The organism is Streptomyces sp. NPDC048185 (assembly GCF_043202495.1).
Classification (GTDB): Bacteria; Actinomycetota; Actinomycetes; order Streptomycetales; family Streptomycetaceae; genus Streptomyces.
Genome location: NZ_JBIDAN010000013.1, coordinates 1 through 56,494 on the forward strand (window position 1 = coordinate 1; position 56,494 = coordinate 56,494).

The window sequence follows — 56,494 nt, forward strand, 5'->3', positions numbered from 1 at the left end:
GGCGTTGACTTTTGGCACGCTGTTGAGTTCTCAAGGAACGGACGCTTCCTTTGTACTCACCCTCTCGGGCTTTCCTCCGGGCGCTTCCCTTCGGTGTTCCCAACACTATCAGGCTTTTCCGGCCCCTCTGACCACCGTCCTGCGGGCACGCAGAAGGCGATCCGAAGATAGGATCTGAAGAGTTGGGTGCCTGCCCGACGAGCACGCCGGTCCGGCGCAGCTCAATCTCAAGCAGGAGTCACGACTGTACACGGGCCCGAGGAACGGGTGCAAATCACTGGGGACTGTGGTCTAGACCTCTATTCGGAACACTCGTGCGGAACCGGTACTTCCTATGACATACCCTGCTGCACAGTGTGCCGTCCGGGACAGGCAGTGACGGCCCGTACAGATCTCCATCTCCGGGAGGCTTCCCATGACCACCGTCTCGTCCCCTCTTGCAGGACGCGCCATCGGACTGGCCGCCGTGCCGGATCCGGTCTTCTCCGGGGCCATGGTCGGCCCGGGTACCGCCATCGACCCCGTTCGTGAGCCGGCCGAGGCCGTCGCTCCCGTGGACGGGGTCATCGTCTCTCTGCACCCGCACGCGTTCGTCGTGGTCGACGACAGTGGTCACGGTGTGCTGACCCACCTCGGCATCGACACCGTGCAGCTGAACGGCGAGGGCTTCGAGCTGCTGGTGAACAAGGGCGACACCGTCGTGCGCGGCCAGGCCGTGGTGCGCTGGGACCCGGCGGCCGTCGAGGCCGCGGGCAAGTCGCCGATCTGTCCCATCGTGGCCCTCGAGGCGACGGCCGAGGCGCTCGTCGATCTCCGTGAGGACGGCGAAGTGAAGGCCGGGGAGAGCCTCTTCCTCTGGAAGTGACGACAACGCCGTCGCAGGACGGCTGGTAGGACAACCACCGCGGCGGCGGGACCCGCCGCATTATCGGGACGGGTGAGATGGAGACAACGCTGCGAGGCGTCGGTGTGAGCCACGGTGTGGCGATCGGCGAGGTTCGGCACATGGGGACGGCGGTGCTCGAGCCGCCTGCCAAGCAGATCCCGGCGGAGGACGCGGAGCGCGAGCAGGGGCGCGCCCGCAAGGCCGTGGAAGCTGTGGCGGCCGACCTGATGGCGCGCGGCAACCTGGCGGGGGGCGAGGCCCAGGCGGTGCTCGAGGCGCAGGCCATGATGGCCCAGGACCCCGAGCTGATGGCGGACGTGGAGCGGCGGATCGCCGTCGGCAGCACGGCCGAGCGCGCGGTGTACGACGCCTTCGCGGCGTACCGTGCCCTGCTGGCCGGTGCCGGTGAGTACCTGGCCGGCCGGGTAGCGGACCTCGACGACGTGCGGAACCGCATCGTCGCGCGTCTGCTCGGTGTGCCGATGCCGGGTGTGCCGGACAGTGACGAGCCGTACGTGCTCATCGCCCGTGACCTGGCGCCGGCCGACACGGCGCTGCTCGACCCGACGCTGGTACTGGGGTTCGTCACCGAGGAGGGCGGGCCGACCAGCCACAGCGCGATCCTGGCGCGGGCGCTGGGCGTGCCGGCCGTCGTGGCGCTGCCGGGTGCCGGTGAGCTTCCCGAGGGCACGGTGATCGCGGTGGACGGCAGCACCGGCGAGATCTTCGTGAACCCCAGCGCGGAGAAGAAGGCGCAGATGGAGGCGGATGCCGCGGAGCGCAAGGCCGCGCTGGCCGCCTCGACCGGGCCGGGCGCGACGTCCGACGGTCACAAGGTTCCGCTGCTGGCCAACGTCGGTGGTCCCGCCGACGTGCCCGCTGCGGTGGAGGCGGGTGCGGAGGGCGTCGGTCTGTTCCGTACCGAGTTCCTCTTCCTCGACGACAGCAAGAACGCGCCGTCCGAGGAGAAGCAGGTCGTCGCTTACCGGCAGGTGCTGGAGGCGTTCCCCGAGGGTCGGGTCGTCGTGCGGGTGCTGGACGCGGGTGCGGACAAGCCCCTGGACTTCCTCACCCCGGCCGACGAGCCGAACCCCGCGCTGGGCGTGCGGGGCCTGCGGACGCTGCTCGACCACCCGGAGGTGCTGCGTACGCAGCTGACGGCGCTGGCGAAGGCCGCGGAGGGTCTGCCCGTCCACCTCGAGGTCATGGCCCCGATGGTCGCGGACCGTGCGGACGCCAAGGCGTTCGCGGACGCGTGCCGCGAGGCCGGGCTGCGGGCGAAGTTCGGTGCGATGGTGGAGATCCCGTCGGCCGCGCTGCGGGCACGCTCGATCCTTCGGGAGGTCGAGTTCCTGTCGCTGGGGACGAACGACCTCGCGCAGTACACCTTCGCCGCCGACCGGCAGGTGGGCGCGGTCTCGCGGCTGCAGGACCCGTGGCAGCCCGCGCTGCTCGACCTGGTCGCGCTGGCCGCCGAGGCGGCGAAGGCCGAGGGCAAGAGCTGCGGTGTCTGTGGTGAGGCCGCGTCGGATCCGCTGCTCGCGTGTGTGCTGACGGGTCTGGGCGTCACCTCTCTCTCCATGGGTGCGGCGTCGCTCCCCTATGTGCGGGCGACGCTGGCGAAGTTCACGCTGGCGCAGTGCGAGCGGGCCGCGGCGGCCGCCCGCGCCGCGGACAGCGCCGAGGAGGCGCGCAACGCGGCGCAGGCGGTGCTGTCCGGCGAGTAGGGGCCGGGCGAGGCCGTCGCCGTCACTGTGGTGAGGGGCGCTCCACCTTCGGGTGGGGCGCCCCTCGCGTTCAGTGGCGGTGTCGTCCCGGTGCGGTGTTGTCGTCTCCGAGGTCCGGTGGTGCGCAGTAGTCGACGTTGGACTCCGGGGAGATGAGGTCGCCGGACTCGACGTCGGTGCAGTAGGCGTCGAAGACCTCGCCGGCGGTGAGGGGGACGAGGCCGTACCCGCGCAGGCGCCAGCCGTAGATGCGGTCGGGGCTGCCGGGCGCGCTGGTCCGCATGACGAGGCCGCCGGGGGTGTGGGTGGCGAGGCCGAGGGCCAGGACGGCGGTGAATTCGAGGGCGTCGGCTTCGTCCAGCGGTACGGCGCCGTCGGTGTCGTCGTCGGCGTGGAGGACGGAGGTGAGGGCTTCCGGTGTGGTCGAGACGCTGCAGACCAGGTGCCGGTGGCCCGCCGGGGCTGTCTCGACGATGCGCGTGAGCAGGCGTGAGGCCCGGGTGAACGCGGCGCGGCCGAGGTCCTCGCCGCAGGTGGCACAGGTGCCCAGTCGGGCCAGCAGGGTGGCCGCGTACTCCCATGTGGCCTGGCGGACGGCTTCGTCGACGAGGGTGGGGACGAGGTCGGCGAGGGGCTGTCCGTCGTACGGGACGGTGGGGCCGTGGGCGGCGAGTTCGGCGGTGAACCGGGTGCGGGTGGCGGGGAGGTCGGGGTCGAGTCCGGCCGTGGAGCAGAACTCGGCGTAGTCCTCGGGGTCGAAGAGGGCGATGGTGGTGTGGGTGCCCTGGGAGGCTCGTGTCCTGAGCAGGGCTTCCACCTGCCGTAGGTAGGCGGCGTGGTCGTCGAAGGTGAAGCTGCGGTAGCGCCGCATGGCGCGGAAGTCGTGCTCGTCGGTGAGCAGTCCGATGGTGCCGGCGATTTCGCGGCGCAGGACGCGTCGCATCGTCTGGTCGGTGTGCGCCATGTCTTCCCCCTGTGCGCAGTCGATCAATGCTCACTCACCGTAACCGGCGGCACTGACAACGGGGGCGGTCGTGGGCGCGGGCCGGCCGCCTCGCGGGGCGGCCGGCTTGCTGATGGCCGGGTCAGGCCCGTTTGCGGGCGAGGACCTCGTAGAAGTGGAGCAGGTCGAGGTTGTCGATGGAGCCGGGGTTGACGGCCTTCTCCAGCGGGGTGCCCTGGAGGAGACGTTTGACGGGGACCTCGATGCGCTTGCCGGTGAGGGTGTGCGGGACGCCCGGTACCTCGATGATCTCGTCGGGGACGTGCCGCGGGGAGAGCTGTTCGCGGATGGTCTGCTTGATCCGCGTGCGCAGGGTGTCGTCGAGGGCGGCGCCGGGGACCAGGTGCACGAAGAGGGGCATCCAGTAGCCGCCGTCGGGCTGTTCGACGCCGATGACGAGGGACTCCCTGATCTCGGGGAGGCGTTCGACGGCCTCGTAGATGTCGGCCGAGCCCATGCGGACGCCCTGCCGGTTGAGGGTGGAGTCGGAGCGGCCGTGGATGACGACGGAACCGCGTGAGGTGAGGGTGATCCAGTCGCCGTGCCGCCAGACGCCGGGGTAGGTGTCGAAGTAGCTGTCGTGGTAGCGGCTGCCGTCGGGGTCGTTCCAGAAGCGGACCGGCATCGACGGCATGGGGTTGGTGACGACGAGTTCGCCGACCTCGTCGGTGAGGGGTTCGCCGTTCGGGTCCCAGGACTGGAGGTCGGTGCCCAGGCCGGGGGCCTGGAGCTCGCCGATGTACACGGGGAGGGTGGGGACGGCGCCCGCGAAGCAGGAGCACACGTCGGTGCCGCCGCTGACGGAGGCGATCCACAGGTCCTCGCGTACCTCGTCGTGCAGCCAGCGGAAGCCGTCGGGCGGGAGCGGGGAGCCGGTGGTGGCGACGCACTGGATCCTGGAGAGGTCCAGGTCGCGGCCCGGGTGGACGTCCGCCTTGCGGCAGGCCATGACGTAGGCGGCGGAGGTGCCGAAGAGGGTGGCGCCGGTGCGTTCGGCGATGCGCCACTGGGCGTCCGTGCCGGGGAAGCCGGGGCTGCCGTCGTAGAGGACGATCGTGGTGCCGGTGAGCAGGCCGGAGACGAGGAAGTTCCACATCATCCAGCCGGTCGACGTGTACCAGAAGAAGCGGTCCTCGGGGCCGAGGTCGCAGTGCAGGCCGAGCTGTTTGAGGTGCTCGACGAGGATGCCGCCCTGGGACTGGACGATGGCCTTGGGCAGGCCGGTGGTGCCGGACGAGTAGAGCACCCACAGGGGGTGGTCGAAGGGGACCTGCTCGAAGACGGGGTCCGTGTCCGCGGCCGTGAGGGCGTCCCACGCGAGGGCTCCCTCGGGGGTGTCGGTGCCGAGGAGCGGGATGTGGACCACGGCCCGCAGCGTGGGCAGTTCGCGGCGCAGTTCGGCGACGGTGTCGCGGCGGTCGTGTTCCTTGCCGCCGTAGCGGTAGCCGTCGACGGTGAACAGGACGACGGGTTCGACCTGCTGGAAGCGGTCCAGGACGCTGCGGGCGCCGAAGTCGGGAGCGCAGGAGGTCCAGACGGCGCCGACGGCGGCGGTGGCGAGGAGGGCGGTGACGGCCTGCGGGATGTTCGGGAGGTAGCCGCTGACGCGGTCGCCGGGGCGGACCCCGAGGGCGCGCAGTTCGGCGGCGAGGGAGCCGACCTGGCGGCGCAGTTCCGACCAGGTGACGGGGCTCGTCGCGTGGGTCTCGTCGACGTGCAGGAGGGCCGGTTCGTCCGCGCGGGTGGCCGCGGCGCGCAGGGCGTGCTCGGCGTAGTTCAGGGTGGCGCCGGGGAACCACTGGGCGCCGGGCATCGAACGGTCACCCAGTACGCGCGCGTAGGGGGTGGAGAAGCGTACGTCGAACCATTCCGTGACGGCTTTCCAGAAGGTGTCCGGCTCGTCGACGGACCAGCGGTGCAGGGCGGCGTAACCGCCTTCGGCGGGGGCGCCGTGCTGTTCGGCGGCCCAGGTCTGGAACCTGGTGATCCGTGCCTGGGCGATGCGCTGCGGATCTGGCTGCCAGAGCGGCTGGGGGGTCGTGGTCGTCATGGGGCGGCTCCCGGACTGTGCGCGTCGTGTGCGTCCTCCGCGCACGGGCTGGGGTGTGCGCGTGACGCGGCTGACACGGACGATGCCATGTGATCGACTTCCGCACCAGGGTGCGCCCCACATAGTCGGTGTCGTGAAGATGTGGTCCTGTCACGGGTGAACGGCAGTTGAACGCGGCCCGCGCAGAGAGCGGTCGGTGGCAGGGTGAGCAGCATGGACGGTCGTGACCTGGTGCGTTCGATGAAGGCGTTCGGTTCCGCGGGGCCGGCGCAGGGGTTGCGTACCGTACGGGCGGCGTGGCGCAGGCGGCGTGCGGATGCCGCCGCGCTGCCGCCGCGTGGGGCGGAGCGGGCGCGGGTGCCGGGGGCGATGCGGGAGGTGGAGCCCGGGCCGGGGGGCGGTGTGATCCGGTTCGGGCGTTCGGAGCTGCGGATCCTCGTCGCCGTGAACGGGGCGGTGTTCTGGGGCTGGGACGGGGCGGCGCCGGAGCAGTCGTACGCGGTGGCGGGCCGTTGCCCGGAGCCGGATCCGCGGGCGGTGCTGGAGCCGGACAAGGACGGTGGCCGGCGGGTGGTGGCCGAGCGGGTCACGGTGGCCGTGTCGCGCCACGGCGCGGTGGAGGTGCGTACGCCCGGGGGTGTGGTCCTGCGCCGTGAGCTGCCTCCCCGGTGGTGGGAGCCGGTGGGTGGTGGTCCGGCGCGCTGGACGCAGCGGTCGGAGGTGGCGGCGGACGCGCGGTTCTTCGGGCTGGGCGGGTGGGCCTCGGGGCCCCGGCTGCGCGACGGCGCGTACCGGCTGTGGAACACGGGCTCCGCCGCGGGCCACGCCCCGGCGTCCGTCACGATGCCGGTGCAGCTGGTGGTGGCCGACGCGGGGACGCACCTGGTGTTCCACGACAACGCGTGGGACGGCTCGGTGACCTTGCGGGAGGGCGAGGAGGGCGCGGGATCGGGGCACGACCGGCCGGGCAGGAGTGTGCTGCGGATGGACGGGGGGCCGCTGCGCTGCTGGGTCGTGGTGGGGACCCCCGCGCGCGTGCTGCTCGCCTGGGCTTCGCTGACCGGCGCTCCGGCGCTGCCGCCCGCGTGGGCGCTCGGTCACCATCACGGGCGGCGCGGTCCTGGTGACGAACAGGAGCTGCGGCGGGTCGTCGCGGGCTACCAGGAGCGTGATCTGCCGGTGGACGCCGTGCACCTGGACGCCGGCCACTTCGCCGCGCGTCAGGTGTTCACGGTCGACGAGGAGCGGTTCCCGAAGCTGCCGGTTCTCGCCGAGGAGTTGCGGCGGGACGGGATCCGGCTGGTGTCGGTCGTCGATCCCGGGGTGCCGGCCGTGTCGGGGCACGCCGCGTACGACAGCGGGACGGACGCGGACGTGTTCGTGCGGGGCGCCGCCGGGCCGGTGGTGCGGGGCGTGGGACGGCCCGGGGAGGTGGTGTTCCCGGACTTCACGGACGCGGACGTGCGGACCTGGTGGGGCGGGCTGTGCGCGGAGCGGCTGGAGCGGGGGTTCGCCGGGCTCTGGCACGACCGGGACGCGCCGCTGTCTCTCGCCGCGTTCGGGGAGCCGACGCTGCCCCGTTCGGCGCGGCACCGGCTGGAGGGGCGCGGTGGCGACCACCGGGAGGCGCACAACGTGTACGCGCTGTGCATGGCGAGGGCCGGGTACGAGGGCCTGCGGGAGCTGGTGCCCGGGGAGCGGCCGTTCGTCCTGTCGCGCTCCGGGTGGGCCGGGATGCAGCGGTACGGGGGTGCGTGGACCGGGGAGCCGGCGTCCGGCTGGCCGGGGCTGCGGGCGTCGCTGGCACTGGTGATGGGGCTCGGGCTGTGCGGGGTGCCGTACTCGGGGCCTGACGTGGGCGCTTTCGGGGGGAATCCGTCGGCGGAGCTGTATCTGCGGTGGTTCCGGCTGGCCGCGTACTTGCCGCTGTTCCGTACGTCCGGGGGTGCGCGGGCGGGCTTCCGGGAGCCGTGGGAGTTCGGTGCGGAGGTGCTGGAGCACGTGCGCGCGGCGTTGGTGGAGCGGCGGCGGCTGGCGCCGTACTTCGTGACGCTGGCGCATCTGGCCCGGCGTACGGGTGCGCCGTACGTGCGGCCGCTGTGGTGGTCGGCGCCGGAGGACCGGGTGCTGCGGGACTGCGAGGACGCGTTCCTGCTGGGCGACTGTCTGCTGGTGGCGCCGGTGCTGGACCCCGGGGCGGACGGGCGGGCGGTGCAGCTGCCGCGGGGGCGCTGGTACGACACGGTGACGGAGCGGGCGTACGAAGGGCCGGGGCAGGTGCTCGTCGACGCTCCGCCGGGCCGGATCCCGGTGTTCGCGCGCGCGGGGGCGGTGGTGCCGGTGCGCGGGCGGGACGGAGGGGTGGAGCTGGAGGTGTGGGCGCCCGCCCGGGGCCGGGCCGGGGGCGGGCTGGTCGTGCCGGACGCGGGCGACGGCTGGGAGGAACCGGAGCCCGAGCGGTACACCGTCCGCTGGGAGGGCCGGCGGGTGGTCGTGGAGCGGGAGGACGGGGACGGCGCCGGCGCGCCGTCCCGTCCGGTGCGGGTGCGTGGGCTGGTGGAGGGCTCGGCTCAGATGTAACGGCCCTCGAAGAACGCCTGCGCGGCCCGGGTGTGGAGGGGGAAGGCGAGCTCCCCGGCCCGGCGCAGGAGGTGCCATCCCTCGGTCTCGTCGGTGGCGGCGGACGGCGGGAGGCTCTCGGCGGGCCGCTCCGGGAGGAGGCCGAAGAGCAGCAGGTGGCCGTCGGGCGAGCTCATGGCGTCGGCGAGCCGCACGTCGCGGCTCGCCGCGTCGATGCCCGTCTCCTCCTTGAGCTCGCGGACGACGGCCTGCCGCCAGTCCTCCCGGTCGTCGATGAAACCGCCGGGCAGTGCCACGCCCCCTCGCGCCGGGGCCACGGTTCGGGTGATGACGACCAGGGCGGTGCCCTGGGTGTCGTACACGGGCTGGAGGGCGACCGCTACCGGCAGCGGGTTCCGGTAGGCAGTGGTACCGCACGCCGGGCAGGTGCGGGGCCAGCCGGAGACGCCCTCTCCGTAGGGCGTTCCGCAGCGCGAACAGTGGGAGTCCGGCGCGGAGTTGGGAACGGAGGTATGAGTTTCGGACACGCGGCGGACTGTATCCGATCACGGAAGGGGCGGCTCCGGCGGGCGGCTCAGTGACGGCCGGACAGCGACTTCATGGAGACCGGGAAGTCGAAGTAGGTGTCCGGGTAGGGCTCGGGCTTGTAGGTGAAGTGCCACCACTCCTCGGGGAGGTTGACGAGGCCGGCGTCCTCCAGGGTGGTCTTCAGCAGCAGCCGGTTGGCGCGCTGGGCGCCCTGGACGCGGGGGTCGAGGGTGTGCGAGAGGGTGTCGAAGCAGTCGAAGCCGGTGCCCATGTCGACGGAGTTGTCGGGGAAGCGCTCGTCCTGGGGCGCGAAGCAGGGCACCAGTGGCTGCCCGGGGCGGTAGGGGCGGGTGGGCTCGGCCGGGAGCTTCACGAGGGTGAGGTCCATGGTCGAGCCGCGGCTGTGGCCGGACTTCTCCGCGATGTAACCGTCCTCGAACAGACGGGTCTTGTCGACGTTCGGGTAGAACTCGGCCTTCATCTCCTGGTCGTCGAGGTCCTCGGCCCACCGGACGAAGTGGTCGACGGCGCGCTGGGGCCGGTAGCAGTCGTACACCTTGAGGGAGTAGCCCTGGCGCAGCAGGCGGGTCTGGGCCCGGTGGAGGGCCTGGGCCGCGGGGCGGGTCAGGATGCACAGGGGTTGGCGGTAGCCGTCGATGCGCTCGCCGACGAAGTTGTGCGGGGTGGCGTAGCGCATCTCCTGGATGATGGTCGGGTCGACGCTTCGCAGGGCCACGAAGGCCTGGGGTGCCTCGGGTCCGGTACCGGCCCGGGCGGTGGCGGGGACGGTGGTCACGGCGAGCAGGGCGGCGACGGTGGCGACCAGTCCGCGTACGGCGGTGGAGAGTCGTGTCATGTCCCCTGCGTCTATCAGGCGACGGTCCTGCGAGGGAAGCAGGCGGACGGTCACTCGGTCCGGCACTCTGTGTGATCGCGCCGGAATCCTACGTGAACGTCGCGTGAACCGGGCCTGGGCGGACGCCGGTAACGCCATCATGCTCGCGTGCGCTCCTGGACGGATACTCTCCGCTTCGCCTTCCAACCGGTGGTCAACCTCATGACCGGCGGGGTCGCGGCGCTGGAGATACTCGCCCGTCCGGAGACCGGCGACGTGCTGGCCGAGGCCCGTCGCAATCCCGGGCTCGACGGCCGGCTCGCGGTGGCGGCGTTCCGTGCGGCGGTGCGCAGGGAGACGCTGCTGCCGCTGCACGTCAACGTGTTCGCCGGCACGCTCGCCGACCTCGGCGGCCTCCGCCTGTTGCACGAGGCCGTGCGGGAGTCGGGGCGCCTGCCGTGGGAGGTGACGATCGACGTCGGTCCGCCGTACACGCACGTACCGCACCGGGCGTTGCTGGAGGCGGTGGCCGCCTTGCGGGAGCAGGGCTTCCGGATCTGCGTGGACGGTGTCGGCGACGGTGACGTGCCGTTGCGGCTACTGGCGGACCTGGCGCCGGAGCTGGTGAAGCTCGACGCGTCGCTGGCGGCGCGGCCGGCGGCCGTCCGGGGCGTGCGGACGCTGTGCGACGAGCTGGGGGCGCTGCTGTGCGTCGAGGGCGTGGAGACGGAGGTGCAGTGCGCCGCCGTGCGGTCGGCGGGGGCGCAGCTGGCGCAGGGGCATCTGTTCGCGCCGCCCGCGCGGCTGCCCGCGGCGGACGTGTACGTGCCGCCGCGGGCCGCGGGCGGCACCGGTCTGCCGCCGGTCCCGCGGTCGGGGCCGTCGGTACGGGAGTTCGTGCGGCCGGCCGCGCTGCTGCCCGCGACCGCCTCCGCCGGGCAGGTGCGCGCGCTGCTGACCGGGGCACCGGACGTGTCCGGGGTGGTGCTCGTGGACCGGGACGGGGTCCCGGTGCGGTCGGTGCACCGGTCGCGCTTCCTGTTGTCCATGTCGGGGCGTTACGGGCACGCCCTGTACGCCGACCGGCCCGCCGCGAAGCTCGGTGACCCGCCGCGGACGGTGGGCGCCGGCGCCACGGCCTGGGAGGTCCTGGACGTCGTGGCGGTCGGCGGTCCCGGGCGGACGTCGGACGACGTGGCCGTGGTCGACGCCCACGGGCGGTGCGTGGGTGTCGTACGGCTCGCGGATCTCGTGCGAGCGCTCGCCGAGAGCCGGGTGGAAGAGGCGGCGGGGCTCAATCCGCTGACCCGGCTGCCCGGTTCGGACGCGATCACCGGTGAGGTGGACCGCTGGATCGCGGACGGGCGGACGTTCGCGCTGAGCTGGCTCGACGTGGACGACTTCAAACGGGTCAACGACGGGGCCGGGTTCGCGGCGGGCGACGAGCTGATCCGGGAGGTCGGGCGGGCGCTGCAGCAGGAGGCGTCGGGGGCCACGCGGGTGGGGCACATCGGCGGTGACGACTTCCTGGTGCTCTCCCTCCCGGAAGAACTGGACCCCCTGGCCGGGCGCCTGCTGGGCGGGGCGTGGTCGGCGGGCGGTCGGCCCGTGACGCTGTCCCTGGCGACGGTCGTGTGCGCGCCGGGCAGTGTGCCGGACCACCGGCGGGCGGCGACCTGCCTCGCTCCGCTGAAACAGGCGGCGAAGGCGCTGTCCGGGGCGAGTTGGGTGCTGGGGCGGGCCGGTGTGCCGGGACACGAGGTACGCCGGGGCTCGGTGCGGGCGCCGGCGTCGGCGGGGTGAGGGACTGCGGGGGCGTCGCTCGCTGGGGGCCGAGGGGTCTGACTACGGGTGCCGGCCCGGGGGGGTGGGCTGGTGCAGGGGCGGCCGTCGGGTCGGGCGCGGCAGTCGGGTGCCGGCAGGGGTGAGCGGGGAACGGGGTGGCAGTCGGGGCCGGGTGCGGGGCTGCCGGGTGCCGGCAGGGAACCGAGCGGCAGTCGGAGTCGGGCCAGGGCCTCGGGTGCCGGCAAGGGGCGGAGCGGCAGGCGGGGCCGTCTGCGGGGCCTCGGGTGCCGGCGAACGGCGGTTCGGGGGCGGGCAGACGGCAGGGCGTGGTCAGGGCGGGTGGTGTGTGGCGTCCCTCCCGTGGCCCGGGTGGGGGGCAGGTGATCGTCGGGGAACTCCGGCCGCGCGTGACGGCCGCGCGTGACGGCGGGGGGGCCGGCCGGCGGGTGTCGGAGCGGCCGGCACGCGCGCGTGGGCGACGGGTTCAGGTGACGACGGGCCGGCGCCGGTCCGCCGCCTGGGCCATCGCGTGCTGGACGACGCCGACGAGTACCTCCTTGACCGACTCCTTGTCACGGGCGTCGCACATCACCAGCGGCACGTCGGGGTCGAGGTCGAGGGCCTGGCGGACGGTCTCGGCCGGGTAGCGGGCCGAGCCCTCGAAGCAGTTGACGCCGACGAGGAAGGGGATGCCGCGCCGCTCGAAGTAGTCGACGGCGGCGAAGCAGTCCTCCAGGCGGCGCGTGTCGGCGAGGACCACCGCGCCGAGGGCCCCCTCGGATAGCTCGTCCCACATGAACCAGAACCGCTCCTGCCCGGGTGTGCCGAACAGGTACAGCACCAGGTCCTCGCGCAGTGTGATCCGGCCGAAGTCCATCGCCACGGTGGTGGTGTGCTTACCCTCCACACCGCTGAGGTCGTCGACGGGGCGTCCGGCCTCGGTGAGCAGTTCCTCGGTGCGCAGCGGTCTGATCTCGCTGACCGCGCCGACGAGGGTGGTCTTGCCCACGCCGAAGCCGCCGGCCACGAGGATCTTGAGCGTGACGGGCTCGACCGGCGGCTTGCCGCGCTGAGAACGCCCGAAGATCATCGATTCTTCTCCTTACCGTGCCCGCGGGGCCGCTCCGGCGTCCCCGCGGGACCGTTTCACAGTGCGCGCAGGCCGTTGATCACGTCGCGCAGAATGTTCTCGTCCGGTAGTTCGGCCGGGGGCACCGGCCGGTTCACGTGCACGAGTTCGGCGTCGACGAGGTCGCCGACCAGGACGCGTACGACGCCGACGGGCAGGTCGAGTCCGGCGGCGAGCTCGGCGACCGACTGCGGGGTGTCCCGGCACAGACCGACGATGTCCACGTGCTCCGGGGCGAGCGTCACGTCCGCCTCCGGGTCGTCCGCGTGCGGCTCCGGGACCACCACCGCGATGAGGTCGAGGCGGTGCTGGGCCGTGCTGCTGGTGCGGCCGCGCGTCATGGCGTACGGACGGACGACGGGGCCGGCCTCGTCGTCGAACCAGTGGTTTGTTCCCTGACCGTCTGCGCTCATGTCATCCTACTTACCCGCCCGAAGGCAGATCGGTGCGCGGGGCAGTGCCCAGATGCACGCCGACCCGCTTCACGAGGAGGGTCATCTCGTAGGCGACCTGGCCGACGTCGGAGTCGGCGTCCGACAGGACGGCGAGGCAGCTGCCGTCGCCGGCGGCCGTGACGAACAGGAAGGCGTCGTCGAGTTCGACGACCGTCTGCCGGACGCTGCCCGCCTCGAAGTGGCGGCCCACGCCCTTGGCGAGGCTGTGGAAGCCGGAGGCCACGGCCGCCAGGTGTTCGCTGTCCTCCCTGGACAGGTCCTTGGAAGCGCCGGTCGCGAGGCCGTCGCCGGACAGGACGACGGCCTTGCGGATGCTCGCGACCCGGTCCACCAGATCGTCGAGGAGCCAGTTGAGCTCGCCGGACCCGCTGTCGGTGTGGCCGGTCGCCTTCGGTGCGGTCATCGACCGTCCCCCTTAGTCGTTCGGTGTGGTGCTTGTGGTGCCTGCGACGCCTGTGGCGTCTGCGGTCGTGCGTCGCCGGAAGCGGCCTCGCCCGCGGCGTTCTCCCGGCGGCCGCGCTGCCAGCCGCGCTGGAGCGAGGCCATGCGGCTGCGCACCTCCTCGGCGTCCCGGTCGGCCGGATCGGGCCGATCCTCGGCCGGCCGTTCGGCGCCGCGCCTGAGCTGGGGGGCCAGGTTGGCCTGCCGCACGCGCCGGGGCAGTGCGGTGCCGTCGGTGCCCGGCCCGGAGTCGTCCGGCGTGGCGGGCGTGAGCGGTGTGCCGCGGCGGCGGGACGGGAGGGACGGCAGCGCGTCGGTCTCCGGGCGGCCGGTCCCGCCGTCGGTGGCGGCGTGCGGGGCGGAGGGCTCTCCACGGCGGCGGGACGGGAGGGACGGCGGCGCGGGGGCGTCACCGCCTTCCGTCCGCCGGTCCGTCCGGCTCCCGGCGCCGTCCCCGGACGTGTCGTCCGCACGGTCGCGCGCGCCGCGCTCGGGGACGGGGCGTCCGTGCGAACTGACCAGCTTGGGCGTCCGGCGCCGGGGCAGCGGGACCGGGGCGTTCGGGTCGTCGTCGGCGCCGGCCCGCTCCGGCCCGCCGGGCCGGTCCACGCTGCCGGGCCGCTCCGAGGCCGCGGGGTACCGGTCCGGCCCGGCCGGGCGTTCCGGCCCGTCGGTTTCTTGGCGTCGCCGCTCGCCCCGGCGGATCGCCGGATCGTCCTGCGCCGCGGCGAGTGAGCGACGCGGACGGAAGAGGCCGCCGCGCTCGCTGTCCTGGGCGGCGAGCCCGCCGGGAAGGTCGTCGAGGGCGTCCAGGTCGACGGGCGCCTCCAGTTCGACCGGGCCGTCGAGCAGCGGGGCCGGCCGGCCCGGGAGCCGGACGGGAACGTGGGCGAGGGCGGAACGGCGGCTCTCCTCCCGTTCCTTCTCCTTCGCGCGCTGCGGCCGGTCGAGGCGGAATCCGACGCCGTTGGTGTCGGGCGCGTCGTCGGTGAGCAGCGCGTCGGGGACGAAGACGACGGCGGTGGTTCCGCCGTACGGCGAGGGCTGGAGGGAGACCCGGACGTTCTGCCGCTGGGCGAGCCGGCTGACGACGAACAGGCCGAGCCGGTCGGTGTCGGACAGCTCGAACTCGGGTGTCTCGGCGAGCCGGAGGTTGGCGTCGAGGAGGGCCTCGGCGGCCATGCCGAGACCGCGGTCGTGGATCTCCAGGGTGAAGCCGTTGGCGACCCGTTCGCCCAACACCTGCACGGCGGTGTGCGGCGGCGAGAACACCGTGGCGTTCTCCAGGAGTTCGGCCACGAGGTGGGTGAGGTCGGCGACGGCCGGCCCGGTGACGGCGATGCGGGGCAGCCGGCGGACCTCGATGCGCTCGTAGTCCTCGACCTCGGCGACGGCGGCCCGCACCACGTCCATGAGCTGGACGGGCTTGCGCCACTGCCGTGACGGCGCGGCGCCGGAGAGGATGACCAGGCCCTCCGCGTGCCGGCGCATGCGGGTGGTCAGGTGGTCCAGGCGGAACAGGTCGGCGAGTTCCTCGGTGTCCTCGGTGCGGCGTTCCATGGTGTCGAGCAGGGTGAGCTGCTTGTGCAGCAGTACCTGGCTGCGGCGGGCGAGGTTGACGAACACCTCGGAGACTCCGGCGCGCAGCTCGGCCTGCTTGACGGCGGCCTCCACCGCGGCGCGCTGGAGCGTGTTGAGGGCCTGGCCGACCTCGCCGATCTCGTTCTTGTCGTACTCCAGGCGCGGCACCTCGGTCTCGACGTCGACCTGTTCGCCCGCCGAGAGGCGGCGCATGACACTGGGCAGGCGGACGCCGGACGCCTCGTGGGCCTCCAGGCGCAGCTGCCTGAGGTCGCGGATGAGGGCGCGGCCGACGCGGACGGACAGGAAGAGGGAGAACAGCACGGCGATCAGACCGAGCGCGCCGGCGACGACCGCCTTGGTGATGACGTTCATCGCGACCGGCCGGACGCGGTCCTGGTAGCGGTCGGCGGCCTGGTCGTCGAGGTCGCCGAGCTCGGCGAGGACGCTCCCCGCGGCGGTGTCCCAGCTCTTGGCGCTGACGCCGTGGGGCAGGCCGTCCTCGGTGGAGACGGCCGCCTCCTCGGCGACGCGCAGGGGGGCGGAGGAGGCGTTCTTCCAGAAGCGCTCGTAGCGGCCGCGGTCCGTGGCGGGCAGGAGCGGCAGACTGCCTTCGTACAGCACGGTCCGCTGCGCCACGAGGTCCGAGACGTCCCGGATCTCGCTCCGGGTGAGCCGGCCGGTGACCAGGGCGGAGCCGAGCAGGGCGTCCTCGCGGGAGAGCAGTTCGCGGGCGCGGGCGACGTCGACGAGTGCGCGGTACTGCTTGTCCAGGTCGACGTCGTCGACGACGTGGAGGTTGGCGAGGAGGGCGTGGCAGGGGTCGACCAGGCGGTTGTAGAGGCCGAGGGCCTGCGCACGGTCGACGGTGCCGTCCTCGACGCTGCTGCGCAGGGAGTCGATGCCGTCGAAGGCGTCCAGGACGGCGGTCAGGCGGTCTTCCTCGGCGGCGCCGAGGGCGTCGCGCACGTCGGAGTTCCCGGCGTTGCCGCGGACCTCGGCGAGGGCCTCGTCGGTGGCGGTACGGCTGCGCTGCAGGGCGGTGAGGCCGTCGGAGGCGCGGGGGTCGGCGAGGTAGACCAGGGTCTGGCGGCGCTCCTGCTGGAGGACGCGGACGGTGTCCTCGACGGGGTAACCGACCTGTTCGACGACGGTCGACACGCTGAACAGCCTGCCCGCCTCACGTCCCGTGAGCACCGTGGCGAAGGCCCAGATCGTGGTCAGGGACACCAGCGGCACGAGAAGCAGCGCCACGATCTTCCGGCGGATCGACTTCCCGCGAAAGCGCATGGCCTCCCCCAGCTGGACCCCCACCGGCAGGGGGTACACATGTGCGTCAACAAACGGCGCGAGCCTACTACCGACGCACAGGGAACTCGAAGACCCGTCCGGAGGACGAACTTCCGCACCGGCGGCCGGGGATGGTCAGTTGTCCGGTCATTGCGGGAGATTGCCTCCCGGGTTCGGGCGGGTGGCGCGGGACCGTGTCCGAGGGGCACGGCGGGCGGATTGGCCGAAATTTTTCGACTGCGGGGGATTTCCGGGAATCTTGACGTGCCGTGGTTCGTCCTTCTCCACGGGAAATGGGGGCGGAATCGGCCACAGGAGCCGCATCCCGCCTCCGGGCGGCGTAAAGCGAGGCAAGCCGGGCAGCCAGAGGGGAGCCGGGTCTTCGGACGCGGACGAGCGGTCTGCAGGCGGTGGGGAGTGACATGGTGATGGGCACGGCGGAGCGGCGCAGGGCGCCGAGGGACGCCGGGGCGGCCGGACCGGCGACGGGAGCGGGCCCGGGGGTGCCGGATCACGACATTCCGGCGCCGGGGCGCGCCGTTGAGGGGTCGGATCAGGGCAGACGGGGGGAACCGCAGCCCGCCTACCGGCAGTTGTGGACGGACGAGCCGGCGCGGCGACGCCGGCTGCCGGATCCGGTGCGTACGGCCGCGGTGCGTGCGGTGCTGGTCGTCGCCGTGACGCTGATCCTCGCGATGGTGGCCTTCCTGTGCACGATGGCCGGATCATGGCTGGCGTTCCCGATGGTGATCGGCAGCGTGGCCGGCACGGTGGTCGCCACCTGGGGTGTGCTCGACGTGTGGGTGACGCGTCAGGTCTGGAACCAGCGCCACGGCGTGGTGTCGATGCCGAACAGCACCGCGCGGGCCATGCGGCGCGAGCGGCGCCGGGCACGGCGGCAGGAGCGGACCGCCGAGCGCGCCCAGGAGCGGATACGCGGGCGCGGTGGCGCGGGGCAGCTGTCACATCCCTGAGCGGTCGTTACGGCGGTACGGATCGGCCGTGCCGGTCCTCTGCCTCCGGTCCGCGGGTCCAGAGGTGCGTTCATCGCACGGCGGGCCGCACCGGGGGCGCCGGCCGGGCGAGTTCGCGCCGGGCCCGCACGAAGGGGCGCGGCCGGTCCACGGCGAGCACCGCGGTCGTGTGGCCGTCCCGTTCGTAACGGGCGAGGAAGCCGTCTTCCGCGGGCGCCCCGTCCGTGAGACCGCCCTCGGCGATCCGGACGGTGTCGCCCTCCTGACGCCGGCCGGCGAACTGGATGCGTGCGCCGTACTGGTCGGACCAGAAGTACGGCACCGGCCTCAGGCTCTCCACGGTGCGCCCGGCGAGCAGGTTCGTCACGGCGACCCGGGGCTGCTGCGTGGCGGACGTCCAGTGCTCCGCGCGCGTGCCGCCGGCGCGGGCCACGTCGCCGACGGCTACCACCTCGGGCAGGGCCGTGACACACCCGCCGTCGCACAGGACGCCGTCGTGCAGGGCCAGCGCGGAGTTCGCCAGCCAGCCGGTGTTGGGGGCGGCGCCGATGCCGGTCACCACCACGTCCGCCGGGAGGCTGCGGCCGTCCGAGAGAGCCACGGCGGTGACGGCGGCCGTGCCGTGCAGCGCCGCCACGGACGTCCCGGTGACCAGTTCCACGCCGCCGCGACGGTGCAGCGCGGCACACACGGCGGCCATCTCGGTGCCGAGTTGCGGGACAAGCGGGAGCGCCGCCGCTTCGACGACGGTGACGGCGTGGCCGAGGGAGGCGCAGGAGGAGGCGGTCTCGGCGCCGATGAACCCGCCGCCGATGACGACGACCCGGCGCGGGCCTCGGGTGAGTTCCTCGCGCAGGGCGCGGGCGTCGTCCAGGGTACGCAGCGTGTGGACGCCGGCCAGGCCGTCGCCGGGCAGGCGCCGGGCGGAGGCGCCGGTGGCGATGACGACGCCGTCGGTGGACACGGTGCGGCCGTCGCCGAGCAGCACGGTACGGCCGCGGGGGTCGAGGCCACGGGCACGGACGCCGAGCAGCCACTCGGCGTCCAGTCCGGCTCTCTCCTCGGCGTCGGTGAGGGCGAGGCGGTCCTCGTCGGCGCGGCCGGTGAGGAAGTCCTTGGAGAGGGGAGGCCGGTCGTAGGGGCGGTGGGGTTCGTCGCCGATGATCACCAGTCGTCCGTCGAACCCCTGGGCGCGCAGCTCCCTGGCGGCGTAGAGGCCGGAGAGCGAGGCGCCGACGACGGTGACCGTCCTCATGCGGCGCTTCCCTCCTCCGCGGTGACATGGACGTGGACCACGCCGTCGTCGACGCTGACGCGGTGGGTGCGCACCGGGCGGCGGGCGGGCAGGCAGGTCGGCAGCCCCGTGCGGAGGTCGAACGAGGCGGCGTGCAGCGGGCATTCGACCAGGCAGCCCTCCAGCCAGCCCTCGGAGAGCGAGGCGTCCTGGTGGGTGCAGGTGTCGTCGATGGCGTAGAGCTCGCCGTCGTCGGTGCGGAAGACCGCGATGGGCGGGGCCGTCGCGATGCGGACGGACTCGCCCTCGGGGAGGTCTTCGAGGCGGCAGACGGGAATCATGGGGCCCCCTCTCGGCCCGGAACGCGGGGCCCGGGGGAAAGCGCGCCCTCGGGGACGGCGCGCGCTCCGCTCGGGCCGCGTACCCTTCCGGGTTCCGGACTCTTCGGTAACATGATGTTTCACATGACGCACTGACAAGCGCTGTGCGCAACAGAATCCGGTCGGGCAACCGTGACGTCAAGGGTTTCCCGCAGATGCGGCCCGAACGGGGCGGCCAGGTGGTGAGAGTTGAGCCATGACCCGCACGCAGAAGCAGTCCGAGCACGGTGACGACCAGGTGGCGAGCGCGGCGGGACCGGTGCACCCGGGATCCCCGGGAAAGCAGAGCGGCAGAGGCGCTGCGGGCTCGGTCCAGTCGGTGGACCGGGCGGTGAGCGTGCTGGAGATCCTGGCCCGCCACGGCGAAGCGGGCGTCACCGAGATCGCCGACGAGCTGGACGTGCACAAGTCCACCGCGTTCCGGCTGCTCGGCGTCCTGGAGAACCGCGGGCTGGTGGCCCAGGAGAAGGAGCGCGGCAAGTACTACCTGGGTGCCGGCGTACTGCGCCTCGCGGGGGCGGCGGCAGTGCGTCTGGACATCTCCCAGGAGGGCGTGCCGGTCTGCCGCGAACTCGCCGACGAGCTCGGGGAGACGGCCAACATCGCCGTGCTGGACGACGACGCCGCGGTCAACATCATGCAGGCCCGCGGCACGGCCTCGGTGACGGCGCAGAACTGGCTCGGCCGCCGCACGCCGCTGCACGCCACCGCCAGCGGGAAGGTGCTCCTCGCCCATCTGCCGCCCACCCTGCGCGAGGGTCTGCTGGCCCGCCCGCTGCACCGGTTCACCGAGCGCACCGTGACCGGGACGGCGGCACTGCGCGGCGAGCTGGAGACGGTGGCCCAGGAGGGGTACGCCATCACCCAGGAGGAGCTGGAGATCGGCCTCGCCGCCGTCGCCGCGCCCGTCCGTTCGCACGAGGGCAGGGTGATCGCGGCGATCAGCGTCTCGGGCCCGGTGTACCGGCTGAGCCCCGACCGGCTGCCGGAGCTGGCGAAGCGCGCCCTGGCGGCGGGGATCGAACTGTCCCACCGCATGGGCTACGGCGACTGACCCGGCCGGACCGGCCAGGGGCGACCGCGGCGCGGAACCCGAGGGTCCCGGGGAATCCCCCGCCCTCCGGTCCCGCGCCGCGGTGCGTTCCGCCGTGTTCCGTACGCGGCGCGCCCTTTGCCAAAGGGTTGGACCGCGCCCCTTGACGGCCCGTCGGTGGCGTTCTCACTATGTTCCTCATCGCGCAACCCATCGTGCAACGCGCAACAGCGGAGGAGCTGGTCGTGCCCCACGAGGTCCGTGCCGTGGTCGCGGTGAAGAGGGGCGCACCCGCCGAGGACCGGACGCTCGTCGTCCCGGGTCCAAGGCCCGGGAAGGTAGCTGTGGTCGCGCCGCACTGCGGGGTGTGCCCCACGGACCTCCTCGAAACGTCCGTGCCCGCCCCGCGTTTCACGCTGCCCCGGCCGGCCCATCGCACCCCCGGCCCATCCCGCTGCGGCTCACCCGCTCCGGCACACTCGCTCCGGCAAGGAGGGGCATGTCCAGCACCCCCGCACACGGTTCCCCCCGCGTGGTCGTCATCGGCGCCGGCATCGTCGGCTGCTCGCTCGCCGACGAACTGACCGCCCGCGGCTGGACCGACGTCACCGTTCTCGAACAGGGCCCCTTGCCCGCGCCCGGCGGTTCCACGTCGCACGCGCCGGGCCTCGTGTTCCGCACCAGCCCCTCGAAGACCCTCACGGCGTTCGCCCGGTACACCGTCGAGAAGTTCGGCTCCCTGGAGGCGGACGGCGTCCCCTGCTTCGTCCCGGTGGGCGGCCTGGAGCTGGCCACCACCCCGGAACGCCTCGCCGACCTGCACCGCAGGGCCGGCCTCGCCGCCTCCTGGGGCGTGCGCGGTGAGGTCGTGAGCGCCGCCCGGTGCAAGGAACTCTGGCCGCTGATCGACGAGTCGGTGGTCCTCGGCGGCTTCCACACCCCCGACGACGGCCTCGCCCGCGCCCTCCACGCCGCCCGCGCGCAGCTGAGCCGGGCCAGCGCGCGAGGCGCCCGCTTCCTGGACCGCCACACGGTGACCGGCATCGAACGGCACAGCGGCCACGTCACGGGCGTCGTCACCGACCGGGGCACCTTCCCCGCCGACCACGTCGTCTCCGCCGCCGGTTTCTGGGGCCCGGTCGTCGGACACATGGCCGGGGTCGACGTACCGCTGCAGCCACTCGCGCACCAGTACGCGACGACCGGGCCGCTCCCCCAGCTGCGCGGGGCCACCGCGGAGGCGACGCGCCCGATCCTCCGGTTCCAGGACCGGGACCTGTACTTCCGCGAGCACACCGACCGCATCGGCATCGGTTCCTACGCCCACAAGCCCCTGCCCGTCGACCCGTTCGCGGTTCCGCCCTACGACGAGGCCCGTGCCCGGGACCTCGACATGCCGTCCTCCCTGCCCTTCACCCCGCAGGACTGGGCACCGAGCTGGGAGGACTGCCGGCGGCTGCTCCCCGCCCTGCGCGACTGCGAGATCGACCAGGGGTTCAACGGCGTCTTCTCCTTCACCCCCGACGGCATGCCGGTCCTCGGCGAGTCCCGCGACCTGAGGGGCTTCTGGCTGGCCGAGGCCGTGTGGGTCACGCACTCCGCGGGGGTTGCCAAGGCGGTCGCCGAGTGGATGGTCGACGGCCGGCCGTCCCTCGACGTCCACGAATGCGAGCTCACGCGGTTCGCGGAAGCGCAGCGTTCACCGGCGTACATCCGTGAGCGCGGTTCACAGCAGTTCGTCGAGGTGTACGACGTCGTGCACCCGCTCCAGCCGATGGAACGGCCACGCCCCCTACGGGTCAGCCCGTTCCACGCCCGCCAGGAACAGCTCGGCGCCTGCTTCCTCGAGGCCGGAGGCTGGGAGCGGCCCCACTGGTACGAGGCGAACGCCGGCCTCGTCACCCGACCGGACCTGCCCGAGCGCGATGCCTGGTCGGCCCGCCACTGGTCCCCGATCGCGGCGGCGGAGGCCCGGGCCACCCGCGAGGGGGTCGCCGTGTACGACATGACCCCCCTGCGCCGCCTGGAGGTCACCGGACCCGGCGCCCTCGACTTCCTGGACCGGGCGACCACCAACAACCTCCGCAAGAAGCCGGGCGCGGTCACCTACACGCTCCTCCTCGACGAGGCCGGCGGCGTCCGCTCCGACCTCACCGTGGCGCGCCTCGCCCCCGACCGCTTCCAGGTCGGCGCCAACACCCCCGCGGACCTCGACCGGCTGCTGCGCCACGCGCCCGACGGAGTGCACGTCCGGGACGTCACCTCCGGCACCTGCTGCATCGGCGTCTGGGGCCCGCTCGCCCGCGACCTCGTCCAGCCCCTGACCCCCGACGACTTCTCGCACGGGGCGTTCGGCTACTTCCGCGCCAGGGAGACCTACGTCGGCCTCGTCCCCGTCACGGCGATGCGCCTGTCGTACGTGGGCGAGCTCGGCTGGGAGCTGTACACCACCGCCGACCTGGGACTGCGGCTCTGGGACACGCTGTGGGAGGCCGGACGGGAGCTGGGCGTGGTCGCCGCCGGGCGGTCCGCCTTCAACTCGCTGCGCCTGGAGAAGGGATACCGGGCCTGGGGCGTCGACATGACCGGCGAGCACAACCCCTTCGAGGCAGGCCTCGGGTTCGCCGTCCGCATGGACAAGGAGGACTTCACCGGGAAGACCGCGCTGGAGAACGCGGGCGAACCCGCCCGGCGCCTCACCCCCCTCCTCCTGGACGACCCCGCGGCCGTGGTCCTCGGCAAGGAGCCGGTGTACGTCGGCGGCTCCCCCGCCGGCTACGTCACCAGCGCCTCCTACGGCTACAGCCTCGGCCGCTGCGTCGCGTACGCCTGGCTGCCGTCCGGCCTGCCCAGCGGCACCGGTGTGCACGTGGAGTACTTCGGCGAGAAGGTGCCCGCCACCGTCGCCGACGAGCCGCTGTTCGACCCGGAGATGACCCGCATCCGCCGATAGTGAGCCGGCCGTGGACGGCCCCGCCTTGCGCCCGCTCCTCCCGCCTCGCCGCCGCGCCCGCCAGAGACACAGGAGACGCATGTGACGACGACACCCGTTTCCCCGGCCCACCGCCCCGGCTCGCCCAGCCTCGTCGCGACGCTGCCGGGCCGCTACTACACCGACCCGGAGGTCTTCCGCCAGGAGCAGCGGCACGTCCTGGAGGCCATGTGGTTCTGCGCCGTGCGCAGTGCCGACCTCGACCGGCCCGGTGCCTTCCGCACCGTCCAGGTCGGCCGCGAGAGCGTCATCGTCACCCGCAACCGCAAGGGCGCGCTGCGCGCCTTCCTCAACATCTGCCGGCACCGCGGGGCCCGGATCTGCCTGGAGGAGTCCGGCGAGGTGCGCCGCAGCCTCCAGTGCCCCTACCACGCGTGGACGTACGACCTGGACGGCAGGCTGATCGCCGCGCCCAACCTGACCAGCATGCCGGACGTCGACCGGACCGCGTACGGGCTGGTGGAGGTGGCCCTGCGCGAGTGGCTCGGCTACGCCTGGGTGTGCCTGGCCGACGAACCGCCCTCCTTCGAGGAGACCGTGCGGGGCGCCGCCGTCGAACGGCTCGGGGACCCGGCCGCCGTCGACCACTACGGAACCGAGGACCTCGCACTCGGCCGGCGCATCACCTACGACGTGAAGGCGAACTGGAAGCTGATCGTCGAGAACTTCATGGAGTGCTACCACTGCGCCACGATCCACCCCGAACTCACCGAGGTGCTCCCCGAGTTCGCCGAGGGCTACGCGGCCCAGTACTACGTGGGCCACGGCGCCGAGTTCGGCGAGGGCGTCCGGGGTTTCACCGTCGACGGCAGCGAGGGCTTCGGCAGGCTGCCCGACGTGGCGGAGGACCAGGACCGCCGCTACTACGCGATCACGGTGAAGCCCACCGTCTTCGTCAACCTCGTACCCGACCACGTGATCCTGCACCGCATGGTCCCGCTGGCCGAGGACCGCACGGTCGTCGAGTGCGACTGGCTGTACGCGCCCGAGGTGGTGGCGTCCGGGGCGGACCTGTCGAAGTCGGTGGAACTGTTCCACCGGGTCAACGCGCAGGACTTTGCAGCCTGCGAGCGGACCCAGCCGGCGATGTCGTCCCGGGCGTACCGCGCGGGCGGGGTGCTGGTGCCGAACGAGCACCACATCGCCGTCTTCCACGAGTGGCTCCTGCGGCGGCTCGGAGACGACGGCCGGGCCGGACCCGATCCGGGCGGACCGCTAGGCGGGTGAACGGTCGGGGGCGGGCCGCCTGTACATCCGGGTCGCCGTGATCTCGCTGTGCACGGCTTCGCCCTCGCCGGCCGGGGCCTGCTGGGGCAGCCCCGGCCTCAGGTGCTCCTCCACGCTGATGTACTTCAGGCCGGCCCTCAGGTCGGCGTCGTTGCGCAGCCGGATGACCAGCGGGAACTCGGCCAGCGCGGTCGTGTCGAACAGGCCGGTGGTGTACAGGAGCTGCACGCCGAGCGCGTCGGAGACGGCCCGCTGGAGCTCCAGCAGGTACGTGGCGTTGGCGCGGCCGATGGGGTTGTCGAGGAACAGGGTGCCGGCGTGCCGGTGCCGGTCGCGGCCCCGGTCGTTGCTGCGGAGCGCGGCCATCGTGCAGTACAGGGCGATGGCCGCGGTGAGCAGCTGGCCGCCGGAGAAGACGTCGCCCATCTGTCCGACGGGGACGCGCTCGGCGCGCAGGACGGCGTCGGGCTTGAGGATCTCGACGGCGACGCCCCTGGGGTGGAGGGCGGCCGCGACGCCGCGCAGCAGCAGGGACATGCCGTCGCGGCGCAGGTCGGAGTTCTTCTTCACGGCGGCCCTGGTCGCCTCGTCGACGACCTCGCCGAGCCGCTCGGTGAGGGTGGCCTGGTCGGGCTCCTCGAAGCGGATGCGCAGGAACTCCTGCCCGGACCACTCGCCGAGGCCCTCGGGCAGCCGGGAGAGCCGCTGGGCGGAGCGGAGCGTGGCGAGGGCCGACTCGACCAGTCCCCGCAGCCGGTCCACGATCGAGTCCCGGTTGCGCTCCAGCTGGGCGAGCTCGTCGGTGAGGACCCTGAGACGGGGCGCGAAGGCGTCCGCCCACTTGCCCGCGTGCTCGGGCAGCGCGGAGGCGGGCAGCTCGCGGATCTGCTGCCGTGCCGGGGTGCGGACCTGCTCGTAGCGCGTGGAGTTGGCGTGCCGGACGAGGATGTCGCTCGCCTCGCGGACGGCCGCCTCGGCGGCGGACAGGTCGGCGGCGCAGCCGCGCAGCAACCGGCGGGCCTCGGCGGCGGACTGCCGGGCCTCGTCCAGGCTCCCCGGGTACGGCTCGGGGTCCTCCGTCTCGTCGTCGGACGCGGGTTCGCGCAGCAGGTCGCGGAGCATCGCGGCGATCTCGTCGAAGCCGCCGGCCGCGTCCTCGGCGGCGCGGTGCGCGTCGAGCAGTTCGGCGTGGGCGTCGCGGGCCTGGGTGAGCGCCTCGGTGCGGGAGGCGAGTTCGGCGGTGGCCGTGCGCAGCAGGGTCTGGGCGTGCTCGGCGTCGGCCGGGACCAGGTCCTCGGGGAGTTCGGTGTGGGTGTCGCCGTCCTCGGGCGCGTGCCGCTCCGCCTCGCCGCGCAGCCGGCCGAGCTGTTCGCTCGCGGTCGACATGCGGGTCTCCAGGAGCTGCACCAGTTCCTCGGCGCGGGCCGCGGCGGCCTGCCGGGAGGGCCCGTCGGAACCGTCGGGCGACTCCAGGAGCTGGGCGGCCCGGGTGCGGACCTTGTTGCTGAGCCGGTCCAGCTCGGCGCGTGCCGCGCTCTCGTCGCTCTCCGCGCGGGCCTGCTCGGCGCGCAGGTCGGCGCCGACACCGACCTTCTCGTACACCTGGGAGGCAGCACGGTAGGCCTCGCGGAGGTCCGGCAGGGACGCCTTCGGCGCGCCCGTCGCGTTCCCGGGCGCGTACTCGGGTACGTCGTCGGGGGCGCCCGCGATCTCGGAGCGCTCGGCACGCAGCGCGCGGGCGGTGCGCCGGGCGTCGTCGGCGGCGCGCTGGGCGGCGCGGCGGTCCTCGTCGGCGGCGCGGGCCCGCTCCAGGCAGACCTGGGCGCGGGCCTCGGCCTCGGCGCCCTCGTCGGCGAGTTCCCTCAGCCTCGCCTGCCAGCCGGCGCGTTCGCGCAGCCGGAAGGCGAGTCCGGCCAGGGCGTCGGCGGCGCGGCGGGCCTTCTGCGCGGCCTCCTGGCGCTCGTCGCGCAGGTGCACGGCCTCGGCGGCGCTCTCCTCGGCCTCGGCGCGCACGGTGCGGGCCTCGGTCAGCTCGGCCTCGGTCTCCTCGGCGAAGGCCCGCGCCTCCTCCGCGGTCCGGGCCAGTTCGGCGAGGCGTCCGGCGGGGCAGCCGGTGCGCCAGGAGGCGAGCCGGGCCGCCAGTTCCCGGTCCTTGCCGAGGCGGGCGGCGAGGGTGCGGATCTCCTCGTCGCGCTCCGTCGCCCGCGCGCGCAGGGCCTGCCGCTCCTCGTCGGCGGCGTGCTCGTCGTGCATGGCGGGGTTCGGCGGTACGAGGAAGACGTCCTCGGTGCCGGTGCCGGGGGCCGGGGTGGGTGCCAGCAGGGCGGCGGCGGTGCCGACGGCGACCGCGGAGCGCGGCAGCAGGGCGGCGTCGCCGAGGACGGCCCGGGCGCGGGTGTGCGAGTCGGGGTCGGTGATGATCACGCCGTCGACCAGTTCGGGCCGGGCGGCCAGCACGCGCGCGTGGTCGGCGGGGTCGACGGCCTGCGCCAGGTAGCGCCAGCCGGGCAGGGCGGGGATGCCGTGCTCGCCGAGGAACTCCACGGTGGCCAGCACGTCCGGGCCGGGCGGCAGCAGTCCGCCGTCGCCGAGGGCGCCGAGGATGCGGGAGTCGTCGGCGGCGGCGGTGCGCAGCTCGAACAGCTGGCGCTCGGCGGAGGAGACCGTGTCGTCGAGCAGCTCGCGCAGCTCGTCGGCGAAGCGGTCGAGTTCCTCGGCGGTCAGGGCACCGTCGGCCGTCCTGGGCGCGTCGGCGGGCCGGTCGTGGTCCTCGTCCTGCCGGGGCTGGGGGATGCCCGGACGGGGCCGGGCGGCCAGGCCGAGCAGCTCCGCGAGCCGGTCCTCGGCCGCCAGTGCCTCGGCGGTGCGGCGTTCGGCCTCGTGGGCGCGCTCGGCGGCGGTGGCCGCGTCGGCCGCGCGGGCCGCGGTCAGTTCGGCGCGGGTCTCGGCGGCGGCCGCCTCGCGCGCGTGCTCGGTGGCCCGGCGGGCGGCCTCGCGGGCGGTGTCCCAGGCGGCGACCGTCGTCTTCTCGGCGTCGCTGGCCGCGAGGGCGGCGCGGGCGGGGTCGGCGTCGGGGGCGCTGTCGTCGAGCCAGCCGGCGCGGACCGCCTCGGCGGTCTCCTGCTCGACCTCGGTCAGCCGCTGGCGCAGGTGCCCGGCCTCGCTGCGGGCGCGCTGCGCCTCGGTGGCGGCGGCGGTGGAGTCCCGGTGGGCGGCGTCGCCGACGTCCTGGAGGGCGGCGGAGCGCTCCTCCTCCTCGTTGGCGTGGTCCTCGGCCTTGGTGGCCGCCGCCTGCAGGGCGCGGACGAGCTCGACGGCGGCCTTGGCGCGGGCGGCGAGGGCGGGCGCGGCGTCCCGCTCGGCCTCCTGGATGGCGGCGGACACGCGGGCGACGCGGTCGGCGGCGGCGCGGTGACGCAGAACGGCCTCGGCGGCCTGCCAGGCGGAGTGCAGGGTGCGCGCGTCGGCGAGCTCCCGCTTCTGGGCGGCGGCCGACTTCTCGGCGGCCGTCAGGGCCAGCGAGGCGTGCCGGTAGGCGAGTTCGGCGGCGATGAGCGCGCTGCGGTCGCGGGCCGACTCGGCGTGTGTGACGGCGTAGGCGGCGGCGGTGACCCGCTGGGCGAGGTCGGCCGTCCGGGCCCGCTCCCGGGCGCCGCGCGCCGAGAGCCTGCGTGCCAGGGTCCTGGTGCGGCGTTCGGCGCCGGTGTGGACGTCACGCGCGCGGGTGCGGGCGTCGGCGGCCTCGACGATCCGCCCGAGGAGGTCGACGGACCCAGCGGTGAAGTCGCGTTCGGCGATCAGCTCGGCGCGTCGGCCCAGCTTGTTGCCGAAGCCGCCGACCAGGTCGGCGAGTCCGTCGGTGTCCCGGGTGTCGGTGACGGCGCGCAGCAGCAGATCGGTGAAGTCGGAGTCCTTCTTGACCGCGAACAGGCCGGCCGCCTCGCCCTCGTCGGCGTTCATCTCGCGCTGGTAGCGGAAGAGTTCGGGGTCGAGACCGAGGTCGCCGAGGTGCTCGATCCAGCGGTCGTGGATCTCCTCCCAGTGCACCTCCAGGTGCGGGTAGGCCTTCCCGGCCTCGGTGATGGCGTCCCGGAAGCCCTTCATGGTGCGCCGCCGGCCCTGGGCGCCGGAGACGCCCTCGACGGGCGGGCGGACGGAGGTGGCCTCGGCGACGGGCAGGTTGTCCAGCGTGAGTCCGGGGCCGGGCCGGAAGGAGTACCAGGCCTCGGCGAACTTGCGCGGGTCGTTGGAGACCTGTCGTCCCCGCCACTCGCTGACCTTGCCGACGACGACGCACTCGCCGGTCTGCACGTGCTGCCACTCCAGCGCCACGTGTCCGCAGTCGTCGGCGAGCAGGAACTTGCGGAGCACGCCGGAGCTGGCGCCGCCCAGGGTGTTGCGGTGGCCCGGCAGCATCACGGAGAAGATCAGCTTGAGCAGGACGGACTTGCCGCCGCCGTTCTCCAGGAACAGCACGCCGGCGGGCGCGGGACGGCGCGGCGGGCCGACGGGCTCCTCCTCGAAGAACTCCGCCTGCGCGGGCGCGGGACGGGGCACGGGCTCACCTACACCGCGCAGGTCAAGCACGGTGTCGGCGTAGCGCGCACCGGCGGGCCCGATGGAGTAGAGGCGGACCCGGGACAGCTCGTACATGGCGGACTCTCGTAAGCCTTCGTGAAGTCGGGGACGTGGGTGGCGTGGCGGGGGCGTGTGTCGGGATGGAGGGGCGGGATTCAGGACGAGTGGAACGGCAGTCCGGCGTCGGCCACCAGCTCCAGGTCCTCCGTGTCCTCGGCGGGCAGGAGGGTCGCCGTGCCGTCGGTGACGGGGACGACGCCCAGCTCCAGCAGCTCGGCCATCGCGGCGCTGCCCGCCATGTCCCGCACCTGGAGCTGGTAGCGGGCGGTGGTGCGGTAGGTGCCGCCGTTGTCGTCGCCGGTGCGCTGGAGGAAGCCGGACTCGGTGAGGAACGCGGCGGCCTTGCCGACGATGCCGGTGGTGGAGCCGGGGAGCCTGCGCGCGTCCTTGGTGGCGCCGGTGGCGCTGCGCCGGGCCCAGATCCGCCAGGCCGCCTCCAGGCCGGGGGCGTCGGTGGCCGGGTCGGTGTTCTCGCCCTGCTGCTCGGCCCGCTCCTCCAGCCGCCGGCAGGCCTGGCGGACGAAGGCGTCCACGCCGTTGACGGTGACGCGGCCGATGTAGCCGTCGTCGGCGAGGTCCTCGGGGCGCGGGTAGGCCATGGCGGCGACGGCGAGGTGGGCGAGGCCGTGCAGGAAGCGGTCTCCGGAGTCGGTGGCGGCGCGGCGCGCGTAGTCGCCCATGCGGACGGCGAACACCGAGTCCTCGGCGGCGGTCACGGCCATGCCCGCGCGCGGGGACACCTCGAGGACGACGAGCCCCAGGCCGGCCGCCACGGCGTCGGCGAGCCGGGCGAAGGGCGGGTCCTCGCGGTACCGGCGCAGCAGGTCGGCGTACTCCTGGTCGCGGGCGGGGAGCAGCTTGGGCTGGAGACCGAAGGCCACGAGCCGCGCCGCGTCGGCGGCGTCGGCGGGCGTGACGGCCGCGGTGGCCGGTGGGGCACCCGCCTCCGGTTCGCTCCGGTCGACGTGCTCGGTCACGGTCGGTGCTCCTCGCTGTGCTGGTGGGTGGTGCTGTGCTGGTGGGTGGTGCCCTGCCGGCGCTGCCCGGCCGGCCGCCCGCAGGGTCCGGCGCCGATCACGCGGCCTCCGTCCGGTCCGCCGCCATCCCCGCCGCGTCCAGCAGCGCGGTGCCGACGATGAGGTCGGCGCCGCCGAACTCGGGATCGTCCAGCTCGGTGCCGTCGTCAACGGCGAACAGCAGCTTGGGCTCGCCCTGCCGGTAGGCGGTGCCGACCGGAGGGCTGGCCGCGTGCACGGCCAGCAGGGCGACGAGGTAGGGCAGGTCGGGGTCCTGTGCGCGGGCGTCGGCCAGCAGCCCGGACAGGCGGCGCGGGGCGTCGTGCGGCAGGTCGAGCAGTTCCATGGCCCGGGCCAGCTGCTCCTCGCTGAAGCGGCTGTCGTCCGGGGTGGCGATCAGGTCGGGCTCGGGCATCTCGGCGCCCAGGTGCTCCCGTTCCACCGGCGGGGTCAGCAGGATGTCGACGAGGTCCCCGACCCGTACGGAGACGGGCGTGCGCAGACCGGTGCCGTGCGCGAAGAAGGCGTCGGTCGCGCGGAGCGCCTGCTCCAGGGGCAGCGGCAGGACGGGGGCGACCAGGTGCCCGTACAGGTCGAGGCCCGAGGTCGTCAGGGGGGTGGCGAAGGCCTGCCGGTCCTGCTCGGCGCGGAAGAGCGGGCCGGCCTCCAGCAGCCGGGACTGGAGCTGGGTGTGGCGGCGGATGCAGTCCTTGACGATGTCGACGAGCTCGGCGGCGCGGCGCTTGTGCTCGGGCTCCTCGGTCTCGTCGCGGGCCTTGCGGATGTTGGTGAGGATCGCGTTCTCGTGCCGGTACCGGTCGGCGACGTGGTCCAGGGCCTCGGCGATCATGTCGGGGACGGCGCTCAGCCAGTCGACCGCGCGGACGTTGCGCCGGGTGGCGTCCAGGGCCTTGCGCAGGGTCTCGGAGTACTGCACGGTCCGGTACCGGGCCTGTTCGGCGGCGAGCTGGGCGTCGGCGAGCCTGCCGCGGCTGATCAGCACCTCCAGCTTGACCTCGGCGGCGATCTGGGCGCTGGTGACGTCGGTGTCCAGGGCGCCGACCAGGACGTTGACCGCTTCGTCGGTGGTGCGCAGGTAGACCGTCCCGCCGGGGCCGGGGACCTCCTCCAGCAGCTTGAAGTCGTAGTCGCGCCGCACGTAGGTGCCGTCCGGCTCGAAGGTGCCGTACACGGCGCGGAAGCCGCGGTCGACGCTGCCGACGTTGATCAGGTTCTCCAGGACCCAGCGGGCCACCCGCTCGTGCTCGGCGGCGGACCGTGCCGGGGCCTGGGCGGCGACGCGCGGGACGAGCCGGGCGACTATCTGGTCGTGGTCGGCGCCCGTGTCGAAGTCCATGTTCAGGGTGACGAGGTCGATGGCGGCGAGGGCCACCTCCGCCATGCCGTACACGGAGTACTCGCCCGCGAGGTTGGCCTTGCGCGCGTCGAGGTCGTGCAGCGGCGCCGTGCAGGCGAGCGCGCGCAGCCGCCGCGCCAGTCCCTCGTCGGCGGCCGGGCCCGGGGCAGGGCGCGGTCCCGCGCTGAGCTGGGGCGGAACGCTGTCCGTCGATGCAGGCGAAGTCACGGTGCACAGACTAGGTCCTCGGTCCGACAACGACCCAAACGACGCAGAACCACCGCCGTCCGCACCGGCCGCGCGCCCGGGCCCGCCGTCCCTCAGGCGGTGGCGGTGCCGTCGTCGCCGACCCGCCGCAGGTACACGTCCACGACCCGCTCCAGTGAGTTCTCGAGGTAGACGGCGAGCAGCCGGGCGGCCGTCTCGCGTTCTCCCGCCCGGAGGGCCTCGAGTATCTCCGCGTTCCGCGCGATGTACGGCTCGTGCAGGCGCCGCGGGTCGTCCACGACGTGGAAGGCGAGGCGCAGTTCGGCGAAGACGCTGCGCATCAGCTCGTCCGTGCGTTCGCTGCCGGCGAGGGCGACCAGTTCCCGGTGGAAGTGGATGTTGGCGGTACCCACCCCTTTCCAGTCACCTTCGAGGGCCGAGCGCCGCCCGTCCTCGACGGCCGAGGCGACGCCGTCGAGCCCGTACGGCGGCTCCCCGAGACCTCGGACGACGGCGCATTCGACGAGGGCACGGGTGCGGTAGATGTCCTCGACGTCCTCGACGGTCAGGACCCGGACGAAGACACCGCGGTTCAGCTCGTGGACGAGCAGGCGTTCGTGGGTGAGCAGCCGGAACGCCTCGCGCAGCGTGTTGCGGGAGACGCCGAGGGCTCCCCCGATGCTGTCCTCGGACAAACGCGTCCCGGGCGGGAAGTAGCCGTCCGCGATGCGGCTCCTGAGGATGTCCGAGACGCGCTCCGCGGTGCTGGTCCGCCCGAGGAGGGCACGGTCGTCGGCCAGTCCCGTCAACTGCTCTGCCATGCCCGGAATTCAATCGCAGATGCCAGAACGAAACAACATGGGTATTGAGGGATCGTTGAACGATCCCCTACGGTGCCTCCAGGTGCTCCCGCGCGGCGCCCGACCGCTCACCGTCCCACCGCGCCGCCGCACCGACCGGCTCACTCGACAAGCACCCTCCGTCCTCCCCTGCGAGGTGCCCATGAGTACGACCCCTCCACCCCGGGCCCTGCCCGCCGACACGAGCGCCGGCACCGCCGGACACCCCTCCGCCGGCGGCCCGTTCGGCTGGCTGCGCGCCCTCGGCCCACAGGGTCGCCGCGCCTTCGGCGGCGCGTTCGGCGGCTACGCCCTCGACTCGTACGACTACTTCACGCTGCCCCTGACCATGGTCGCGCTGGCCGCCTACTTCGGTCTGGACAGCGGGCAGACCGGTCTGCTCACCACGGTCACCCTGGTCGTCTCGGCCGTCGGCGGCGCCCTCGCGGGCGTTCTCGCGGACCGGGTGGGCCGGGTCAGGGCCCTGTTGCTCACCGTGATCACCTACGCCGTGTTCACGGTGGCCTGCGGCTTCGCGCCGGACTACGAGACGCTGCTGGTCTTCCGCGCGCTGCAGGGCCTCGGTTTCGGCGGCGAGTGGGCGGTCGGCGCGATCCTGGTCGCCGAGTACGCGAGCGCCCGGCACCGGGGCCGGACCCTCGGCGCGGTCCAGAGCGCGTGGGCCGCGGGCTGGGCGCTGGCGGTGATCGTCTACACACTGGTGTTCTCGGTGGCGGGCGACGACCTGGCCTGGCGTGTCATGTTCTGGACCGGTGCGCTGCCCGCGCTGCTCGTGGTCTGGGTGCGGCGCAGCGTCCACGACGCGCCCGAGGCCGCCGCGGCCCGCGTGCGGGACCCGGGCAGGGGCTCGTTCACGGCGATCTTCCGGCCGCGCACCGCCGGCCGGCCCGGCCTGCTGCGGACCACGCTCTTCGCGAGCCTGCTCTCCACCGGCGTCCAGGGCGGCTACTACACCCTGGCCACCTGGGTGCCGACGTATCTGAAGGACGAGCGCGAGCTGTCGGTCGTCGGGACCGGCGGCTATCTGACCTTCCTGATCTCGGGCGCCTTCCTCGGCTACCTCACCGGCGGCCACCTCACCGACCTGCTGGGCCGCAAGCGCAACATCCGGCTCTTCGCGCTGCTGTCGGCGGTCTGCATCCTGGCGTACGCGAACATCCCGAGCGGTGCCGACACCCTGCTCCTGGTCCTCGGTTTCCCGCTCGGCTTCTGCATGTCGGCGATCTTCAGCGGCTTCGGTTCCTACCTGAGCGAGCTGTACCCGACGGCGGTGCGGGGCGCCGGACAGGGCTTCACGTACAACACCGGGCGCGCCGTGGGCGCCGTCTTCCCCACGACGGTCGGTTTTCTGGCCGACAGCTGGGGCGTGGGCGGCGCGCTGGTGTTCGGCGCGCTCGGCTACGGCATCGCGGCGCTGGCACTGCTGGGGCTGCCGGAGACCCGCGGGAAGGAACTGGCATGAATCACTCGCACCGTGTGGCCGAGGACCGTCCGGTCGTCCTCGTCGACGAGCACGCGCACGCGTGGAGTCCGGGGACGGCCCGCACCCGCTTCCGGGACGGGCTGACCGGCCCCACGGCCGGCGTCGCGGCCGGCCACACCCAGGCCAATCTGATCTCGGTGCCCGCCGACTGGGCGTACGACATGCTGCTGTTCTGCACGCGCAACCCGAAGCCCTGCCCGGTACTGGACGTGACGGACGCCGGAAGCTGGACCACCGCCCTCGCCGACGGTGCGGATCTGCGCACCGACCTGCCGCGCTACCGGGTGTGGCGGGACGGCGAGCTGGTGGAGGAGCCGACGGATGTGCGCGCGCACTGGCGGGACGACCTCGTGTCGTTCCTGATCGGCTGCAGCTTCACCTTCGAGTGGGCGCTGACCTCGGCGGGCGTGCCGATCCGCCACGTGGAGCAGGGCCGCAACGTGCCCATGTACGTGACCAGCCGCCAGTGCCGTCCGGCGGGACGGCTGCACGGCCCGATGGTCGTCTCCATGCGCCCGGTGCCGCCCGCGCACCTGTCGGCGGCGATCCACGAGACCAGCCTGCTCCCGGCGGTGCACGGCAGCCCGGTGCACTGCGGCGATCCCTCGGCGCTCGGCATCGGCGACCTGGGGCGGCCCGACTTCGGGGACCCGGTGGACACGGAGCCGGGCGACATCCCGGTGTTCTGGGCCTGCGGAGTGACCCCGCAGGCGGTGGTGACGGCCTCGCGCCCGCCCTTCGCCATCACGCACGCCCCGGGGCAGATGTTCCTCACCGACGCCCGCGACGAGCAGTACCGCGTGATCTGACGTCCGCTCGGGGAGCACCCGGCACGCACCCGTCGCCCGGCGGTCGCCGTACGCCGCCGCGGGCCCAGGGCGGTGCCGGGGGGCGGATGCGGCGGCACCGACGGGGCGCGGACCGGGGCAGTCGCACCTACCCCGCGCGACGGGTGCCGACCGTGAGGCGCCGGGCCGGTGCGGCAGCCGACGCGGACACGGCGGCACCCACGCGCCCTGACTGGGCCGGGCACACCTTCCGCACGCGTGGCGAACGCACCCGCCCGCGACGGGTGCCGACCGTGAGGCGCCGGGCTGGTGTGGCGGCGGACGCGGACACGGCGGCACCCGCGCACCGGGACCGGGGGCAGGAGCGCCTTCCGCGCGTGGCGCCGCACCCGCCCGCGAGGAGCGCGGGCGGCCGGTGCGGCGGCGGACCACGCGGTCTGCGACCGTGTGGCCGGCCGGCAGGGGGTGTCTCAGCCGCGACGATCAGTGCGTCACGGGTGCCCTCGGCCGCCGGGGGCCGCCCTTCCGGTCACCGGGGCGCCCAGGGCCGCGTGCCGGGCCCGTCCCCCGGCACGGCCCGCGGCAGCACGGGAGGTGCCGGGACGGTCGCGTCGTGCGCGGCCAGGAACGCCTCGACCGCCGCGTCCCAGCCGAAGCACTCCGCCCGTGCGCGCGCCGCCTCCCGCCGGGCCGGTTCCGGACTCTCCAGCAGTGCGCCGATCGCCCGTGCGAAGGCCTCCCCGTGATCGGCGGCCACGGCCCCGGCGGAGCCGATCACCTCCGGCAGCGCGGACGACGCGCTCGCCACCACGGGCGTGCCGCAGGCCATCGCCTCGAGCGCCGCCAGTCCGAACGTCTCGGCCGGCCCCGGCGCCAGGCACACGTCGGCGGACGCCTGGAGCGCCCCGAGCGACGCCCGGTCGGCGACGTGCCCGAGGAAGGTCACCGGCAGGCCGCGCTCCCGCGCCCGCTGCTCGAGCCGGGGGCGCAGCGGGCCGTCACCGGCCACGACCAGCACCGCCCGCCGGCCGTGCCGCCGCAGCGCGGCCAGCGCGTCGAGCGCCGTGCCGGGCCGTTTCTCCACGGAGAGCCGGGAGCACATCGCCAGCAGAATCTCACCGGGGCGCGCGTGGCGGGCCCGCAGCGCCGGGTCGCGCAGCGCCGGACGGCACCGCGCGAGGTCCACACCCAGCGGCGCCCGTACGACGTTGCGGGCGCCGATCCGCACGAACTCCCGCTCGGCGTACTCCGTGGTGCACACCACGCGCGCGTACGTGTGCGCCGTGCGGACGTTGAGGGCGTCGGCGGCACTCCGGGCCGCCGCCTCGGGCAGGCCCCAGGTGCGCAGCACCCCGTCGGCCGTCTCGTGGGAGACCATCACGGCGGGCACCCGGGAGCGCCTGGCCCACTTGCCGGTCCAGCGCAGCGTGGTGCGGTCGGACACCTCCAGGCGGTCCGGTGCCAGCGCCTCCAGCAGCGCGGTGACCCGTCGCCGGTCGGTCAGGACGCGGTAGCCCCCCGTTCCGGGCACGAGGGTCCCGGGCAGGGTGATCACCCGGCCCTGTTCCGTCTCCCGGTCGTCGGCACGGGCGCCGGGGACGACGAGCACGGGCTCGTGTCCGGCCGTCAGGAAGCCCTTGCCCAGCTCGCGCAGTGCCGTGCGCAGGCCGCCGGACGCCGGGGTGACGAAGTTGGCGAGGCGGACGATCCGCAGGCCGCTCATGCCGCCGCCACCGCCTCACGGGCCTCCAGGATGTCGCCGTAGTGCCCGATCAGGAGGTCCCCGACGGCGGCCCAGGTGCGTTGCCCGACCGCCGCCCGGCCCGCCGCTCCGAACGCGGCCCGCCGCGCCGGGTCGCAGGCCAGGGACCGCACCGCGTCCCGCACGGCTGCGGCGTCGCGCGGCGGCACCAGGAGCCCGGTGCGTCCGTGGGCGACGAGGTCCAGGGGGCCTCCCGCGGCGGGCGCCACGACGGGCACGCCGCTCGCCATCGCCTCCTGCACGGTCTGGCAGAACGTCTCGAAGGGGCCGGTGTGCACGAAGACGTCCAGTGAGGCGAAGATCCGGGCGAGGTCGTCTCCGGTGCGGCTGCCGAGGAAGACCGCCCCGGGCAGCGCCGGTCCGAGGGCGGAGCGGCTGGGCCCGTCCCCGACGACCACGACCCGCACGCCGTCCAGTCCGCACACACCGGACAGCAGCTCGACCTGCTTCTCGGGGGCGAGCCGTCCGACGTAGCCGACGATCAGCTCACCGTTCGGCGCCAGTTCGCGCCGCAGCGTCTCGTCGCGCCGGCCGGGCCGGAAGCGGACGGTGTCCACGCCGCGCGGCCACAGCGTCACCCGCGGCACGCCGTGCGCCGTCAGGTCCCGCAGGGCGGCGCTGGACGGGGCGAGGGTGAGGTCGGCGGCGGTGTGCACGGAGCGGATGCGCCGCCAGGCCGCCGCCTCGCCCGCCCCCATGTAGGTACGGGCGTAACCGGCGAGGTCGGTCTGGTAGACGGCCACGGCGGGCACGCCGAGCCGGGCCGCGGCGGCCATGCCCCGGACGCCGAGGACGAAGGGTCCGGCCAGGTGGACGAGGTCGGCGCGGTGTTCGGCGATGGCCGCGGCGACACGCCTGCTGGGCAGGGCGACGCGGACCTGGGGGTAGCCGGGGAGCGGGAGGGACGGGATCCGGACGAGGGGGCAGGGCGCGAGGGAGTCGGCCGCCTCGGAGGCTGCGGTGGCCGGTGCGACGACGACGCAGTCGTGACCGCGGGCGACGAGGTGCCGGGCGGTCTGGAGCGCACAGTGGGCCACGCCGTTCACGTCGGGGGGAAAGGACTCGGTCACGATGACGACACGCATACCCGTGTTGTCGCCGGACCGGACGTGCTCGCGTCAACGTCGATCTTTCCGGACGAGGAACGTCCCGTGCACGTTGCCGTCCCGCCGTGGCCGCCCCGGCATCACCCGCACCGGTCCGCCCCACGAGGCCCGTCTCGTGCACGCACTGCGGACCGTGCCCCGGCCTGTCCCGCGGTCCGAGCCCCGCTCGCACTCCTGGTTCCGTCCCGTCCACCCGGGCTCGGCGCCGACCTCGCCGTCCACCCGGGGTCGCACCGCCACCCGGCGCACCACACCGCGCGCGTCCTCACGGGGCGCACGCCGTCGCCCGGCCCGGCGTCCTACCGGGCGGCGCGTGTCCGACCTGAGCGGCGTCCCACGGCGGAGCGCATATTCGGCCGGAGCGGGCCCGGCGCCCTACGGCGCGGCGCGCATCCCGCCCCGGCGGGCCGGGGTGTCACCCGGCCGGCGCCCATCCCGCCCGACCGGGCCCGGCGTCACTCGGTGCGGTGCGCGGCCGGTCCGGGCGGGCCGGGGTTCACACGGCCGGCGCGTCCGGGCCGAAGCGGCTGCGGACCGCCGTCTGGACCTCGTCCTCCTCGGCCGGATCGGCGGCGAGCCTGCGCAGCCGTTCGACGACGCGGTTGTCGCCGGTCTCGGCGTAGCGGGCGGCCAGTTCCCGCGTCGTCTCCTCGCAGTCCCACAGGCATTCGACGGCGAAACCGGCGGCGAAGGACGGGTCGGTGGCGGCCAGCGCGCGGGCGGCCCGGCCACGTAGATGGGAGGAGGCGGTCTCGCGGTAGATGTGGCGCAGGACGGGGGCGGCGCACGCGATGCCGAGCCGCCCGGTGCCGTCCACGAGGGTCCACAGGGTGGACGCGTCGGGGCCCTCGCCCCGCACCGCCTCGCGGAGTGCGGCGAGGACGAGTTCGCTGTCCTGCGCGCCGCCCCGGCAGGCGAGCACGCGCCCGGCGGCGGCACCCAGGGCGTCGGGCCGGTGGGCCCAGCCGCGCGCCCGGTCGACCGCGGCGGGGCTGCGCATGCGCTCGAAGGCGGCGACGGCGGCCTCCACGACGGGCGCCGGGCCGGTGATCACGGCGCCCTCGATCAGGCCGAGGACCTCGGGGTCGTCGCAGTCGGCGAGATAGCGCAGGGCCGTGCAGCGGGCGCCCTCGGTGCCGGACCGCGCGGCCTCGACGATCTCGGCCCGGTCGTCGGGACCGGCGACCGCGGTGAGGCAGCGGGCGGCGGGCACGTGGAGCGCGGCGCCGCGCTCCACGCCCTGCTGGGCCCACTCGAACACGGCCTGGACGCTCCAGCCCGGACGAGGCCCGCTGGGACTCATCTGCCGTTGCCAGCGGTCGAAACAGCCCGCCTCGTGGGCGGCACGCACGCGCGTGGCGACCGATTCGCGGGCGTCCTCCGCCCACAGCCGCCAGGGCCTGGGCTCGAAGGCGTCGCGCACGGCGGCGGCCAGCTCGGCGTCGCCCTCGGGATCTCGCGGGAAGCGGGCCAGTACGGGGGCGGCGAGGGCGCGCAGCCCCGCGTCGTCGTCGCGCAGCGCCAGCTCGTCCAGGGCCCAGGCCCAGTTGACGCCGTGGGCGGCGTACCGGCGCAGCAGCTGGAGCGCGTCGAGCCTGCCGTAGGAGGCGAGGTGGCCGAGGACCGCGAGGGCCAGGCCGGTGCGTGACTCGTCGGAGTCGAGGACGTCCTCGGGGTCGAAGAGGTGGGTCTCGATCGCGTCCAGCTCGCCGTTGAGGTCGAGGTAGAGGCGGGCGTAGTACAGGGAGCGGTTCTCCACCTGCCAGTCGTGGCGGGGATCGCGCAGCACACAGTGGTTCAGCGCCGCGAGCGCCTCGGCCCGCGGGGCGGTGAGCGCGTGCAGCGTGCCGTCGCCGCGACCCCGCTGCAGCAGGCCGAGCAGGGTACCGCTGGGCGCTATGACCGGATCGAACATGGGAAACAGCCTCACATCAAGCGTCGACGCAACCGGGAACCACGCGTTACCTGGCCGCGTGACAACACGTCGGAGCGCCCGCCGTCTCTTGCTTGCCGTGAACCATGTTTCTCTGCCTCTCGTCGGTGGCCCATGCGGGCCGCATCACGGCCCGCGCGGTGCGGCAACACCTGCCCATCCATCGCGTCCGTGAACCACGTCGTCATGATGACCCGGCGGTCACATCTGCCGCGACCGAAATTTCGGCGGCCTCGTACCGCCTCCCCCGTTTGTCGTGTTTTCCCTGGTCAGCGCGCTGCACCAGGAGTGGATCAGCCAGGGGTCACGCCACCCCGAACAGCTCCAGCAGCTCCGTGCGGGCGAACATCCGCGCCGTGTCGACCGCCGACGGGGTGCCCGCGGACGGGTCCGCGCCGGCCTCGAGGAGCGCCTTGGCCACGTCCGTCTCCCCCTTGAAGGCGGCACCGGCGAGCGGGGTCTGGCCCCGGTCGTTGACCCGGTCCACGTCGGCGCCGCGGGTCAGCAGCGCACGGACCGCCTCGGCGTGCCCGTGGTACGCGGCGAGCATCACGAGGGAGTCGCCCCGGTCGTTGGTGAGGTTGGCCGGAACGCCGGCGTCCACATAGGCCACCAGCTCCTCGGCCCGCCCCTGCCGGGCCAGATCGAAGATCTTGGTCGCCAGCTCCACGACCTCGGGGTCGGGGGCTTCACTCATCGGCCGGACCACCTCTCACTCACGGACGTTCGAAACGTCGGGGACTGCGTGTGCGCACGGCCGCGAGCGGTGCGGCCGTACGAGTGAATCGCCAGGGTACTGGCTCGCGCCGCACATGAGCGGACGCGCCCGAGGCAAAGATCGTCACGGACCCGGCCGGGCGCAACCCCCGCGCGCGGCCGGCCCGGGGACCGCTCCGCCACACGGGGCAAATTCATGAAAATTCCTCCATTTGCACCTTTAATCGTATGGATACATCCTGTGAGCCTGGAAGTACTCATGGTGACTGTCCCCGCGAACCAGGAGAACTCACATGATCCTCTCGATCTCAGGCGTGGTCCTGCTCGGCATCGTCGTCTTCATCTTCTTCCGCAAGGACGGCCTCAAGGCCTCGCACGCGCTGGTCGCGGTCCTGTTCGGCTTCTACCTCGCCAGCACGGCCATCGCCCCGAGCATCAGAGCGGGCGGCGAGAGCCTGGCGGGCCTCCTCGGCGGAATCAAGTTCTGACGGCTCGCCCCGCCCGAAACCTGCACGTACGGACTCCCTGGAGGCAGCAGTGGCCCGGCGGCCCCTCCCCCGCATTCTGAGCAACGGCGGCGCGCAGCTCGCCCGGAGCCGGGAGCTGGCCCGGACGGCGGCCGACAGCGCCACGGACGTCCTCCAGCCGCTCATCACGATCGGGCGCGGTCTGCGCCGGCTGGCCTCGGCCGCCCGGCGCAGATGGACCGAGACCCCCAAGGACCGGCGCGGTGCGCTGCTGTTCCTGGTGGCCTCCGTGATCCTGGTCGTGGCACTGGCCCCGTACGGCCCGCTGATCGCCGTCATCGTCCTGATGACGGCGGCGGCGTGGCAGGGCAGGGACCGCACACCGCCGGGGCCCCAGGGCCCCGACGACGCGCAGGTCCAGCGCCTCACGTCGCTCTACGAGGCGCTGGTCCCCTACTTCTCGATCCCCGAGGACCCCGATCCGCTCTACGTCCACGGCGGCCCCTGGGAGAAGGCGTTCCCGGCCCACGAGTTCGACGACGCCGGCCGGGTCACCGAGCTGGTGATCCGCTACCCGGCGTACTTCACCGACGGGGAGGCCCAGTCCCGGGCGCGGATCGAGCACCTGCTCACCGCCAAGGCCGGCCGGGGCCGCGAGTACCACTACACGTGGGACGAGGAGGCCAACCACCTCACCGTCGCCGTCCTCCCGCCGCTGCCCACCGACATCGCCGCCCAGAGGTTCGTCACGGCACCGGGCGAGACGGTCCTGGGCTTCACCGACCCGACGCGGGTGCAGCGCACGCTGCCGCTCACCCACGGCGAGGAGCAGCGGGACGTGCCGCCGGTCGTCTGGCGCACGGGCATCCGCTCCACCGAGCCGCACCTGCTGGTCCTCGGGCAGCCCGGGACCGGCACCTCGACCCTGCTGCGCTCGATCGCCCTCCAGGCCCTGCACCACGGCGACCTGGTCATCGTGGACGGCGGCGGCACCGGCGAGTACGCCTGCCTGACCGGGCGCGACGGCGTCCTGGCCGTCGAGTGCGGCCTCGCCGGGGCGCTGACCAGCCTCGAGTGGGCCGCTCACGAGACGGAGCGCCGGCTGATCGCCGTCAACCGGGCCCGGCAGGAAGGCCGGCCGGCGCCCGACGACACCCGGCGGCCCCTGTGGGTCCTCGTGGACCGGCCGAGCGCGTTCACGCACCTCGCCGCCGCGGACGGCCGCAGGGATCCCCAGTCCCTGCTGCAGATTCCGCTGCGGCACGGCCGCGCGGCGAACGTGACGGTGGTCGTCGCCGACCAACTGGACGCGCTGGACGGTCTCGTGGACGCCGTACGGCAGCACACGCGCGCCCGGGTGGTGCTCGGTCCGGCGACGGCCGACGAACTGGCGGCCGTGCTGGGCGCCGCCCCGCACACGACACCCGTCGACCAGGTGCCGCCCGGCCGCGGCTACGCGCGCCTCGGCCACGGACCGGTGCACCGGCTCCAGGTACCGGCCACGCCGGACCCCTACGACGACGCGACGAGCGACGCGCAGCGGCAGGCGGTCCTCGACCTGCTGCCGCCGCGCACGACGCCTGCCGACGGTGAACAGGCGGCGGTGCCCGCGAAGGCCAGGCCGCACACGATCCTGATCAAGACGAAGGGCACCCCGGTCGAGACGCGCACCGTCGCCACCGAGGGGACGGCGAGGCTCGCGACCAGGCCTGTCCCCGCCGGGACGAAGCCGCTGCCCGGGGAGACCGAGGCCACCGCCGGCGAGCCGGCCTCCGGGCCGGTCACGCCCTCCCCCGCACCGGAGACGGCCACCGGCGGGCCGTCCGCCACCGGACCGGCGCCGGCCGAACCGGTCCCGACGGCCCCTGCGCCCGCCGAGGCCGTGGCCGCGAAAGCCGTTCCCGCCGAGGCCGTGGCCACGAAAGCCGTTCCCGCCGAAGCCGTGGCGGCGGAAAGCTCCTGACCACAGCCCGCGAGGTACCGCCCCGTCCGACCGGCACGGGAGCCGGCCCTGGGACGCGACGCCGGCCCCATCGGGCTGACGTCCGACCGCGAGGTGCGACCGTGAGCGCCGGTGAGGAGCTGATGGCGCGACAGCGCGAGGACCTGCTGGAGGTCGCCACCCCGGTCGTCCGGCCCCGCCGCCCCTGGGTCCGACCGCGGGTTGCCACCGCACCCACCGCCGGCCCTGGGTCCGACCGCGAGGTGCCACCCCGCTCCGCCGGCCCGGCGGTCGGCGCCACCGCTGCTCCGGGGAGGCACGCCGTGGGCGGGGCGGGCTCGGACCGGTCAGGCCACGAACGTCCGGGGCGCCTCGCTCCCCCCGCCGGCGCCGCCGGACTCCACCAGCCGGGCCGCCGCGGCCAGCCGGACGGCCGCCTCCTCCGCCACCGCCCCGCCGACGGTGAACGGCAGCCGGACGTACCCCTCGAAGGCCCCGTCGACCCCGAACCTCGGCCCGGACGGGACCCGCACCCCCACGCGCTCCCCCGCCTCGGCGAGCCGCGAACCCGAGAGCCCGCCGGAGCGCACCCACAGGGTGAGGCCGCCGCGCGGCACCTCGAACTCCCAGTCCGGCAGCTCGCGCCGCACCGCCGCCACCAGCTCGTCACGGTTCTGCCGGGCCTGTTCGCGGCGCATCCGCACCGCCTGCTCCCAGCCGCCCGTACTGAACAGCCAGTTCACCGCCAGCTGCTCCAGCACCGGCGTGCCCAGGTCGGCGTAGGCGCGCGCGGCGACCAGGCTGCGGATCACGTCGGGCGCGGCTCGGACCCAGCCGATGCGCATGCCGGCCCAGAAGGCCTTGCTGGCGGAACCGACGGTGACGACCGTGGAGCCGGCCGGGTCGAAGGCGCAGACGGGGCGGGGCATCTCGACGTCGTCCTCGAGCCACAGCTCGCTCATCGTCTCGTCGGCGACGAGGACGGTGCCGGCCGACCGGGCGGCGTCCACCAGCCGGCGCCGCTGGTCGTCGTCGGCGAGCGCGCCGGTGGGGTTGTGGAAGTCGGCGACGACGTAGGCGATACGGGGCGCGGCCTCGCGCAGCACCTGCCGCCAGCGGTCCACGTCCCAGCCGGTGAGGCCCTCGGCCATCGCGACGGGGACCAGCCGCGCCCCCGCCTCACGCATGAGCTGGAGGATGTTGGCGTACGACGGCGACTCGACCGCGATGCGCTCGCCGCGTCCCCCGAAGAGGTGGCAGATCGCGTCGATCGCTCCCATGGCGCCCGTGGTCACCATGATCTGCTCGGGCATGGTCGGGATCCCGCGGGCGGTGTAGCGCTCGGCGATCATCGACCGCAGCGCGGGCAGCCCGGCCGGATAGTCGCCGTGGGTGTGCGCGTAGGGCGGCAGCTCCTCCAGGGCGCCCTGCACCGCGCGGGTGAGCCAGGGCTCGGGCGCGGGCAGCGCCGCGCAGCCGAGGTCGATCATCGAGCCGAGCGCCTCGGGCGGCAGGGGCTCGAGGCCGCGCGCGGGCAGGGGGTTCCCGGCCGGTACGGCCGTCCAACTGCCCGCGCCGCGGCGGGACTCCAGGAACCCCTCGGCGCGCAGGGCCTCGTAGGCGGCGGCGACCGTGGTGCGGCTCACGGTCAGGGCGATGGCCAGCTCGCGTTCGGCGGGCAGCCGGGCGGCGACCGGCACCCGCCCTTCGAGCACCAGCAGCCGGATGCCGTCGGCGAGCGCGCGGTAGGCGGGCGGACGGCGGGTGCCGGGGCCGGCCGGACGCTCCTGCTGGGAGCCGAGCAGCCGGGCGAGCTGAGCCGCCCCCACGGCCGAGGTCCACTGCGCCATGGAAATCAGTCCACCTTCCCCGAATTGGCCATGGTTGGCACTGCTTCTCAAGCCACAGGGTGTCATGCAGCAGGCCACTACCACCACACAGGGGGCACCTCTTGTCCAGGAGATCCGGACCCGGTCGGCTCGCGCGGCGGCTGACACAGCTCTACGGCGGTCTCGTGCTGTACGGGGCGAGCTCGGCACTGCTGGTCAGGTCGGGGCTGGGCCTCGAGCCGTGGAACGTCCTCCACCAGGGTCTGGCCGAGCGCACGGGCCTGTCCATGGGCCTGGTGCTGACCGTCGTGGGCGCGGCCGTGCTGCTGCTGTGGATCCCGCTGCGCCAGCGGCCGGGCCTGGGCACGGTCTCCAACGTGCTGGTCATCGGCGCCGCGATGGACGCGACGCTGGCCGTGGTGCCCGACGCCCACGGCTGGACGCTGCGGATCGCGATGATGGTGGCGGGGGTCGTCCTGAACGGTGCGGCGACCGGGCTGTACATCGCGGCCCGGTTCGGGCCGGGCCCGCGTGACGGCCTGATGACGGGCCTGAACCGGCGCACGGGACTGTCGGTGCGCCTGGTGCGCACGGTCCTCGAGATCACCGTCGTCGCCACGGGCTTCGCCCTCGGCGGCACGGTCGGTGTCGGCACCCTGCTGTACGCCCTGGCGATCGGACCGCTCGCCCAGGTGTTCCTGCGGATGTTCGCCGTGCCCGCGACACCGGAAGGCAGCACGGTGGTTGCCGCGGGTCATCCCCGGCGCGCGATACTGCGGCGGTGACCACCCCGATACGCCACCCGTACCTCGACCACCCCGGCCCCCTCGCCTTCGCCCACCGGGGCGGTGCCGCGGACGGCCTGGAGAACACGGTGTGCCAGTTCCGGCGCGCGGTCGACGCGGGCTACCGGTACATCGAGACGGACGTCCACGCCACGCGGGACGGGAGGCTCGTCGCCTTCCACGACGCGACCCTGGACCGGGTCACGGACGGGGCCGGCCGGATCGCCGACCTGCCCTGGGAGGAGGTGCGCCACGCGCGCGTGGCGGGCGAGGAGCCGGTGCCTCTCTTCGAGGAGCTGCTGGAGACCTTCCCCGACGTGCGCTGGAACATCGACGTGAAGGCGGAGCCGGCGCTGCGGCCCCTCCTGGAGCTGGTCCGGCGGAGAGACGCCTGGGACCGCATCTGCGTCGGCTCCTTCTCCGAGGCCCGGGTCGTCCGCGCGCAGCGGCTGGCCGGCCCCCGGCTGGCGACCTCGTACGGCACCCGGGGCGTCCTCGGCCTGCGACTGCGCTCCTGGGGCGTGCCGGCTCCGCTGCGCCGCTCGGCGGTGGCCGCCCAGGTGCCGGAGGCCCAGTCGGGCATCCCGGTGGTGGACCACCGGTTCGTGCGCGCCGCCCACGCGCGCGGGCTCCAGGTGCACGTGTGGACGGTGAACGATCCGGCCCGCATGCACCGGCTCCTGGACCTCGGAGTGGATGGCATCATGACCGATCACATCGACACACTGCGCAAGGTCATGGAGGACCGCGGCGTCTGGGTCTGAGCCTGCGGGACCCGCGGCCGGGGCTCCGGCGGCGGCGCGCGTTCACGGGGAGGCGAGGGCACGGGTGGGCACCGACACCGTGCGGACGGACGCGGCCGACGGGGCCGCCGACCGGCGGCGCGAGCAGCGCGGCTGGTACTTCTACGACTGGGCGTGCTCGGTCTACTCGACGAGCGTGCTGACCGTGTTCCTGGGGCCCTATCTGACGTCGGTCGCCGAGTCGGCGGCGGACGCGGACGGCTATGTGCACCCCCTCGGCATTCCGGTGCGCTCCGGCTCCTTCTTCGCGTACTCGGTGTCCCTGTCGGTGATCGTCGCGGTGCTCGTGATGCCCCTGGTGGGGGCCGCGGCCGACCGCACGGGCCGCAAGAAGCCGCTGCTCGGGGCCGCCGCGTACACCGGGGCGGCGGCCACGACCGGCATGTTCTTCCTCGACGGCGACCGCTACCTGCTGGGCGGCCTGCTCCTGATCGTCGCCAACGCCGCGCAGTCGGTGGCGATGATGCTCTACAACTCCTACCTGCCGCAGATCGCGCCGCCCGGGGAACGCGACGCGGTCTCCTCGCGCGGCTGGGCCTTCGGCTACGCGGCCGGGTCGCTGGTCCTGGTCGCGAACCTGATCCTCTACACCGCCCACGACTCCTTCGGCCTGAGCGAGAGCGCGGCGGTCCGCATCTGCCTCGCGTCGGCCGGACTGTGGTGGGGCGCGTTCGCGCTCATACCGCTGCGGCGGCTGCGCGACCGCCCCGCCCCCGCCCGCGAGGCGGCCCTCCCGGGCTTCCGGCAGCTCGCCGCGACCGTCCGCGACATGCGCCGCCGCCCGCTGACCCTGGCCTTCCTCCTGGCCTACCTCGTCTACAACGACGGCATCCAGACGGTGATCTCCCAGGCCTCGGTCTACGGCTCCGAGGAACTGGGGCTCGGGCAGTCCACGCTGATCGTGGCCGTGCTGCTGGTCCAGGTGCTGGCCGTGGCGGGCGCGCTGGCGCTGGGCCGGCTGGCCCGGACGTACGGCGCCAAGCGCACGATCCTCGGGTCGCTGGTCGCCTGGACGGTCACGCTCGCCGCCGGGTACTTCCTGCCGGCCGGGGCCCCGGCGTGGTTCTTCGTGCTGGCCGCCGGCATCGGCCTCGTCCTCGGCGGCAGCCAGGCGCTGTCCCGCTCGCTCTTCTCTCACCTGGTCCCGCCCGGCAAGGAGGCCGAGTACTTCTCCGCGTACGAGATGAGCGACCGCGGCATGAGCTGGCTCGGGCCGCTGCTGTTCGGGCTCACCTACCAGCTGACCGGGAGCTACCGGGACGCGATCATCTCGCTGGTGGCCTTCTTCGTCATCGGTTTCGTCCTGCTCGCGCGGGTACCGGTACGGCGTGCGATCGGCGACGCGGGCAACCCGGTACCCGAAAGGATTTAGCACTCGACACGAAAGGGCTGTAGTGTACGCGTTTGGCCTGCCAGGCGTACCGTTACTGCGCGTCAAAGGTGCCGAATCGCTATGTCGCTTCTGGTGACAGAGGTGACAAACCGGACGTCGGCGGGTACTGCACTGGGTGACAAGGCTGCGGCTGCGACGGCGACGCAGGGCCCGGAACGGGGACTCCGGACGGGAATCTTTACCGCCGCCCGGACGTTGACCGGATGACGACGACAGCGACACCTGTCCTGTGGGCGACAAGCCCGGGAGGCACGATTCATGAGTGAGCGAGCTCTTCGCGGCACGCGCCTCGTGGTGACCAGCTACGAGACGGACCGCGGCATCGACCTGGCCCCGCGCCAGGCCGTGGAGTACGCATGCGAGAAGGGGCATCGATTCGAGATGCCCTTCTCGGTCGAGGCGGAGATCCCGCCGGAGTGGGAGTGCAAGGTCTGCGGGGCCCAGGCACTCCTGGTGGACGGCGACGGCCCTGAGGAGAAGAAGGCCAAGCCCGCGCGTACGCACTGGGACATGCTGATGGAGCGGCGCACCCGCGAGGAACTCGAAGAGGTCCTCGAGGAGCGACTGGCCGTTCTGCGCTCCGGCGCGATGAACATCGCGGTTCATCCGCGGGACAGCCGCAAGAGTGCGTAGTCCCCACGGGGACTAGCCGAGCCGGCTTTCAGCGAACGCAAGCGATCGCGGGCGCCGTACGTGGCCACGTACGGCGCCCGCGTTTTGTCGTGCGCACCGTCAGCGCGTCAGCGGCGGGCGGGGGTCCTGCGGGGCGTCGCCCGGTTCGTCCCGGATCACCTCGCCCTGGACGACCTTGCCGTCCGGCCGGTGCATGCGGGCCTGCCGGAAGGCGTCGCCCAGGGTGCCCGGGCCGGCCTCGCGGAGCTTGCGCTCGACGGTCCGCTGCGTGTACCGGCTCACGGCCTTCTGCACCGGGGGCAGCAGCAGGAGCAGACCCAGCGCGTCCGAGATCATGCCGGGGATCATCAGGAGCAGGCCGCCCAGCATCGTCAGCCCGTTGCCCTCGCTGTTCGGGCGGGGCGTCGGCGTCACGCCGGGCTGCTGCTGTTGCAGCGTCTCGGTGAGATCGCGGAAGGCCCGGCGGCCGGCCCGCTTGATGACCACGGAGCCGAGCGCCAGGCCCGCGACCAGGATCAGGAAGACCACCCACCCGCTCGACGCGCCCGCGACCACGGTCAGCAGCCAGATCTCCAGCACGAGCCACGCGGCGAGGCCCAGCGGCAGGTACGTGCGCAGCCGGGAGCGCCGGGGCCGGGCGGAGGGCCTGGGGGTCTGAGCGCCTGTCGTCATACCCCCAGTGTGCCTGGGCCCGGCTCAGCGCGGGATAAGGGGGTGATCAGGCCTTCTCGTCCGGCGCGCCCGGCCGGGCCGGTGCGTCCTCGCCGGCGGGCCCGTCGGCCGTGCCCAGCTCGCCCGGCACGTCCTCCGGCTCTTCGGAAGGCCCGTCGGCGCTACCGCCGTGAGGCTGGTCGGCCGGCTTCGCGGCCGACTTCTCACCGGGCCTGTCGCTCGGCTTGTCGCGGCCCAGGACCTTGCCGACCCGCTCCCCCACGCCCCAGGTGGTGACCCGCCAGAGGGCCTCCACGAGGATGTCGCGGCTCATCTTCGAGTCGCCCAGTTCACGCTCGACGAACGTGATGGGCACCTCGACGACGTGGTAACCGGCCTTGATCGCCCGGCGGGCCAGGTCGACCTGGAAGCAGTAGCCCTGGGAGGCGACCTCGTCCAGACCGAGCCCCTCCAGGGTCTCCCGGCGGAAGGCGCGGTAGCCGCCCGTGATGTCGCGCAGCGGAAGGTCGAGCGCCAGGCGCGAGTACATGCTGCCGCCGCGGGAGATGAACTCGCGGGACTTGGGCCAGTTCACCACCCGGCCGCCGGGCACCCAGCGGGAGCCGAGCACCAGGTCGGCGCTCTTGAGCGCGGTCAGCAGGCGCGGAAGTTCCTCGGGCTGGTGGGAGCCGTCGGCGTCCATCTCGACCAGCACGCCGTACCCGTGCTCCAGGCCCCAGCGGAAGCCCGCGAGGTAGGCGGCGCCCAGCCCTTCCTTGCCCTTGCGGTGCAGGACCTGGACGTGGTCGTCCCCGGCGGCCAGTTCGTCGGCGAGCTTGCCGGTGCCGTCGGGACTGTTGTCGTCGGCCACGAGAACGTGTGCCTCGGGGACCGCCTCGCGCACGCGCCCGACGATCGCCTTGATGTTCTCCGCCTCGTTGTAGGTCGGGATGATCACCAGGGCCGTGCCCAGGGGGCCGAACCGCCTCCCTTGGTCCGCTGCCGCGAGCGTCCCGTCGCCGTCGTTCACTGCTGCCCCTTCATGTCCGTACGCAGAGGACCACCATAGTGGCCGCGGCCTGCGATGACGTGCCAGGACGGTCGAATGGTGGTGTCCTCGCCCGAGAACCGGGGTAGGGATGCGCGTTTCGGACCGTTTCCGCGGCGGATGGGGGCCCGGCGCCCTTCGGGCCGACCTGGGACCCGCTGGCTGCGGGTCGACCGAAAGCCGTTGTCTACTGAGCGCCCGGGCCCCACCCGGGTCACACCTCCCGACCGGCCGTATCGTTCCCCCGCCGTGGCGCGAGCGCTGAGCCTGGCTCCCAGTGGCGGTGCGCCGGTGCGGCACACCGTCCCTGACGCAGCGGCGCCGCGGCGAGTGCGCGGAGGTTTCCCGGTCGGGCGTCCGGTGGTGGACTCCGCCGAACCTACCGGCCCTCGGCCGTCGCCTGTCAACAGTCGTTCGACCTGCGGTTTTCGTGTCAATGCCCAGGTCAGCGCGGCGGACGCCCGGTACGTGCGGGTCCGAAGATCACCGCCTCGTCGGCCGTGGAGATCACTCGCCCGGCCGTACGAAGACCGTCCTGCCGCCCACCACGGTGCGCAGGCAGACGGGCAGGTCCCGGCCGGGAGTGAGGTCGGGCAGCCCGGGGGTGCCGGAGCGCGGGTCCGTCGACCAGCGCGCGACCCGGTCGTCGGGGGCCTGGACCACCAGGTCGCCGGTACGCCAGACGGCGTAGTCCGCGGGCGCGCCCGGGACCAGGACGCCCGCGTCGTCGCGGCCGATCGCCCGCCAGCCGCCGCGCGTGTGCGCCGTGAAGGCCGCGCGCACGGAGACGCGGTGCTCCGGGGTGCGGTGGAAGGCGGCGGCGCGGACGGTGCCCCACGGGTCGAGGGGGGTGACCGGGCTGTCGGAGCCGAAGGCGAGCGGGACACCCGCGCGCAGCAGGGCCGCGAAGGGGTTGAGGGTGCGGGCCCGCTCGATGCCCAGCCGCTGGGCGTACATGCCGTCCTCGCCGCCCCACAGCGCGTCGAAGGCGGGCTGGACGGAGGCGGTGAGGCCGAGTTCGGCGAAGGCGGCGACGGTCTCCGGGGTGAGCATCTCGGCGTGTTCGACGCGGTGGCGGGCGGCGCGGACGCGGGCGAGGCCGACCTTCTCGGCGGCGGCGCGCACGCCGTCCACGACGGCGGTCACGGCGGCGTCGCCGATGGCGTGGAAGCCCGCCTGGAGGCCCGCCTCGGTGCAGGCGACGACGTGGGCGGCGACGTCGGCGGCGTCCAGGTAGGCGGTGCCGGTGTGACCGGCGTCGGCGTACGGCTCGTGCAGGCAGGCGGTGTGCGAGCCGAGGGCACCGTCGGCAAAGAGGTCGCCCGCGGCGCCGACCGCGCCCAGCTCCCTCGCCTTGTCGACGTCCTGTTCGGCCCAGTAGCCGATCACGCGCGGCCCGTCGCCCGCGGCGGCGAGGCGCAGCAGTCCGGTGAGGTCGTCCTCGGAGGAGATCTCCGGCCCTGCGCACTCGTGAACGGTTCCGATCCCGAGGGAGGCGGCGTGCGCGAGGGCGGCGCGCTGGGCGTCGCTGCGCTGGGCGGGCGCGATGGCGCCCAGCGCGGTGGCGCGCGCGGCGTGGTGGTCGTCGGCGGTGAGCGGTCCGTCCGGCCGGCCGGTGCCGCCCGGGACCAGGTCGAGCAGCGCGGTGGTGACGACGGCGGAGTGGACGTCGATGCGGCTGAGGTAGAGGGGCCGGCCGCCGGTGGCCTCGTCCAGTTCCGCGCGGGTCGGGGGCAGGCCGTCGGGCCAGCGGGAGGCGTCCCAGCCGTGGCCGAGCAGGACCCGGTCGGCGGGGCGGGCCGCGGCGAACTCCCGGACGAGGGCGAGGGCCGCCTCACGGGTGGGGGCGCCCGACAGGTCGAGGCCGGTGAGGGCGAGGCCGGTGGACGTGGTGTGCACGTGTGCGTCGGTGAACGCCGGGGTGACCAGCGCGCCGTCCAGGTCGATCACCTCGTCCACACCGTCCGCGAAGGCGTCCGCGGCGCCCTCGGAGCCGACCCAGGCGACCTGGCCGCGTTCGACGACCATGGCCGTCGCGAAGGGGTCGGCGGGACTGTGGACCTCGCCGCGGCGCAGCAGGACGGTGGCGGGCGGGGTGGTGGACTCACTCATGGACACCAGTCTCGCCCCTCGCGCCGGGCGGCCCGCACGCAGGTCCGCGCCGCGCGGGGCACGGGCGCCCGGACGGTGTCAGATCCGCGGCGGGCGCGCCTCGTAGGGCGTCGAGAGGACCACCGTGGTCCGGGTCGACACGCCGGCCAGGGAACGCAGCCGGGCGAGCAGCTCCTCCAGCTCGTGCGGGGTGGCCACGCGGACCTTGAGGATGTAGTTCTCGTCGCCCGCCACGCTGTGGCAGGCCTCGATCTCGGGCACCCCGGCCAGCCGGTCGGCGATGTCGTCGGGCGCGCTGGGGTCGAACGGTTTGACGGAGATGAACGCGGTCATCGGCAGCCCGACGGCCTCCGGGTCGACGACCGCGGCGTACCCGCGGATGACGCCACGCTGTTCCAGCCGCCGCACCCGCTGGTGCACGGCCGACGTGGACAGGCCCGTGGCCTTGCCCAGGTCTGTGTAGCTCATCCGCCCGTCCTTGACGAGCAGCTGCACGATCTGTCGGTCCAGCTCCTCCATGGCGCAAGAACCTACAGTGCGCGTGATCTCCTCGGGTACCTGAGCAGCCCAGGTCATGTCCGGTTCGTGATGTGGGCGGGGGCCGGCGGGCAGCGCGGCGGGGACAAAAACACCGCACCGGACACCCCGGAGCGGCGTGTGACGAACACCACACCCCCCGGCTCGTCTCCGTGATGTTCTCGTGATTACCCGGTGGGGGTGACGGGAAGTGCTTGCTGTGGTCGAGGCCGCAGTGCCGTCACGGCCCAGCCCGAGGGGGAGAATCCCATGCAGAATCTCAAGCGCCCTGGACGTACCGCGCCCAAGCGCCCGCAGCCCGTCGTCGAGTCCGTGCCGGAGGGCGTCGATCCCGACGTCTTCGACGACGAGGAACTCGACGCCTACGACACCTTCGAGATGTACCGGGTGATCTGCCCGGACTGCGCGCAGCCCATCGCCCTGCTGGCGGACGAGGACGTGCTGCCGGAGCACGCGCTGTGCGCCTCGCCGTGGAACCCGTTCGGTCTGACCGTCTGTGCGGGCACCGGTCGCAGGGCCACCGACGCGCGTCCCGCGGACGCGTCGAGCCGTCCCCACGAGCAGGACACCGCCCTGCTGTTGACGCTGCCGCACGGCCTCGACTGGCGCACGCAGCCCTTCTCCCACGTCGGCGGCCCGGGCTCGCGCCCGATGCGCGTGCCCGCGATGCGACGCGAGGCCGCCTGAGCGACCGCGTCCCCGGGCGGACCCGGGGCGCCGTTCCTCGCACGGACCCTTCCGCGTCACGGCAAGCAGGCCGCCGTGGCGCGGACAGGTGCGCCACGGCGCCTCCGGGGGACGCGGCGGACCCCGTGAACGCACGCCCGATTCCGCGGGCCGGTGACCTGCCCGCACGTCACCGCGTTGCCCTGGCATGACTCCCACGTACTCGGCGGCCGGGAGCCGGCGCCGCGTGTTCGTGCCGGTGCCGACGGGGCCGGTTCCGCCGGCCCCGCAACCTCCGGACCCGCCGATCTACCGCGAGTTGATGCGGACCTGGGCCGACCGCGGCCGGACCCTGCCGGGGCGCCACGACCCGGAGTGGGCCAGGCTCGCCGAGCCCCCGCGCGGGCTCGGCGACGTCGTCGCGACCGGTGACTTCAGCGTCACCGGCACCTTCAGCGTCCCTCGGGACCCGCGAGGTGACGGGCGATGACCATCCGCTGGATCTGGTTGGTGCCCTCGACGATCTGCAGGACCTTCGCCTCGCGCATGTAGCGCTCGGCCGGGAAGTCCGCGGTGTAGCCGTAGCCGCCGAGGACCTGCACGGCGTCGGTGGTGACCCGCATCGCCGCGTCGGTGCAGTACAGCTTGGCCATGGCGGCCTGCTTGGCGAACGGCGCTCCCGCGTCGCGCAGCCGCGCCGCCGTCAGGTACAGCGCGCGGCCCGCCTCGATCCGGGTGGCCATGTCGGCCAGCATGAAGCGCAGCCCCTGGAAGTCGGAGATCGGCTTGCCGAACTGCCGTCGCTCGGCCGCGTAGGACACCGCCTCGTCCAGCGCCGCCTGGGCCACGCCGATCGCACAGGCGGCGATGCCGAGCCGCCCGGAGTCGAGCGCGGACAGGGCGATCGCGAAGCCCTGTCCCTCCTCCCCGAGGCGCCGCGCGTCGGGGACCCGCACGCCGTCGAGGTGGACCTGTGCGGTGGGCGAGCCCTTGAGGCCCATCTTCTTCTCCGGCGCCGCCGCGCTCAGGCCGTCGGCGTCGCCGGGGACCAGGAAGGCGGTGATGCCGCGCGGGCCCTCCACGCCCGTCCGGGCCATGACGGTGTAGAAGTCGGCGATCCCGCCGTGCGTGATCCACGCCTTGGTCCCGGTGATCACCCAGTCGTCCCCGTCCCGCACGGCCTTGGTGCGCAGGGAGGCGGCGTCCGAGCCGGAGGCGGGTTCGGAGAGGCAGTAGGCGCCGAGCAGTCCGCCGCCGAGCATCGCGGGCAGGTGCTCGACCTGCTGCTCCTTGGTGCCGTAGGCGGCGAGCGCGTAGGAGGCCAGGGTGTGCACGCTGACGCCCAGGCCGACGGTGAGCCGGGCCGCGGCCAGCTCCTCCAGGACCTGGAGGTAGACCTCGTAGGGCTGCTCGCCGCCGCCGTACTCGGCGTCGTAGGGCAGGCCGAGCAGGCCGGAGTCGGAGAGCAGGGTGAAGACCTCGCGCGGGAAGCGTCCGGCGTCCTCCTCCTCGGCCGCGCTCGGGGCGATCTCACGCTGCGCGATGTCGCGGACGAGCGAGATCAGATCCCGTGCCTCGTCCGTGGGCAGTTGCCGGTCCACCGGCTGCGGGGCGCGGTCGGGCATGGCGACGCTCTCCTCCCTGTCGGGCACATCGGCGGACGTGCGCCTTGGGTGGAGGCGGCTCCGCCTGGTCGTTCGGGCCTGGCCGATGCTCGCACTCCCGGGTCGCGGAAGCGGCTGACCAGCGGCTGTGCGCTGTGAGTATGCCCGATCGGACGTATGGAGTCACCAGTTAACGACCGCTTACTTGAAGAAATCTCCGCCCCGGCCGCGGGTCCCGGATTCCACCGCGCCCCGGGCCATTTGGTCCGAACCATTGACCGCACTGGTCTAGTCCTCCTACGGTGACGGACCGACGCACTCAACGCGTTCATGCCAATCGGCGAGCGTTCCCTCTTCCCCCCACGAGGAGACACCCGATGCACGTCCCGCACCTCCCCCGCGCCCCCTTCCGGGCGCTGCTCTCCGCCCTGTGTTCCGCCGCTCTCGGCGCCGGTCTGCTCGCCGGCGCGGGCGTCGCGACGGCCACCGGCACCGCCGAGGCCGCGCCCACGGCGCCCACCGCGCAGCAAGCGGCAGGCTCGAAGGTCGTCGGCTACTTCACCGAATGGGGCACGTACGACCGCAAGTACTACGTCAAGAACATCGAGACGTCCGGCTCCGGCGCGAAGCTCACCCACATCAACTACGCCTTCGGCAACGTCACCGGCGGCAAGTGCGCCATGGGCGACGCCTACGCGGCCACCGACCGGGCGTACACCGCGGCCGAGTCCGTCGACGGTGTCGCCGACACCTGGGACCAGTCGCTGCGCGGCAACTTCAACCAGCTGCGCAAGCTGAAGAAGAAGCATCCGAACCTCAGGATCCTGTGGTCCTTCGGCGGCTGGACCTGGTCCGGCGGCTTCGCCGAGGCGGCGAGGAACCCGGCCGCGTTCGCCCAGTCCTGCTACGACCTGGTCGAGAACTCGAAGTGGGCCGACGTCTTCGACGGCATCGACATCGACTGGGAGTACCCGAACGCCTGCGGCCTGAGCTGCGACACCAGCGGCCGGGCGGCGTTCCCCAAGCTGATGAGCGCCCTGCGCGCCAGGTTCGGCTCCGGCAACCTGGTCACCGCGGCCATCACGGCCGACGCGACGTCCGGCGGCAAGATCGACGCGGCCGACTACGCGGGGGCGGCGAGTTACGTCGACTGGTACAACCCGATGACGTACGACTACTTCGGGGCCTGGGACGCCGCGGGTCCGACGGCCCCGCACTCGCCGCTGACCTCGTACTCCGGCATCCCCAAGGCCGGCTACCACACCTCCGCGACGATCGCGAAGCTCAAGGGCCTCGGGATCCCGTCCTCGAAGCTGCTGCTCGGCATCGGTTTCTACGGCCGCGGCTGGACCGGCGTCACCCAGTCGGCACCCGGCGGCACCGCGACCGGCCCGGCCAAGGGGACGTACGAGAACGGCATCGAGGACTACAAGGTGCTCAAGTCCACTTGCCCGGCGACCGGCACCGTGGCCGGCACCGCGTACGCCAAGTGCGGGAGCAACTGGTGGAGTTACGACACCCCGGCGACCATCGCGACCAAGACGGCCTACAAGAACCAGCAGGGTCTGGGCGGCACGTTCTTCTGGGAGCTGAGCGGGGACACCACGAACGGTGAGCTGATCAAGGCGATCGGCTGACCGGCCGGCGGGGGGCGCGGGGGCGGAGGCCGGATGGGGCCACCACCCCCGCGTCAGGCGTCCCGGCGGGCGGGGGACGGGGCCGGGCAGGCCGGGTCGAGTTCCGCGATGGCACGCAGGGCGCCGCCGAGCGTCTTCACCAGGAGGTCGCGCATGGTCTCGCGGGGCAGTTCGGGACGCTCGATCCAGCTCAGGGTGGCGCCTTCGACGCTGCACACCCAGGAGAGCAGGCCCATGCGGGCCAGCGGCCCGATGTCGCGACGTCCGTACGCGCCCTCGGCGATGGTCTCGACGATCGCTTCGCGCACCCCGTCCCGCAGGGCGTGCACCTCGGCGTCGAAGCCGACGCCCCCGCTGACGATCGCGCGGTACGCGGCCTGGTGGTGCTCG

44 protein-coding genes (1 of these 44 cut by a window edge) are annotated in these 56,494 nt (G+C 74.0%); 19 read left to right on the forward strand and 25 right to left on the reverse strand.

What is annotated here, in order from left to right; all coding sequences use genetic code 11:
- Positions 1 to 415: 415 nt before the first annotated feature.
- Together ACGF3H_RS30015 and ptsP are read left to right on the forward strand one after the other, a co-directional pair.
- Positions 416 to 865: a PTS glucose transporter subunit IIA gene (locus ACGF3H_RS30015; protein WP_362496329.1), complete on the forward strand. Its 450-nt coding sequence runs from the start codon at positions 416 to 418 to the stop codon at positions 863 to 865.
- 77 nt (positions 866 to 942) lie between these two features.
- Positions 943 to 2,613 carry a phosphoenolpyruvate--protein phosphotransferase gene (gene ptsP, locus ACGF3H_RS30020; protein ID WP_362496331.1) on the forward strand — a complete coding sequence of 557 codons (1,671 nt, stop codon included), beginning with the start codon at positions 943 to 945 and terminating at the stop codon, positions 2,611 to 2,613.
- 70 nt (positions 2,614 to 2,683) lie between these two features.
- Here the strand turns inward: ptsP and ACGF3H_RS30025 are convergent, their stop codons facing one another.
- Both ACGF3H_RS30025 and ACGF3H_RS30030 read right to left on the reverse strand, forming a co-directional pair.
- Positions 2,684 to 3,577, reverse strand: a complete 894-nt coding sequence (locus tag ACGF3H_RS30025) for a hypothetical protein (protein ID WP_362496333.1) — start codon at positions 3,575 to 3,577, stop codon at positions 2,684 to 2,686.
- Between the two features lie 121 nt (positions 3,578 to 3,698).
- On the reverse strand, positions 3,699 to 5,666 hold the full coding sequence (locus ACGF3H_RS30030) for an acetoacetate--CoA ligase (protein ID WP_362496335.1): 1,968 nt from the start codon (positions 5,664 to 5,666) through the stop codon (positions 3,699 to 3,701).
- Positions 5,667 to 5,879: 213 nt separating this feature from the next.
- Between ACGF3H_RS30030 and ACGF3H_RS30035 the strand changes: the two genes are divergently transcribed.
- Entirely contained in the window at positions 5,880 to 8,246 is a 2,367-nt protein-coding gene (locus ACGF3H_RS30035; protein WP_362496338.1) for a glycoside hydrolase family 31 protein, read from the forward strand.
- Here the strand turns inward: ACGF3H_RS30035 and ACGF3H_RS30040 are convergent.
- Together ACGF3H_RS30040 and ACGF3H_RS30045 are read right to left on the reverse strand one after the other, a co-directional pair.
- On the reverse strand, positions 8,237 to 8,773 hold the full coding sequence (locus ACGF3H_RS30040; RefSeq protein ID WP_362496341.1) for an NUDIX domain-containing protein: 537 nt from the start codon (positions 8,771 to 8,773) through the stop codon (positions 8,237 to 8,239). The genes ACGF3H_RS30035 and ACGF3H_RS30040 overlap by 10 nt on opposite strands.
- Positions 8,774 to 8,820: 47 nt before the next feature.
- Positions 8,821 to 9,630: a M15 family metallopeptidase gene (locus tag ACGF3H_RS30045; RefSeq protein ID WP_362496344.1), complete on the reverse strand. Its 810-nt coding sequence runs from the start codon at positions 9,628 to 9,630 to the stop codon at positions 8,821 to 8,823.
- 147 nt (positions 9,631 to 9,777) lie between these two features.
- Here ACGF3H_RS30045 and ACGF3H_RS30050 point away from each other — a divergent pair, with 147 nt between their 5' ends.
- On the forward strand, positions 9,778 to 11,412 hold the full coding sequence (locus ACGF3H_RS30050) for a GGDEF domain-containing protein (RefSeq protein ID WP_362496347.1): 1,635 nt from the start codon (positions 9,778 to 9,780) through the stop codon (positions 11,410 to 11,412).
- A gap of 466 nt (positions 11,413 to 11,878) precedes the next feature.
- Here the strand turns inward: ACGF3H_RS30050 and ACGF3H_RS30055 are convergent, their stop codons facing one another.
- Genes ACGF3H_RS30055 through ACGF3H_RS30070 form a run of 4 tightly spaced genes read right to left on the reverse strand, consistent with a single transcriptional unit; the run spans position 11,879 to position 16,290 of the window.
- Positions 11,879 to 12,484, reverse strand: coding sequence for an ATP/GTP-binding protein (locus ACGF3H_RS30055; protein ID WP_362496350.1), 606 nt, complete (start codon positions 12,482 to 12,484; stop codon positions 11,879 to 11,881).
- A gap of 56 nt (positions 12,485 to 12,540) precedes the next feature.
- Positions 12,541 to 12,936, reverse strand: coding sequence for a DUF742 domain-containing protein (locus tag ACGF3H_RS30060; protein WP_362496353.1), 396 nt, complete (start codon positions 12,934 to 12,936; stop codon positions 12,541 to 12,543).
- 10 nt (positions 12,937 to 12,946) lie between these two features.
- Positions 12,947 to 13,381 carry a roadblock/LC7 domain-containing protein gene (locus ACGF3H_RS30065; RefSeq protein ID WP_362496356.1) on the reverse strand — a complete coding sequence of 145 codons (435 nt, stop codon included), beginning with the start codon at positions 13,379 to 13,381 and terminating at the stop codon, positions 12,947 to 12,949.
- Complete coding sequence (locus ACGF3H_RS30070) at positions 13,378 to 16,290, reverse strand: nitrate- and nitrite sensing domain-containing protein (protein ID WP_362496359.1); 2,913 nt, start codon at positions 16,288 to 16,290, stop codon at positions 13,378 to 13,380. Before ACGF3H_RS30070 ends, ACGF3H_RS30065 begins: the two co-directional genes overlap by 4 nt.
- Before the next feature lie 422 nt (positions 16,291 to 16,712).
- Here ACGF3H_RS30070 and ACGF3H_RS30075 point away from each other — a divergent pair, with 422 nt between their 5' ends.
- Positions 16,713 to 17,264 (forward strand): hypothetical protein, encoded by a 552-nt coding sequence (locus tag ACGF3H_RS30075; RefSeq protein ID WP_362496362.1) that lies wholly within the window; start codon positions 16,713 to 16,715, stop codon positions 17,262 to 17,264.
- 70 nt (positions 17,265 to 17,334) lie between these two features.
- Here the strand turns inward: ACGF3H_RS30075 and ACGF3H_RS30080 are convergent, their stop codons facing one another.
- Positions 17,335 to 18,519: an FAD-dependent oxidoreductase gene (locus ACGF3H_RS30080; protein ID WP_362496369.1), complete on the reverse strand. Its 1,185-nt coding sequence runs from the start codon at positions 18,517 to 18,519 to the stop codon at positions 17,335 to 17,337.
- Complete coding sequence (locus ACGF3H_RS30085) at positions 18,516 to 18,839, reverse strand: bifunctional 3-phenylpropionate/cinnamic acid dioxygenase ferredoxin subunit (RefSeq protein ID WP_362496372.1); 324 nt, start codon at positions 18,837 to 18,839, stop codon at positions 18,516 to 18,518. Before ACGF3H_RS30085 ends, ACGF3H_RS30080 begins: the two co-directional genes overlap by 4 nt.
- A gap of 235 nt (positions 18,840 to 19,074) precedes the next feature.
- Here ACGF3H_RS30085 and ACGF3H_RS30090 point away from each other — a divergent pair, with 235 nt between their 5' ends.
- The 3 genes from ACGF3H_RS30090 (at position 19,075) to ACGF3H_RS30100 (ending at position 24,130) form a co-directional block, all read left to right on the forward strand.
- Positions 19,075 to 19,932 carry an IclR family transcriptional regulator gene (locus ACGF3H_RS30090; protein ID WP_362496375.1) on the forward strand — a complete coding sequence of 286 codons (858 nt, stop codon included), beginning with the start codon at positions 19,075 to 19,077 and terminating at the stop codon, positions 19,930 to 19,932.
- A gap of 478 nt (positions 19,933 to 20,410) precedes the next feature.
- Positions 20,411 to 22,864, forward strand: coding sequence for an FAD-dependent oxidoreductase (locus ACGF3H_RS30095; RefSeq protein ID WP_362496378.1), 2,454 nt, complete (start codon positions 20,411 to 20,413; stop codon positions 22,862 to 22,864).
- An 81-nt stretch (positions 22,865 to 22,945) separates the two neighbouring features.
- Complete coding sequence (locus ACGF3H_RS30100; protein ID WP_362496381.1) at positions 22,946 to 24,130, forward strand: aromatic ring-hydroxylating dioxygenase subunit alpha; 1,185 nt, start codon at positions 22,946 to 22,948, stop codon at positions 24,128 to 24,130.
- Here ACGF3H_RS30100 and ACGF3H_RS30105 read toward each other — a convergent pair.
- From ACGF3H_RS30105 to ACGF3H_RS30120, 4 genes are all read right to left on the reverse strand, one after another.
- Complete coding sequence (locus ACGF3H_RS30105; protein WP_362496384.1) at positions 24,119 to 28,783, reverse strand: hypothetical protein; 4,665 nt, start codon at positions 28,781 to 28,783, stop codon at positions 24,119 to 24,121. The two genes, ACGF3H_RS30100 and ACGF3H_RS30105, sit on opposite strands and share 12 nt — an antisense overlap.
- An 80-nt stretch (positions 28,784 to 28,863) precedes the next feature.
- Entirely contained in the window at positions 28,864 to 29,745 is an 882-nt protein-coding gene (locus ACGF3H_RS30110; protein WP_362496387.1) for a hypothetical protein, read from the reverse strand.
- Between the two features lie 97 nt (positions 29,746 to 29,842).
- Positions 29,843 to 31,369, reverse strand: coding sequence for a hypothetical protein (locus tag ACGF3H_RS30115; RefSeq protein WP_362496390.1), 1,527 nt, complete (start codon positions 31,367 to 31,369; stop codon positions 29,843 to 29,845).
- Positions 31,370 to 31,461: 92 nt separating this feature from the next.
- Positions 31,462 to 32,169 (reverse strand): GntR family transcriptional regulator, encoded by a 708-nt coding sequence (locus ACGF3H_RS30120; protein WP_362496393.1) that lies wholly within the window; start codon positions 32,167 to 32,169, stop codon positions 31,462 to 31,464.
- A gap of 181 nt (positions 32,170 to 32,350) precedes the next feature.
- Between ACGF3H_RS30120 and ACGF3H_RS30125 the strand changes: the two genes are divergently transcribed.
- Together ACGF3H_RS30125 and ACGF3H_RS30130 are read left to right on the forward strand one after the other, a co-directional pair.
- Positions 32,351 to 33,670 (forward strand): MFS transporter, encoded by a 1,320-nt coding sequence (locus tag ACGF3H_RS30125; RefSeq protein WP_362496396.1) that lies wholly within the window; start codon positions 32,351 to 32,353, stop codon positions 33,668 to 33,670.
- Positions 33,667 to 34,500, forward strand: a complete 834-nt coding sequence (locus ACGF3H_RS30130) for a putative hydro-lyase (protein WP_362496399.1) — start codon at positions 33,667 to 33,669, stop codon at positions 34,498 to 34,500. The genes ACGF3H_RS30125 and ACGF3H_RS30130 overlap by 4 nt, the downstream gene beginning before the upstream one ends.
- Positions 34,501 to 35,008: 508 nt before the next feature.
- On the opposite strand, the gene ACGF3H_RS30135 is transcribed toward ACGF3H_RS30130, so the two are convergent.
- The 4 genes from ACGF3H_RS30135 to ACGF3H_RS30150 all read right to left on the reverse strand — a co-directional run bounded on the left by ACGF3H_RS30135 (position 35,009) and on the right by ACGF3H_RS30150 (position 39,977).
- The gene (locus tag ACGF3H_RS30135; protein WP_362496402.1) at positions 35,009 to 36,202 is read right to left on the reverse strand and encodes a glycosyltransferase; all 1,194 of its coding nucleotides are present in this window, start codon (positions 36,200 to 36,202) and stop codon (positions 35,009 to 35,011) included.
- Positions 36,199 to 37,326, reverse strand: a complete 1,128-nt coding sequence (locus ACGF3H_RS30140; protein ID WP_393585674.1) for a glycosyltransferase family 4 protein — start codon at positions 37,324 to 37,326, stop codon at positions 36,199 to 36,201. The genes ACGF3H_RS30135 and ACGF3H_RS30140 overlap by 4 nt, the downstream gene beginning before the upstream one ends.
- 517 nt (positions 37,327 to 37,843) lie before the next feature.
- Positions 37,844 to 39,262 (reverse strand): HEAT repeat domain-containing protein, encoded by a 1,419-nt coding sequence (locus tag ACGF3H_RS30145; protein WP_362496408.1) that lies wholly within the window; start codon positions 39,260 to 39,262, stop codon positions 37,844 to 37,846.
- 322 nt (positions 39,263 to 39,584) lie between these two features.
- Positions 39,585 to 39,977, reverse strand: coding sequence for an ankyrin repeat domain-containing protein (locus tag ACGF3H_RS30150; protein WP_362496411.1), 393 nt, complete (start codon positions 39,975 to 39,977; stop codon positions 39,585 to 39,587).
- A gap of 313 nt (positions 39,978 to 40,290) precedes the next feature.
- On the opposite strand from ACGF3H_RS30150, the gene ACGF3H_RS30155 reads away from it, so the two are divergent.
- Together ACGF3H_RS30155 and ACGF3H_RS30160 are read left to right on the forward strand one after the other, a co-directional pair.
- The gene (locus tag ACGF3H_RS30155; protein WP_161166034.1) at positions 40,291 to 40,485 is read left to right on the forward strand and encodes a hypothetical protein; all 195 of its coding nucleotides are present in this window, start codon (positions 40,291 to 40,293) and stop codon (positions 40,483 to 40,485) included.
- Between the two features lie 49 nt (positions 40,486 to 40,534).
- On the forward strand, positions 40,535 to 42,427 hold the full coding sequence (locus tag ACGF3H_RS30160; protein WP_362496415.1) for a hypothetical protein: 1,893 nt from the start codon (positions 40,535 to 40,537) through the stop codon (positions 42,425 to 42,427).
- Positions 42,428 to 42,753: 326 nt separating this feature from the next.
- Here ACGF3H_RS30160 and ACGF3H_RS30165 read toward each other — a convergent pair whose 3' ends face one another.
- Entirely contained in the window at positions 42,754 to 44,256 is a 1,503-nt protein-coding gene (locus ACGF3H_RS30165) for a PLP-dependent aminotransferase family protein (RefSeq protein WP_362496418.1), read from the reverse strand.
- A 101-nt stretch (positions 44,257 to 44,357) separates the two neighbouring features.
- Between ACGF3H_RS30165 and ACGF3H_RS30170 the strand changes: the two genes are divergently transcribed.
- The 4 genes from ACGF3H_RS30170 to ACGF3H_RS30185 all read left to right on the forward strand — a co-directional run bounded on the left by ACGF3H_RS30170 (position 44,358) and on the right by ACGF3H_RS30185 (position 47,849).
- Positions 44,358 to 45,020, forward strand: a complete 663-nt coding sequence (locus ACGF3H_RS30170; protein ID WP_362496421.1) for a hypothetical protein — start codon at positions 44,358 to 44,360, stop codon at positions 45,018 to 45,020.
- Positions 45,017 to 45,784: a glycerophosphodiester phosphodiesterase gene (locus ACGF3H_RS30175; RefSeq protein ID WP_362496424.1), complete on the forward strand. Its 768-nt coding sequence runs from the start codon at positions 45,017 to 45,019 to the stop codon at positions 45,782 to 45,784. Before ACGF3H_RS30170 ends, ACGF3H_RS30175 begins: the two co-directional genes overlap by 4 nt.
- 64 nt (positions 45,785 to 45,848) lie before the next feature.
- Positions 45,849 to 47,195: an MFS transporter gene (locus ACGF3H_RS30180; protein ID WP_362496427.1), complete on the forward strand. Its 1,347-nt coding sequence runs from the start codon at positions 45,849 to 45,851 to the stop codon at positions 47,193 to 47,195.
- A gap of 279 nt (positions 47,196 to 47,474) precedes the next feature.
- Entirely contained in the window at positions 47,475 to 47,849 is a 375-nt protein-coding gene (locus ACGF3H_RS30185; RefSeq protein WP_003977404.1) for an RNA polymerase-binding protein RbpA, read from the forward strand.
- Positions 47,850 to 47,948: 99 nt separating this feature from the next.
- Here the strand turns inward: ACGF3H_RS30185 and fxsA are convergent, their stop codons facing one another.
- The 4 genes from fxsA to ACGF3H_RS30205 form a co-directional block, all read right to left on the reverse strand.
- Positions 47,949 to 48,521 carry an FxsA family membrane protein gene (gene fxsA / locus ACGF3H_RS30190; protein ID WP_362496430.1) on the reverse strand — a complete coding sequence of 191 codons (573 nt, stop codon included), beginning with the start codon at positions 48,519 to 48,521 and terminating at the stop codon, positions 47,949 to 47,951.
- A gap of 46 nt (positions 48,522 to 48,567) precedes the next feature.
- Positions 48,568 to 49,530: a polyprenol monophosphomannose synthase gene (locus ACGF3H_RS30195; RefSeq protein ID WP_362496433.1), complete on the reverse strand. Its 963-nt coding sequence runs from the start codon at positions 49,528 to 49,530 to the stop codon at positions 48,568 to 48,570.
- Positions 49,531 to 50,055: 525 nt separating this feature from the next.
- A complete protein-coding gene (locus tag ACGF3H_RS30200) occupies positions 50,056 to 51,660 on the reverse strand; it encodes an amidohydrolase (protein WP_362496436.1) in 1,605 nt (534 codons plus the stop codon).
- Positions 51,661 to 51,738: 78 nt separating this feature from the next.
- Positions 51,739 to 52,179 (reverse strand): Lrp/AsnC family transcriptional regulator, encoded by a 441-nt coding sequence (locus ACGF3H_RS30205; protein ID WP_004002750.1) that lies wholly within the window; start codon positions 52,177 to 52,179, stop codon positions 51,739 to 51,741.
- A gap of 267 nt (positions 52,180 to 52,446) precedes the next feature.
- Here ACGF3H_RS30205 and ACGF3H_RS30210 point away from each other — a divergent pair, with 267 nt between their 5' ends.
- Both ACGF3H_RS30210 and ACGF3H_RS30215 read left to right on the forward strand, forming a co-directional pair.
- Positions 52,447 to 52,884, forward strand: a complete 438-nt coding sequence (locus ACGF3H_RS30210; RefSeq protein ID WP_362496439.1) for a hypothetical protein — start codon at positions 52,447 to 52,449, stop codon at positions 52,882 to 52,884.
- Positions 52,885 to 53,071: 187 nt separating this feature from the next.
- Complete coding sequence (locus ACGF3H_RS30215) at positions 53,072 to 53,353, forward strand: hypothetical protein (protein WP_362496441.1); 282 nt, start codon at positions 53,072 to 53,074, stop codon at positions 53,351 to 53,353.
- Here ACGF3H_RS30215 and ACGF3H_RS30220 read toward each other — a convergent pair.
- Positions 53,316 to 54,488, reverse strand: coding sequence for an acyl-CoA dehydrogenase (locus tag ACGF3H_RS30220; protein WP_362496444.1), 1,173 nt, complete (start codon positions 54,486 to 54,488; stop codon positions 53,316 to 53,318). The two genes, ACGF3H_RS30215 and ACGF3H_RS30220, sit on opposite strands and share 38 nt — an antisense overlap.
- A 356-nt stretch (positions 54,489 to 54,844) precedes the next feature.
- On the opposite strand from ACGF3H_RS30220, the gene ACGF3H_RS30225 reads away from it, so the two are divergent.
- Positions 54,845 to 56,104 (forward strand): glycoside hydrolase family 18 protein, encoded by a 1,260-nt coding sequence (locus ACGF3H_RS30225; RefSeq protein WP_362496447.1) that lies wholly within the window; start codon positions 54,845 to 54,847, stop codon positions 56,102 to 56,104.
- A gap of 53 nt (positions 56,105 to 56,157) precedes the next feature.
- Here the strand turns inward: ACGF3H_RS30225 and ACGF3H_RS30230 are convergent, their stop codons facing one another.
- Positions 56,158 to 56,494, reverse strand: the 3' portion of a protein-coding gene (locus ACGF3H_RS30230; RefSeq protein WP_362496450.1) for a TetR/AcrR family transcriptional regulator. The gene runs 323 nt beyond the window's last position; only the last 337 of its 660 coding nucleotides appear in the window; its start codon lies beyond the right edge, outside the window; its stop codon occupies positions 56,158 to 56,160.

Bases quoted from the DNA above. Each gene is read 5' to 3' on its own strand.
- ACGF3H_RS30090 (WP_362496375.1), top strand. From the start codon at position 19,075: ATGACCCGCACGCAGAAGCAGTCCGAGCACGGTGACGACCAGGTGGCG.
- ACGF3H_RS30200 (WP_362496436.1), bottom strand. From the start codon at position 51,660: ATGAGTGAGTCCACCACCCCGCCCGCCACCGTCCTGCTGCGCCGCGGC.
- ACGF3H_RS30215 (WP_362496441.1), top strand. From the start codon at position 53,072: ATGACTCCCACGTACTCGGCGGCCGGGAGCCGGCGCCGCGTGTTCGTG.
- ACGF3H_RS30150 (WP_362496411.1), bottom strand. From the start codon at position 39,977: ATGAGTGAAGCCCCCGACCCCGAGGTCGTGGAGCTGGCGACCAAGATC.
- ACGF3H_RS30205 (WP_004002750.1), bottom strand. From the start codon at position 52,179: ATGGAGGAGCTGGACCGACAGATCGTGCAGCTGCTCGTCAAGGACGGG.
- ACGF3H_RS30220 (WP_362496444.1), bottom strand. From the start codon at position 54,488: ATGCCCGACCGCGCCCCGCAGCCGGTGGACCGGCAACTGCCCACGGAC.
- ACGF3H_RS30085 (WP_362496372.1), bottom strand. From the start codon at position 18,839: ATGATTCCCGTCTGCCGCCTCGAAGACCTCCCCGAGGGCGAGTCCGTC.
- ACGF3H_RS30095 (WP_362496378.1), top strand. From the start codon at position 20,411: ATGTCCAGCACCCCCGCACACGGTTCCCCCCGCGTGGTCGTCATCGGC.
- ACGF3H_RS30225 (WP_362496447.1), top strand. From the start codon at position 54,845: ATGCACGTCCCGCACCTCCCCCGCGCCCCCTTCCGGGCGCTGCTCTCC.
- ACGF3H_RS30130 (WP_362496399.1), top strand. From the start codon at position 33,667: ATGAATCACTCGCACCGTGTGGCCGAGGACCGTCCGGTCGTCCTCGTC.
- ACGF3H_RS30140 (WP_393585674.1), bottom strand. From the start codon at position 37,326: ATGCGTGTCGTCATCGTGACCGAGTCCTTTCCCCCCGACGTGAACGGC.
- ACGF3H_RS30055 (WP_362496350.1), bottom strand. From the start codon at position 12,484: ATGATCTTCGGGCGTTCTCAGCGCGGCAAGCCGCCGGTCGAGCCCGTC.
- ACGF3H_RS30155 (WP_161166034.1), top strand. From the start codon at position 40,291: ATGATCCTCTCGATCTCAGGCGTGGTCCTGCTCGGCATCGTCGTCTTC.
- ACGF3H_RS30065 (WP_362496356.1), bottom strand. From the start codon at position 13,381: ATGACCGCACCGAAGGCGACCGGCCACACCGACAGCGGGTCCGGCGAG.
- ACGF3H_RS30030 (WP_362496335.1), bottom strand. From the start codon at position 5,666: ATGACGACCACGACCCCCCAGCCGCTCTGGCAGCCAGATCCGCAGCGC.
- ACGF3H_RS30080 (WP_362496369.1), bottom strand. From the start codon at position 18,519: ATGAGGACGGTCACCGTCGTCGGCGCCTCGCTCTCCGGCCTCTACGCC.
- ACGF3H_RS30035 (WP_362496338.1), top strand. From the start codon at position 5,880: ATGGACGGTCGTGACCTGGTGCGTTCGATGAAGGCGTTCGGTTCCGCG.
- ACGF3H_RS30045 (WP_362496344.1), bottom strand. From the start codon at position 9,630: ATGACACGACTCTCCACCGCCGTACGCGGACTGGTCGCCACCGTCGCC.
- ACGF3H_RS30135 (WP_362496402.1), bottom strand. From the start codon at position 36,202: ATGAGCGGCCTGCGGATCGTCCGCCTCGCCAACTTCGTCACCCCGGCG.
- ACGF3H_RS30165 (WP_362496418.1), bottom strand. From the start codon at position 44,256: ATGGCGCAGTGGACCTCGGCCGTGGGGGCGGCTCAGCTCGCCCGGCTG.
- ACGF3H_RS30075 (WP_362496362.1), top strand. From the start codon at position 16,713: ATGGTGATGGGCACGGCGGAGCGGCGCAGGGCGCCGAGGGACGCCGGG.
- ACGF3H_RS30210 (WP_362496439.1), top strand. From the start codon at position 52,447: ATGCAGAATCTCAAGCGCCCTGGACGTACCGCGCCCAAGCGCCCGCAG.
- ACGF3H_RS30105 (WP_362496384.1), bottom strand. From the start codon at position 28,783: ATGTACGAGCTGTCCCGGGTCCGCCTCTACTCCATCGGGCCCGCCGGT.
- ACGF3H_RS30025 (WP_362496333.1), bottom strand. From the start codon at position 3,577: ATGGCGCACACCGACCAGACGATGCGACGCGTCCTGCGCCGCGAAATC.
- ACGF3H_RS30185 (WP_003977404.1), top strand. From the start codon at position 47,475: ATGAGTGAGCGAGCTCTTCGCGGCACGCGCCTCGTGGTGACCAGCTAC.
- ACGF3H_RS30120 (WP_362496393.1), bottom strand. From the start codon at position 32,169: ATGGCAGAGCAGTTGACGGGACTGGCCGACGACCGTGCCCTCCTCGGG.
- fxsA (WP_362496430.1), bottom strand. From the start codon at position 48,521: ATGACGACAGGCGCTCAGACCCCCAGGCCCTCCGCCCGGCCCCGGCGC.
- ACGF3H_RS30015 (WP_362496329.1), top strand. From the start codon at position 416: ATGACCACCGTCTCGTCCCCTCTTGCAGGACGCGCCATCGGACTGGCC.
- ptsP (WP_362496331.1), top strand. From the start codon at position 943: ATGGAGACAACGCTGCGAGGCGTCGGTGTGAGCCACGGTGTGGCGATC.
- ACGF3H_RS30125 (WP_362496396.1), top strand. From the start codon at position 32,351: ATGAGTACGACCCCTCCACCCCGGGCCCTGCCCGCCGACACGAGCGCC.
- ACGF3H_RS30070 (WP_362496359.1), bottom strand. From the start codon at position 16,290: ATGCGCTTTCGCGGGAAGTCGATCCGCCGGAAGATCGTGGCGCTGCTT.
- ACGF3H_RS30060 (WP_362496353.1), bottom strand. From the start codon at position 12,936: ATGAGCGCAGACGGTCAGGGAACAAACCACTGGTTCGACGACGAGGCC.
- ACGF3H_RS30145 (WP_362496408.1), bottom strand. From the start codon at position 39,262: ATGTTCGATCCGGTCATAGCGCCCAGCGGTACCCTGCTCGGCCTGCTG.